Origin of the sequence: Siphonobacter sp. SORGH_AS_0500, assembly GCF_031453245.1 — a bacterium.
In the GTDB taxonomy this organism is placed as follows: domain Bacteria; phylum Bacteroidota; class Bacteroidia; order Cytophagales; family Spirosomataceae; genus Siphonobacter.
In genome coordinates this window covers 4,067,788-4,125,458 of the sequence record NZ_JAVIYT010000001.1, presented here as the reverse complement: position 1 = coordinate 4,125,458, position 57,671 = coordinate 4,067,788, and the positions used below count along the sequence as shown (strand labels likewise).

Here is a 57,671-nt window from a genome sequence, read left to right as displayed (position 1 = left end):
CCAGCCCGAACCAAAGTGCGAGTGGTAGAGCATATTTCATTGCTTCGTGATTTAGTACAGAACTGCCTTTAATTTAGAAGCTTTTTTGCTCATAATCAAGAGGGTATGCTTTGATGATGAGGATCATTTCGGCACTTTCAGGGATTTTCCTTACTTTCGTCGCCTGAATAAATAACCAAAAAAGGCTTTTCCTGAATCAGAAAGGCACTATTTGATTAATTAAAAATATTCTTCTGATTTTTATATTTTTTCAAGCATGAGAAAAAAAATTGTTGCAGGTAACTGGAAAATGAACAAAACAGCTGACGAAGCAGTAGCTCTGACTTCGGAAGTGGTTAATATGATTGCCGATGAAGTAACCAGTGACGTAGAAGTAGTTCTTTGCGTGCCTTCACTGTATTTATCTACCTTGCAGCAGTACGCCACGGGCCGTGTTTCCATTGGAGCTCAGAACTGCCATCAGAAAGCTTCTGGAGCTTATACGGGCGAAATTTCGGCGTCTATGCTGAAGTCTGTGGGTATCCCTTACGTCATTCTGGGTCACAGTGAGCGTCGTCAGTACTTTGGAGAAACGGATGAAATCCTTGCTGAAAAAGTAAATATTTCCCTGGAAAATGGTCTAAAGCCCATCTTCTGTTGCGGCGAATCGCTCGAACAACGTCAGAATGAAGATTACATCGCTATCGTTCAGACTCAGTTAACGAACGCTTTATTTCACCTTTCGGCGGAACAGTTTGGCCAGATTGTTATCGCTTACGAACCTATCTGGGCGATTGGTACGGGACTGACGGCTTCTGCTCAGCAGGCTCAGGATATGCATGCGGCTCTTCGTAGCCACATCGCTGGAAAATATGGTCAGGAAGTAGCTGATAACACTACCATTCAGTACGGTGGAAGTGTGAATGCTGCCAATGCCGCTGAGATCTTTGCCAGCCCTGACGTAGACGGTGGTCTGGTAGGAGGAGCTTCGCTGAAATCACGTGATTTTGTGGAGATTGTAAAAGCAATCTAATTGCCAAATCTACTAGCCTGATACATAGTACCTGAAAGAATGAGTGGGACTCCAGTTACTGGAAAATCACTCATTCTTTTTTGTCGCTGGTAAACCATTTAGCTGCTAAGAACGTAATTTTTAAAAAATCCAATTTCGGCTTCCGATTATTCTAACTCAGAATTTCCTATTTTTGCCACGCTCGTTTCCTCTTTTTAGTACTAAATACGCTCTATTAGCAATAAATGGCATTTTTGTTCGTACCAAGAGGGAATAAACCTTAGCCATGATATAACCGCAATGAAAAGGCATTTCAAGACAAGACTTTCTTTCGTCCTATTTGTGGTAGCAGTTTGCTGGTCTGCTGTAAGCCAGGCTCAATCATCAGTACCCGGACAAACAGGAATGAAAATCATATTTCCCAGCACTCCAAACTGGAATGTACTGGAAGAAGGGAAGCCATTTACATTCAAAATTCAGGTCAAACCTAACCAGGACAGCACGCGGGTGCATTTCAATATTCCCGAAGGTCAACTGGAAGGAATGACGCTCGATTCGCTGGGCTATTTTAACTGGACCCCAGGTTACGATCTGGTAGACCGGATTCAGGGGAATAAAGGTTTTTCGGTGCTTTTTGAAGTTAGTAACGATAGAGGAGAAGAAGCTCGCCGAAGCGTAGAGTTTAGAGTATTACACGTGAACCGTCCCCCACTGGTGGGAGAATTGAAGCCTTTCTACGTACAATTCAACGTTCAGAATACGTATCAGATTGATCCTAACGAAGTTCGCGACCCGGATCACGATCCCTTGGTTTTTATTCCTATCACGGATCAGTTACCCGAAGGAGCCCGTTTATCTGCTCAGGGTGAGTTTAGCTGGAAACCTTCTCAAACCCAGTTTAACAAACTAAAAACGTCACCTTTGTACGTTGAGTTTTACGTGGAAGATCAGCCTACGAAAGCCCGGACTAAAGGACGTTTAAAGATAGACGTCACGCAGATGGACTTACCGCCAGTGGTGTCCGTCGTTCCCAATTCACAGAACATCAGGCTACGAGAAAACACTACGCTGAACCTGGCCTTGTATCTGACCGATCCTAATGGTGACCAGGATATTCAGGAGTTCTCCTTTGTGTCAGATAACCGCTCGATCCCCAAAGAAGCCTTAAAGAAAAATACCAATACACAGTACGAATTTATCTGGCGGCCCGATTACGATTTCGTAAAAGATCCGTTGGACACGCTGGGCTTTAACCTTACTTTTTTCGTGATCGATAAAAGTCAGAAGCGAGATGAGAAACGCATTCACGTAACTGTAGAAAACGCGGTAAATGAACGGGAAAAGGATATTCAGCTTTATACGCAGTATCGTACCTCCCTAATTCGGGCCTGGGAGTTGATTGCTCAGTTAAGTGAAAAGCAGGAGGAGTTAAGCCGTCTATACAGAAGAGCTAAATCGGGTAAAAAAAATCGCTCGGTAATGAACGCAGGTATTGGGGCAGGCACAGCCATTACTCCGTTGACAATCAACGGAGACGGGGCTTCTGCTGTGAATGCCAGAAGAATCATACCTACCGTAGGTGGAACCGCAACTGCGACTGTAGGCACGTTGGAAGCTACTGAAGTAATTGGCCGTTCGATCAGCCCCTTAGTGGATCAATTAAACAAGATTATTGTAAAGCGAAACGAACTTCAAACCAAGGGTGACATTTTTGCCCGGAAGTACAACCTGAAATCCGCCCGTCGGGGCCAGAATGGGCAGACATTTGCTAAAGATCTGGATGATTTCGAAGCATCCATGAAAGTAAACGATTTGATTGCTCTGGAGCTTGATGCAGGCTGGCAGGATCGTAACAAGCCTAAGAATGCTGAACAGCAGGACCGGAGTTTGCAACGTACTTTCCGTGATTTCGTACCTTTTACGGATTAAGTTATTTAGAGTCATTCGGAAGCGGGAAAGAGCTCTTTCCCGCTTTTTTTTTATATTCACCCCACTCGTACTGAAAATTCTGCATGATAGAAACTTCCCGTCTTCGACTATTGCCCTGTGATCTAAATCTTTGGGAGGCCGTTCTGGCTGGAAATAACGTATTAAGTCAAGTCATAGGAGCCAACGTGCCCCGTCGCTGGACGGAAAATGCTTCGGCGTTTGCTCAGTTTTATCAGCAGGTGAAAAAAGACCCTTCGCTGGAAAAGTGGGGAGGCCATCTCATTGTTTATCGCCCGGATAACCTGCTCATTGGTAGCTGCGGCTATAAAGGCCAGCCCAACGAAAAAGGAGAAGTGGAAATTGGGTATGAAATTAAAGCAAGCCACCGTGAGAAAGGTTTAGCTACCGAAACAGCCAATGCCCTGGTGGACTATGCCTTTACTTTTCCTGAAGTTCATCTCATCGTAGCCCACACCCTGACCGAAGAAAACTCTTCGACGAAAGTGCTCACGAAAGTGGGCTTTAAGAAAATAGGAGAAGTAGAACACGCCCAGGATGGAATCATGTGGCGTTGGGAGCTAAGTCGCTAGGGAATGGAAGACGTTGTGGCAGCAACGTCTTTTTCGGTTATAGATTTCTAATCAATGTCTCCAGCTCATCTTCAGGTTTCAGGTTTAACCTTTTTCGGAGTCGATACCGGGCTGTATTGGCACTCTGTGGAGAAATGCCCAGAATATCCGCAATTTCTTTGGTACTAAGATTCATTTTCAGTAAAGCCATCAGACGAATATCATTCGGATTCAACGATGGAAACTGAGCAGTAATTCGATTGAAAAAATCGGGATGTACGTTTTCAAACACATCCTTGAAGTAACTCCATTTGGCTTCACCGTGCAGATGATTCGTAATCAGTTGAGGTATTTTTCGAACGTCACCTGCTTTTTCCTGTAAAATCGTTTGTCGGATTTCCTCCAGAAAACGGCTGGACTTTACTTCCTGAAGGGTATAACTCGTCAACTCTCGACTGCGTTGTTCCAGTTTTTCTTCCCGCTGTTCTTTCTCCTTTTCCAGTAACTTGGTATAAGTACTCAGTTTTGAATTCTGTTGATTAATGACATGCAAGTGCAAAAAAGATTGCACTTCGATGTTATAAAAATGCGTGGAGGCAATGAAAAGCATAACCGTCATCCCTGTGCATTCAAACATCCGAATGATCTGTTCCCCGGAATTATCCAGCGGAATGGAGTGAACCATCAGCACCATAGAAGTAACACCTATCAGTGAAATGATCAGGCGGGGCTTCCAGTCAGTAAAGAAAATAACCTGACAGGTGATGAGCGATACAATGTAAAAGACAATACTTTGCCGGGCTTGATAAACCAACAAGGATCGAATAAACAAGTAAGAACAGGTAATGATTAGATTAAAGTAATAAACATATCGTGTTTTACCTGCTAATAACTGACCATCTTTAGGCCAGTTAGATAAGGTATAAATAGCAAAAATAATACACAATAAAATTAGAAACTGAGAATAAATAAGATAGCCATCTATTCCATCATCATAAGTCGATCCGTTATGATAAGCTAGAAAATTAAGAATAATTAGTTCTATGAAATAAGCAGCAGCAGCCCACGTTAATAAATAAATTCTATTTCGAATTAAATACTGACGATGTTTTTCAAAATCGTTTAAATACTCCTTTGGAACTTGTTTGAATATTTTTTTTAAAAGTGAGGGCATAATGTAACAGGTAATTGGTTACAGAATTGATAGAGGTGATACAGAATTAAAACCCTGTCTATACATAGTCTATAGCTGAAAATTGTAATTGTGGGTTTGTAATGCCGTTTTTTGTGTCACTCTAGCAAGTAGAAATTCTTAGGGTGTCTATTAGTGATAGTTGTAGGGAGACGGTGAAATATTTGATAAGACAACTCACCTAGACAAATAGAATAATTAGTTAAACTTGGTTTTTGTAAAAAATGTTTAATTAATTTGTAAAAGTTAAATAACCGTCAGTTTTAATAAAGTATTTAGATTGATTCAGCAAACGAGTTTTACTTATAAATATTCTTTAATTTAATAGTATAGTAATTATTGGATTTATAAGTAGAATTTATTTGGTAAAGTTTTAATCATGTCCCCCATTGTTGGTTTCGACGCGAAAGATGCCAGCAGTTACATTACAAAATTCGCTGAATTAACCTACTCTTGCAACTAAGGCCCAGCCCCATAAGGGCTGGGCTTTTTTATTAATCCTGGTATCCGCCTATATTAAATTAGTATGAAAAAAAAACTCGTCAAAACCAAAGAAGAGTATCTAAAACACCTTTTAGCTTTAAGTGGGACCTACGAAAAAGCCTGGCCGGGTCATCAGGTTCCTGAATGGCTTCCCTTACCTAAACCTCATCATTATCCGTGTATTGCCATTTCTACGGATGCCATTTGTCAGGGCAGTAATCTTCTTTTTGACATTGAGCTGGTCTATTTCACCGACTTTTTGAGCTTCAACTGAGCCCTCAGAACGGAGTCGCTTACCATTTGAAAATAGTAAAGCCTCAGTAGGGGGTTGTTTCTGTCGTGACAAGTTGTTTGTTTTGAAGAACAAACGAGTATAACAGGCAGCAACGTGGTTAGAATTTACTATAAAGACGGGAAGCAGATTCGGAAAGAAAACGATGTAAAGGAACTAGGTCACCTACAAAATGTGATCTGGATTGACTTGCAGTCGGCTAATCAGGAAGAAGAAGAGTGGGTAGAAAACAAGTACATGGTAAGTTTTCAAACCCCACAGGAAATTGTTGAAATTGAGAGTTCTGCCCGATTCTTTGAGCAAAACGATTCTCTGAATGCCAACTCGAACTTTCTGAGTCTGGACTCGGAAGGATTTCGCACCTATCCCGTTTCTATGATTTTAAGAAACGGCGTTCTTTTTACGTACCGTCGGGGGGATTCCAAGACCTTCGCTGATACTGTGAAACGGATGAAGGTAACCGGTGATGAAACCTTTCAGACGGGAGCCGACATCATGATCCTTTTACTCGAAACCCGGATTGAGACAGATGCAGATTTGCTGGAATCAATCTCCCGGGATGTGTCTTTATTGTCAAAATCACTAACTGCTGATCAGAAGCCCCGCCAGGAGTTACTGATTCGGATCAATACGCTTCAGGAAAATACGATGTTGCTGCGGGAAACCATTATTGATAAGCAGCGGGTACTTTCTAACATTCACCGAAGCTCCCTTTTCCCTGATTCACATCGTGAGCGTTTACGGCTGATTCTTAAGGATATTAGCTCCCTGTTGGAATATTCGACGTTCAATTTTGAGCGACTGGAATATCTGCAAAATACCTTTATGGGTCTAGTCAATCTGGAACAAAACCAGATCATTAAAATCTTTACGGTAGTAACCATCGTGTTTATGCCGCCCACGCTCATCGCGGGTATTTTCGGGATGAACTTTGATACCATTCCGACCACTGGTCATGCGTTTGGTTTCTGGTTGTCACTGGCAATGATGCTCTTTTCTTCGGTGGCCGTTCTGGGCTGGTTCCGGCGTAAACACTGGATTTAATAATTCAGAATTATTTTCAGTAAGTAAAGGGTATAATTCCTCGAATTATATGTAAAAGCTTAGGTGACTTCTAAACACTTATTGATACTATGAAAGGAAATAGTTCTCATCCCCTTCGCTGGGGGCTGGTGCTGTCGGTGGGCGGATTAATGCTTTCGCTGACGGCAGCTCAGCAACATCCGATTGCCCGAACGATCAATGCATTGATGGATTCTGTTCTGACGGATGCACAGAAACGGTTACCCGAAAATGCGTTAAAAACGCTAAAAGCTTCGCATGAGCTGGAAGTTAGAACGTTCGCGACGGAACCCATGCTTCAAAATCCTACCAATATGGATATTGATGAAAGGGGAAGAGTCTGGATTACGGAAGCGTATAATTACCGCCCAGCTATTAACGGGAATCCTACCACAGACAAGGGTGACCGAATAATCATTCTGGAAGACACCAATGGTGATGGAAAGGCTGATGTTCAGAAAGTCTGGTATCAGGGACCTGAATTAAATGCTCCGCTGGGAGTTCTGGTGCTGGGCAATAAAGCCATTGTATCGCAAAGCCCTTACGTCTGGTTATTTGAGGACACCGATGGCGACGATAAAGCCGATAAAAAGACCATCATTTTTCAGGGTATTGAAGGTGAGCAACACGATCACGGCATGCACACATTTGTGTTTGGCCCCGATGGGAAGTTTTATTTCAATTTCGGAAATGAAGGCAAACAGCTCAAAGACGCTCAGGGTAACCTTATTAAAGACCAGTTTGGTAACCCTATTCAAACGGGCAATAAGAGTAAGCTCAAACAGGGCGTAGCCTTCCGCTGTGATGCCGATTTCAAGAATGTAGAGGTTTTGGCTCACAACTTTCGTAATCCCTTTGAGTTAGCGGTGGATAGTTACGGCACCGTCTGGCAGTCGGATAATGATGACGATGGCAATAAAGGCGTTCGGATCAATTACATCCTCGAAGGGGGAAATTATGGCTATACCGATGAAGTGACAGGAGCAAACTGGCCAGCCTATCGCACCAATATGGAAGAAGAAATTCCGTATCGTCACTGGCATTTGAACGATCCCGGCGTGGTCCCCAATTTATTACAAACGGGTAGTGGTTCACCCACCGGAATGGTCATCTACGAAGGTAACCTTTTACCGGAAGTGTTTCGCAATCAGATGATTCATGCTGAACCGGGGCATAACGTAGTTCGGAGTTATCCCGTCAAGGCTGATGGGGCAGGTTATTCGGCTTCCATTGAGAATATTCTTAAAAACGAAGGAGATAGCTGGTTTCGTCCGGCGGATGTGTGTGTAGCTCCTGACGGGTCTATCCTCATTGCCGATTGGTACGATCCTGGCGTAGGCGGGCACCAGGCGGGTGACCAGACGCGTGGTCGTGTGTATCGCGTAGCTCCCCAGGGGCGGCCTTATACGGCTCCTTCCTATAACTACGAAGACCCCAACAGTGCATTAGCCGCCCTGCAAAGCCCAAATATGGCAATTCGGTACAAAGCCTGGAATGCCCTGATGCACATGGGAGATGAAGCTGTGCCTGCCTTAACCAAACTTTGGCATTCGGATGGAAACCCCCGGATGCGGGCCCGTGCTTTCTGGATTTTATCGAAGATGAAAGGCAATGCAGTCATTGAAGAAGCCCTGAATGATGCTAATCCGAATCTTCGGATAGCGGGTTTACGGGCGGCTCGTCAGCAGCAAGCGGATATTATTCCTTTCATTAAAAAATTATCGGCTGATACTTCCGCCCAGGTTCGTCGGGAGTGTGCTATTGCTCTACGTCATCAGACGTCACCAGAAGCAGCGGAATTATGGGCCAATCTGGCAGAGAAGTATGATGGGCAAGATCGTTGGTATCTGGAAGCTTTAGGGGTAGGAGCCGACGAGCAGTGGGATTCCTATTTTGCGGCTTACCTGAAACGTCACCCAAACCCCGTTGAAACCAAAGCCGAGCGGGATCTGGTTTGGCGGGCCCGTACCGAAAAAGCCAGTCCCTTTCTGGCTAAGCTGGCAGCGGATGATCGCTTGTCGCTTTCAAAAGAACGCTTACGGTATTTCCGGGCGTTTGATTTCAATACAGGAAAGGCCAAGAGTGATGCTCTGATGAAGCTATTGATCGGGAATAACCCTCGTCAGGCGGAGTTAACCAGATTAGCCTTGCGACATCTTGATCCTGAGTTTGTAAAAGCTACACCTGCGGCGAAATCGGTGCTGAAGAAGTTGATGGCCACGCTTAGTCAGCAGGAGTACCTGGAATATGAAGCTCGCTATGCTTTACCCGAAGAAAATGGGAAGTTATTAGCAATTGCCTTAAATCCTGACAATGAGCATATCGGTTCAACCGCCATGAATTTATTGTTACAGCAGGGGGGAGGCAAAACAGTGAGAGCGATTTTGGCGGGAAAAGACGAGGATAAAACTCGAAAAACGCTGGCGGCTTTACGTAGAGTAGGAAAAAAAGAATCGATTGAAATTATGGAGCAACTGGCTTTATCCAAGAGCCAGCCTCAATGGTTGCGTCAGTTAGCAACTCGGAATTTGGGCGGGTCTATGCTGGGTGAAGATCGAATTCTGATTTTGCTACGGGAAGGGAAAATCGAAAAACCTTATATTTTGTATGCAGTGCAGGGCGTGGCAACGGCCTGGCGTAAAGCTATTCCGAAGGAAGCAGCAACATACCTGGGTGGCGAAACCAGTGTAGGAAAACCGATGCCTAAAATCGAGGAAATGGTAAGCTTATCGGGAGATGTGCAACGTGGCGTAAAAGTCTTCGCTCAAAACTGTGCAGTTTGCCACCAGATTAATGGACAGGGAGCAGATTTTGGCCCCAAACTTTCCGAGATCGGATCGAAGTTACCCAAGGAAGGCCAGTACATGGCGATTCTTTATCCTTCTGCCGGAATCAGTTTTGGATTTGAAGGCTGGAATGTTCAACTGAAAGACGGAACCAATCTGGTCGGTATTGTGGCTAGTAAAACCGAATCGGATCTAGACCTGAAATACCCCGGAGGAACTGCCCAGCGTTTAAAAATGACGCAGGTGAAGAGCATGAAACAGCAGCAGGATTCTATGATGCCTGCTGGTTTGCACGAAAATATGAGCAAACAGGAATTGGCCGATCTGGTAGAATACCTCATGACTCTAAAAAAGAAATAAAGCAGTAATAAGTTAAGATAAGGCCGGATCTTGATTCGGTCTTCTCGTTTTTTCGCTCTTAGAAATAGTTAAATGCGATTGATCTGACGGGTATTTGCACGCCATTCTCAAATCCTTTCGTTTCTTTGCGTTTCCAACACGTAGTCGTATTCCCTTCACATGAAAAAAATCTGCTTTCTCAGTATCTCATTAGTATTACTTTCCACTTCACTATTTGCTCAGCGTGAGTCCGATCCGAAGTGGGTCTTTAAAATGGGGCTGAATGGCACGGATATGAATCGTAATCTGGTTGAAAATACCGGAGATCCTGTTCTGAAACCCGCTTTCACGTTTGGCTTTGCCCGCAATATTGAATTTGTTCCTAAGTTATTAAGTCTGAATGTCGGCCTACGTTACAGCCCCCGAGGCTATTGGTCGCAGCAGAAATTTGATGAGCAGGTGGTATACCGTAAAGTTGATAATACTCGCCGGGCCTCTACCATCGTTCCCCGAAATCGAAGCTGGAATTCCCTGCATTATGTGGATGTTCCCATTGATCTGGTCTTGCAAGTAGGCGGAGAAAGAACCAAATTCTATGCTTCTGCGGGAGGTTACGTAGGCTTAGGAGTATACGGCAAAAACACGATTCGATACCGTACCGTAGAGTTTGTTCACGACTCTACTTCGTCTAATCTCGGAATTATTCCAGACCAGCGAGACTTAACCCGGAAAGTAGATCCCTTTAAAAGTGACCTCAAACGCCTGGATTACGGCATTAACTTAGCCGTAGGTATTCGACGTAATTATACCGTTTTTGGACTTACTTATAGCCAGGGGTTAGCCAATCTCTCCAATCTGGGTTCAGGTGGTTCGATTACTAACCGTTCGTTCGGTCTATTTATCAATTACTTTTTTGATGATGCTTTCTAGCTTTTCTAGCATCACTTTTTTAAGGACTGCGTTTTGAAATAGTTTAGGTTTAAGGAATGAGCCAGCAGGTAAGAAGAACAAGTAGAGTTTTTCAAAACAAATCTCTCATTCTGGCTATTAATACCTGAGATAAATCTAAACCCCACATTCAAAACTCATTAGTATGAAATTCTTTACCTGGCTCTTATTCCTGTTAGCTCCACTGGGAGCAATGGCTCAGAGCAAGTTAGTTTTTAAGGCAGGCGGAAATGTATCAAGCATGAGTCAGGCGTTAAGCTCTGAGCTGGATGCCCCAATTTCCAAAGCTGGTTTTCACGCGGGACTAGGTTCTGATATTCCGCTTACTAGCAGTGGCAATCTGACTATTCAACCGACCTTACTCTTTGCTCAACGCGGTTATATCGCTGATTTTAAGCAGGATACTCGTCGGGCTAGTACCACGCTCAACTACCTGGATTTACCCGTCAACGTAACACTGAAACTGGGTAATGAAGAAAGGAATACCAAATTTCTGCTTTTTGGAGGTGGTTATGTAGCCTGTGGATTGGGAGGAAAAACCATCGAACGGGAGAGCGGTCAGCCTCAAACGGAGTATAGTGTTCGTTTCAATTATGATCTACAACGATTCGATTATGGCGTGCAGGGCGGCATAGGCGTGCAGTTTGATTTTTTCCAGCTTTCGGCTTTCTATCAGCAAGGACTGGCGAATGTGTCAGAAATGTCAAAAAATGCGAAGAACCAAACCTTTGGTCTGAGTATCAGTTACTTGTTTGACAATATATTTTAAGTTGAGCGGTCATTCGAACGTATTTCCCCATTGCAAGAATAGAATCATTCAGCGAAGGTTTCTGAGCTATTTTATTAGATATTATGTTGTTACCTGCTGTCTTTGAAGCATTCAATGAATTAAAAGTATTGGTGATTGGAGACGTAATGATTGACAGTTACGTCTTTGGTCGGGTAGACCGGATTTCTCCCGAAGCCCCCGTACCCGTAGTGGTAGCCCAGCGGCGGGAATACCGTTTAGGTGGGGCTGGAAACGTGTTACTGAACGTTCAAGCTCTGGGAGCCCAGGCCATCGCCTGTTCCGTGATTGGTACGGATTCGTACGGAGATGAGTTATGCAATCTCCTGGAAAGCAAAGGATTAGTTACCCGGGGCATTGTTCGCAGCCGGGATCGTATTACAACGGTGAAGGAACGAATTATTGCTGGAAGCCAGCAGGTGGTGCGGGTTGATACCGAGACGGAAGCTCCTATTTCAACGGAAGAAAAAGCAAGTCTCTTGCAGAAAATTAAAGAGCTGGCTCTTCAGTGTCAGGTTATTATCTTCGAAGATTACGATAAAGGCGTTATTTCGGCTGATCTGATTCAGCAGGTAGTCAGTTTTGCAAAAGAGCACGGTATTCCAACGGTTGTAGATCCCAAAAAGCGGAATTTCCTACATTACCATGGCACTACGCTTTTCAAGCCCAATCTGAAAGAATTACGCGAAGGACTCAATATCAGTTTTGATGTTCGAATTCCTTTAGAACTGGAAGCAGCTGCTCAGAAATTAAAAGACGCTCTGTCGCTCGATGGAACGCTTATTACGCTCTCCGAACGCGGCGTTTATATTGACTTCAAGGAAGAAAAATGCCACTTACCGGCCCACATTCGTCAAATTTCGGATGTTTCCGGGGCTGGAGATACGGTAATTAGTATTGCCGCCTGTTGTGTGGCCTTAGGCTTAAGTCCCCAACGCATCGCTGGTCTGTCTAATTTAGGTGGTGGGCTGGTGTGTGAAGAAGTGGGCGTAGTACCTATTAACAAATCGCTCTTACTAGCCGAAGCTTTAGTAGCTAATTTGTAGCGTTATGAATAACAGAAGGGTTGAATGATAGTACCAATTCTATCATTCAACCCTTCTGTTATTTATTCCTTTTAAAATTGATATTCCTTTACGGTATCAATAAAGCAACGCACTTTATCAGGATTGGTGTCGGGATATACCCCGTGACCGAGATTAGCAATGTGCTTTTGACCGCCAAACTGACGAAGCATCTCTTGTGTTTGCTTCTTAATTTCCGAGAAACTGCCGTAAAGCACACAAGGGTCCAGGTTACCCTGCAATACTTTCGAAGGAATCATTTCGCGACTTTCGGCAATGTCCATATTCCAGTCGAGGCCTACTACCGAACAATTCAACGCATTCATTTCCCGTCGAGCAAAGAAAGCCCCTTTGGCAAATACCGTAACGGGAACCAACGCCTGCAATGCGTCGCAAATCTGAGAGATATAAGGCAACGAAAACTCCCGGTATTGTTGAGGCGAAAGAATGCCCGCCCAGGAGTCAAATAACTGCACCAAATTGGCCCCAGCCACTACCTGAGCTTTTAAATAGGCAATCGTAGTATCCGTAATTTTTTGCAGAAGCTTGTGCGAAAGCTCGGGCTCGGCGTAAAGGTATTTCTTGGCTACTGAGAATGTTTTTGAACCTTTCCCTTCAATCATGTAACAAAGAATGGTGAAGGGAGCTCCGGCAAAACCAATGAGCGGAACCCGACCGTTTAATTCTTTTTTGGTGATGCGGATGGCATCCAGCACATACTTCAACTCTACTTCAGGATCGACTTCTTTTAACTTCTCAACGTCCTGCAAGGTCTGAACCGTAGTCGGAAAAACGGGGCCACGGGCTTCGATCATTTCATAAGGTAAGCCCATTGCTTCGGGCACTACCAGAATATCGGAAAAGATAATGGCGGCATCTACGCCCAGCAAATCTACGGGCTGAATGGTTACTTCGGCTGCCAGTTCAGGCGTTGTGCAAAGGTTAATGAAGCTACCGGCCTTGGCCCGAACTTCGCGGTATTCAGCCAGGATACGTCCTGCCTGTCGCATCATCCAAAACGGGTACGCGTTCTACCTGTTCGCCGCGAGCCGCTCGTAAAAACAAATCGTTCTGAAGAATTTCCATGCCGCAAAGGTAAGGTTCAGTTTAGAGTTTTCAGTTTTCAGTTTAGAGTTTTCAGTTGGTTTAGAGTTTAGAGCGGCCGCCGCTGCGGTTTGGGGTTTGGGAAGGAAAAACCGGCAAAGGTAGGAAAGAGGTTTTAAAATGAAAGTAATAGCCCCGGTCTGGATCGACCTGGATGACAATCCCGGGTTTTCGTATATAGGTATTCCCGCCCTGGCTGGTGTCCTCACCAGCCCTTACTAAAAGCATAATGGTTGGTGAGGACACCAACCAGGGTGGATGATTGCCCATCCGAAAAATCATAGCAATCAAGCATTTCAAGTAGAGATGCGACTTCATTGCGTCTGGCCAAGAGGCGGTTCTTGTTACGATTCAAATGATTCGCATTGCCCGGCCAGACGCGATGAAGTCGTGTCTCTACCTAATAAAACGGAAAACTGAAAACTGAGCCTTACCTTTGCTGTAAATATTAAGAGCATGAAGATTAAAGAAGCCGCTTTTGTGGTGAGTAATACAGATTGGGAGAAATGCCCCAAACCTGATCGGCCCGAGTATGCCTTTATTGGTCGGTCGAACGTGGGTAAATCTTCCCTGATTAACTCACTGGTACGTCGGAAAGATCTGGCTAAAACTTCGCAGACCCCGGGTAAAACCCAGTTAATCAACCACTTTTCAGTGGACAATACCTGGTATCTGGTCGATTTACCGGGCTATGGGTATGCAAAAATCAGTAAGAGCGAGCGGGATAAATTTGAACCCATGATTTTTGGGTACATCCAAAATCGCCCCAACCTAGTGTGTACGTTCGTGCTGGTGGATGTTCGCCATGACCCCATGTCGATTGATCTGGAGTTCATGTCACAGTTAACAGAGGCTGAAGTTCCATTTTACATCGTCTTTACCAAAGCCGATAAACTATCAAAAAGTCAGTTGGAGCAAAAGGTAAAAAAGTATAAGGAAGGCTTTCTCCAATTTTTTACCGCCATGCCGAAATACTTTGTAACCTCATCCGTTGACGGTTTAGGTCGCGATGAAATTGCCGAAGCTATTGGAGAATTGAATGCGGATTTTCGGGGTGCCCAGCGGTAATAGCCTGATGATTGGCTACTTTTGTGGTTCGGTTACCGAAAACCATTCTATCTTGATAGAAAAGAAATTGATTTGACTAAGCTAATCTGTTGATAATTAGACAGATAGGTAAAAGGTCAAACCTAAGCTTAAAAACGCTTATTTGCCACAACAACTTTGATTACATGGAATTGTTAAAAGAAATTGCCCACATTTCCGGAAAACCCGGTCTGTACCGAATCCTGAAGCCAACCCGTACGGGAGTGATTGTGGAGACTATTGATGAGAAAAAAGGTCGTACGGTAGTGGGAGCGAATGCTCGCGTTTCTGTATTGAAAGAAATCTCGGTTTATTCGGATAATGAAGAAGGGTCAAAACCTCTTCCTGATATTTTTCTAGCGATTCGTGAAAAACACGGCGAGAAAGTAGACGTGGACACGAAAAACGCCAGTGATGCCGATTTACGTGAATTTTTAGGCGAGGTTTTCCCTGAATTTGATCGTGAGAAAGTATATGCTTCGGATATCCGCAAAATGATCTCCTGGTATAACCTGTTGTCTCAATACCTGCCAGAGGCTTTCGAAACGGCTACGGAAGAAAACTCTACAGAAGAAGAAACCGCAGCTTAAGGGTAACCTAACTGGATGAAAAAGCCCCGAAATTTCGATTTCGGGGCTTTTTCTGTCATTATTCACCAAAAAGATTACTTGATAAATACCGATCTCCCTTATCGCAGATGATGCAAACAATGACTCCTTCTTCGAGCTCTTCGGCAAGTTGAAGGGCCGCCGAAACGCATCCGCCCGAGCTCATCCCACCAAAAATCCCTTCTACCTGAGCTAATGTACGGGTCATGGCAATGGCATCAGCTTCTGCTACGTCCATGATTCGATCTACCCGGCTGGGGTCAAAAATCTTCGGTAAATATTCCTGTGGCCAGCGACGAATACCCGGAATGGAAGATCCTTCTGTAGGTTGGCAGCCCACAATCTGAATGTCAGGATTCTTTTCCTTCAAATAAAGTGAGTTTCCCATAATGGTTCCGGTCGTACCCATCGAACTTACGAAATGGGTAATGGTACCATTGGTATCTCTCCAGATTTCTGGCCCTGTTGATTTGTAATGAGCCAGGTAATTATCGGGGTTCGCAAACTGATTGAGCTGAAAGTGCGTGCCGTTATCTGCTTTTTCCTGGGCATAATCCCGACAGGCTTCGATGCTTTCCAGTAAGGTAACTTTCGCTCCGAAAGCCTCCATGGTTAATACCCGCTCCCGGGTTGAATTCTGGGGCATAACCAGCTCAATGTCCAAATTATAGAGTCGGGCAATCATGGCGAGGGCAATGCCCGTATTCCCACTGGTGGCCTCAATGAGAGCCGTATTTGCCTTGATCTCGCCTCGTTCCAGAGCACTGCGGATCATATTCAGAGCCGGACGGTCTTTTACGCTGCCGCCGGGGTTATGCCCTTCCAGCTTACCAAAAATTCTAACCTTAGGGTTAGCATGCAGGCGAGTAATCTCAACCAGCGGAGTATTGCCTATAAAATCGAGAAGTAGAGCCATAACAAACAAATGATTGTCTAACGAATAACGTCAGAGCAAAGTAATGGGTTGCGTATGGTAATGCCTCATGATTCTATAGATTATCTACGTTTATCTGTTTAAGAACTCTATTTGTAGCCAGCCTTCTTTACCCGGACAATAACATAATTGCCAATATTTCGGCCTTGTTCCTGCCCATGTTCAATAGAGTCCCGGTAATGGATGCCTCCATATAAACGTGAAACAGCAGCCTCGGCTGCTGCCTGCCGGAAAGACTTGAATTGCCGGGTAGGCAGATCAAAAATGACTTCTGTGTTATCCGTAAAGGCAAAATTATCTCCTATAAAAAAAGTTAACACTTCCGCTACAGCGGTTGAAACCACACTGTGGCCACTCGTATATTCAGGAAACGGAGGGGTCTGTAGCAGTGGTTGCCAGGTTTTGTCAATACTTTGCTGAATGTAGGTTTCCGGGCGAATCCGGTTGCTGCGGTATTTTTCATCCCAGCAGCTAATGAAGGAGTCGTGTAGCGTCATTGCCGTAGTGGCTAAAACCAGAACCGAACGATTAAAGCTAAGCTTGGCCTGAGTAGTAGCGATGCTGGTAATGTTCATCCAGTGGCCGCCCGGACTGATTTTCTTGAAGCCAATCATCATGTGGCCGGAAGTATTAATGGCAAAGGGATTACAGTCCCAGTAAGAAGCAATGGCTCGGTGTTCCGGGCTTAGATCCTTACCCTCTTTATAGACCTCATAAGCAATTTTATAAAAGTCACTGGTAGTGTCTCGACTGAAGGTAACCGGACGCTTAGGGGCAAATTGATTGCAAGTATCCAGCATAAAAGGCCGGATGGTTTTCCAGTGAGGCTCCACGGCTTCCATATACCCTGGAGGCGTTGGGTACCAGTAACCATCGCCTTTGATGGGACGGTAACGCAGGCGTGTGCTGAGCTTGCCGTATTGATCAGTTGTAGAATAGGCAATGACGTGTTTGGCCATTAACTGAGCCGCCGCAATGGCCTTGTCAATGAGTTGTTGACTTTTGCCTTCCTGCTTCCACGCGTCCACCAATTTCTTTTCGTCTTCTTCCAGCATATAACCCGAAGGCAGAATGAGCCGACCTGTTTCCAGGATGCAATAGGTTGCTGCCATCGCATAATCGTACGATTTCAACGAACTCAAGTCCGGCTTTTTGAAATTCTTAGCAAGCAGCGTAGGCGAGGGGATTTTCTTATCCTGATCCGAAACAAATTCCTGAGCACCCATCAGGCAATAGGAGTAAAAACGGGCTGCTGCCGGAGGATTCACCACATCGTGAATCATTACCATCGTTACCGCAAAAACGGAAGGCTGTAAATGCTGGGTTGGGTTAGGTTTCTGAGCCCAGGTAATGGAAAGGCTACTAAAGAAAAGTAACAGAAAACGTTTCATTTCAAATGGTAGAATTGTAAAGGCTGGTCAAAAGCCCCAATGACTAAATAATTCTGATTATTAACCCGTAGATGTAAAGCAGATTTCACGTCTCCGTCGACGGATAAGCCAGATTCTCCCTGATTAACATATTCAAATCCTAATCCCTTAGCTTTGAGCAGACAGCCATAGTTGGCATCCATCGTACCGAGCTTGAGGCGATTAAATGACTTGTTACCCAGCAGTAATAGGTCCGTTTGATGGTGCTGACTGAAGTCTCCCGCAAGAATCTGAGTAATGGGGGCAAACTGCGATTGAATCGGTAAAATCTCTTTTTTGAACTTGCCCTGATCCCGACGGAACAGCACGCTACGAGCTTCAGTAACGGTCCATTTAAGGGCTGAACTAAGTTGTTCGGGCGTGAGAATACGGTCAATCGTGGCTTCTGAATAATCTTTATAGGAAATAAACTTCCTACGCATCGGAAAAATCTGATCGTTCAATTCATCCCGACTTACGAACGGATAAGACTTGTTCTGCATGTAGAAACAGAAGATGGGGTCAATCGATCCGTTTTTGTCAAAGTCGGCGTAGTAAAGTTCGCCGGGTTGTTCGGGTGATACTTTGATTTGAGAATTAGTACCCAGATTTCCGGCAATGATTTCTTTTACGCCATCATTATCCAAATCAGTAACCAGAATCGAAGACCAGAAACCATTTTCCTCCTGTGAAAAATACTGACTGCTCTGATCGGTGAAACCTTCAGGCGTATTTTTGAAAACCTTAATGGGCATGAATTCTCCGCAAATAATCAGATCTTTTCGCCCGTCCTGATCCAGATCTTCCCACTGAGCATCCGTTACCATTCCGTTAATCGGAAACCGATGAGCGATAAATTCGCCCTTCCCCTTGTTCTCCAGTAAATAGGAAGAAGGGCTCAGCGGATATTTTCCGGGAATAACTCTACCGCCTACGAAAAGATCAAGGTCGCCGTCCAAATCATAATCAGCGACACGCACGCAGGATTTACTGCTGGCATTGACACTGGGTAGGGCAGAAAGCGTTAGGTTGCCCTTCCCATCATTCAGGTACAAAAGATCCTGTAGGGAAGCGGTATTCGGCTCGAACAGCGAATAACCCCCCATTGCCACGTATAAATCGTCGTAGCCATCACCGTTCGCATCAAAGAATACTGCGGCGGAAGCGGCGGAAGTAGTTTCATCCCCAATAACCAGCTTATCAATGCCTTTGAAGGTTCCGTCTTTTTGCTGAATCAGAATTTTCCCGGTATTACTCTGATCTCCACTGATGAATAGATCCTCAAGGCCGTCTTTGTTCACATCACCTTTGGCCAAGACAGGCCCCGATTGAGAATACATAGACAGCATCAAGGGCTGGCGTTTAAAATCATTTTCCGAGTAACCCTGATGGGTATGCGTAATGAGCGGTTTTACTTTTTCGAATAAAACGGGCTTCTTTATCGCCGACGCTACCCAGGGTTTTGTATTTTTTTGTTCAACCACCAGACGCTGATTGGCTTTTATGTTTCTAAGTACTTCAAACGATAAATCTGGCCAGATGATCTGAACGGAGTCTACGTTGGTATAGGTACCTAAGCCAAAATGTAAGGTAAGCGGTTGAGAGGAGAGATAACCCCGCACAGGCATCAGCTCCTGATATTGCAGACTTCCTTTCGTATAAATCGTTACCTTGGCACCGAGGGCATTTCTATTGCCTTTGGGTGAACGAAGTCTGAATTGCAGGTAATTACTGGCGTTATTTTCCCGGCTCAGATTTTGATAAATAGAAGCAGGCTCATTGATATTGTTAACGACTAATTCCAGATCACCATCATTATCCAGGTCGGCGTAGACGGCTCCGTTTGATACGCAGGGATTGGTTAACCCCCATTCCATTTGTTTGTTGGTAAACGTGAGGTCGTGGTTGTTTTTAAAAACGTAGTTGGGTAAACGGCTCGAAGGAATGGCTTTAATTAATTCCATTAACTGCATCGGCTCGCGATCCATCGCTTTGCGAATCTTATAATCACCCCAATATTTTAAAAAGTCTTTATTGGTAAAATCCCGCAGATACCCGTTCGACACGAAAAGATCTTTGTACCCATCATTATCATAATCGGCCATGAGCGGACTCCAGCTCCAGTCCGTATTAGAAATGCCTGCGGTCTGGGCAATTTCGCTGAAGGTGCCGTCGCCATTATTAAGCTGAAGCATGTTTCGCATGAACTGCTTGTGCAAATCCTGCTTCAGCATTAATTCATACGACTCGTAATTTTCCTGAAGCTGTAAGGTTTTCTGACGACGGTTTTCTTCGGGTAACATATCCAGCGAAACAATGTCCGACCAGCCGTCATTGTTATAATCCGCAATGTCCAGCCCCATGGAAAACTGCGACATGTGACGCAAGGCTTTTTTGCTTACTTCCGTGAAAGTGCCGTTTTTGTTATTCAGGTAGATGTAATCCGGCTCGTTATAATCATTGGTAACGTAGAGGTCCTGCCAACCATCTTTGTTAAGGTCGGTTACAACCACGCCCAGCCCATACGTTAGCGTGTGCTGGTGAATACCCGTCTTTTTAGTAACTTCTACAAAATGATTATTCTGATTTTCGAAAAGCTTATTACCCGCCAGAGCATCAACGTCGTTGCGGTACTTATATAGCTCGATGTTGTCATACTTACCTACGCTGTGATTCAACAAGAGTAAATCAAGGTCACCATCATTATCATAATCAAAAAAGGCCGACTGAAAACTGTAGGAGGGATCGTCCAGGCCGTATTCTTTGGCCATTTCTTTAAAGGTAAGATCACCCTGATTAATGAAAAGCTGTTTACGACGTTTCTCGGCGTCGCCTTTGCCCATGTAACACACGAAAATGTCCAGAAAGCCATCGTTGTTAACATCGGCCATGCTAACCCCACTTTTCCAGGCATCGGCTCGGCCCGTCATACCCGCCGAAAGGGTGATGTCCTTAAACTTCAGGTTACCAAGATTCAGATAAAGTTTGTTCTCCTGAAGATTGGAGGTAAAAAACAAATCATCCAGGCCATCATTATTGATGTCCCCAACGGCCACTCCACCACCACTATAGAAGTATTCATACTCCATAATGTTACGGGTTTCCGTTTCTATGATTTCGTTTTTAAAGGTAATACCCGTTCGGTCGGAGGGAAGTAATTGAAAAAGGGGCTTTTGAGCCCTTGCAACCGAAGGAATGATAGCAGCAACCAAAAGATACAAAATACCTTTTTGGATCATGAGTAGAACTGTGTTTTAAGTAAGGGGGCAAGTAGAAACGAAAAAACTTCAACGATTAGTTGAAGTTAATACCAGAATACAAAAATAAAGGGGGTTTCCCCCCTTTATCCGAAATTAATTATTATTTGTCCCACCATAACCCGGGAAGTCCAGGTATCGCCGCCGGACAGACGACCTACGGCTGCTTTGTAGTTTTCAGCATTTAAGCTACCTTCTCCCGTTGGATAAACCTCACGGCGAGGAATATTGCCGCCTGAGAAATTACCCGTATAATTTACAGGAGTTAATTGAGGGTAACCAGAACGTCTCCAGTTACTCCAGGCTTCGATGAAGTTTTGAAGAATGCTGGTGGTTGCCCAGTATTGCTCGTTAATTTGCTTCAGAGCCGTAGACGTTACCAGAGGGTGAGCAGTGGCGTAAGCATCCGCCGTTGCGGCACTAATGGTAGTAGCCGTTCCGAATTTAGCTAATGACTGCAAACCGGCAGAGACTGCATTTTTGTAGTGCGTTGCTGCTGAGCCCGTTACTGAATAGCCACGCGTTGCTGCCTCAGCTAGTAACAATTCCGTTTCCGCGTAAGTCAGTACAAAAAGAGGGCCGCTCTGGTTACGGAATACACTTGTTGGACGAGAATATTTACCGATAGGAGTAGCATCTGCTCCACTTCCGGTACCGCCAGGGTAGTTGGGAGATTTAGTAATATCCGTAGCACCACCTGTTAAGTCGTAACCGTTAGGCAGACCTAATTGATTGGCAAAAGTGCTATCTCCTGCAGTAGCTGCTTGATTGGCTTGCAGACCAGCGGCTGGAACTTCAGCAATTTTAGTCAGACGAGGATCGCTATTTGCTTTGAGATAGTCGATCATCGTTTTGCTCCAGCGAAGTTGATAAAGGTCAGCAGCTGTAGCCAAAGCTGAAGCATTGGCATTGGTGTAACCATTGGTTAAATCTGCCTTCAGGTAAGCATCATCAGATACGCTGGTGAATGTACCACCAGCTGCTGCTTTCTCTGCGTAAGTCTTAGCCGTAGTTGGATCTACTTTTGTTAAACGCATGGCAAGCTTCAACATTAGCGAGTAACCATAACGTTTCCATTTAGCTACATCTCCTCCGTAGAAAGCATCATTGGTAGGGCCTGTCTGAGAAGTATTCAGGGCAACCGTAGCTGCTTCTAAACGAGTTAACAGATCCTGGTAAACACTCTGCTGGGTATCATAGGCAGGACGCGTAATACCGGTAGTTTTACCTTGAAGAGCTTCTTTATAAGGAATATCTCCGAATACATCCGCCGCCGTTGCCAGACTTTGAATTTGCATGATGGTTCCAATGTTTTCCAGATTGGACATGGAACCCTTTCTTTTGGCTAATTGCCCCATTTCATACGCGAAACTTGCCGCGTTGTAAGCATTATTCCAAACGCGATCCAGGTATGAATAAGTATTGTTAGACAACACGTACTTATCACCGTTGGTATAGTAGTTAGCACCACCTGTTGAAGTCGAAGCATACGCCTGAATCCACATACTCTGAAATAACATAGGGTTATAACCAGAAATAGATTCAACGTATTTCCACTGAGCACTAGGTAACAGAAGGTTTGGATTGAAAATTGCTTCTGATGCCTGATTTGGGTCAGTATTCAGCTCATCGAATTTATCCGTACAAGAGAATTGTAATGACCCAGCAAGTATAGAAAGGAGAATAAGTCTCTTTTTCATTTCTAATATCTTATTTAAACTTAATGTTTAAGTTAACGCCATAGGTACGAGCGGAAGGAAGACCAGTACCTTCAATACCGTAGTAGTTCAGGTTTGCTCCGAAAGAAGATTCAGGATCGATGTTCTTCGCTTTTTTCATCAGGTATAACAAATTCCGACCCACCAGAGAAACATTAACAGCCTTGATTAGAGGCAGTCCTTGCAATAATTTGGCAGGTAAGTTATATCCTAAAGTAACCTGACGCAGTTTGATGAAGTCTCCGTCAATAACGCTGGTTCTGGTGATGTTATTTGCTAAGCCACGGTAGTAATCCTGAACGGGCGTTTTAGTAGTGCTTGCCGCACCATCTGCTGTTACACCAGTAGTAATAAAACCAGTTTCACGACCTACAAGCGTAGCTTTGTTCAGACCTCTGAAGTACGTAGCGTATTCTGTTGCAGAGAGAATTTTATTACCATAGTTGTAGTCAATCAGGAAGGCCAGATTGAAGTTATGGAATGAGAAGTCGTTATTCCAACCACCGAACAGGGTAGGTAATACAGTACCCCAGGTTTTCAGATCGCCACGAACAGGAACACCAGCGGCATCTACTACGATCTGACCATTCGCACCATACTTATAATCGTAAGCTCTGATTTGAGGACCTGAATAACCAGGAACAAAAGCAGTCGTTGCGTTGTCAAGCGTGGCCCTGTTTTTACCTAAAGCAACAGGATTATTGTTCTCGTCGGTACTTAAGATTTTATTCTTAACAGAAGTCAGGTTAATGGACGTATTCCAGGTGAAGTTCGAAGTTTTCACTGGCGTACCATTCAATTGTAATTCCAGACCCTGGTTTTGAGTCGACCCCGTTGCTACTAAGCCTGATGTATAACCTGCTGCAAAGCTATAGTTTGCATTCATGATCTCGTTATTGGTCTTCTGCGTGTAGTAAGAAGCATCCAGACCTAAACGACCTGAGAAGAATTTCAACTCTAAACCAATCTCAAGCTCACTTTTCGTGAATGGTTTCAGACCTAAGTTGGGTAGTGCAGTACCGAAATTACCCGTAGCAATACCATTAAGAGAGTTACCAACGGAGTAATAAACTTTAGTCTTATAAGGGTCTGCAGGCTCACCACTGGTCACTGCGTAAGAAGCACGAAGCTTACCAAAGCTAAGCTTGTTTACTTTAACCAGGTCAGAGAAAACGAAAGAACCAGAAACCGAAGGCGTGAATACACTAAAAGCGTTCGGGGCTAATTTAGAAAAGCCGTCATAACGTCCTGTAGTAGTTAAACTCAGGAAGTTTTTGTAACCCAAATCAAAGCTGTAGTAATAAGAAACTACCTCTGAAGCAGTGTAATTATAATCACGATTGTAGTTTACAACGTTTCTCCAACTGTATAAATCACGAAGAACGAAAGGACTACCACTAATGGATTGTTTGTCGTAATTATTTTTACGGAGGTTAGCACCAAGCAAAGCATTGAATGACAAGTCTTCGGTAATATTTTTATTGATACCGATCAAACCGTCAATGTTCATTTCTGTTGTACGGGCCACCGATTGTTCATCTAAAGCTCCTTGTCCTACTGGATCCGATTTGATAGAATAAGCCGTTCCCCAGGGAGTTACTTTGAAAATCTGATCATTGGCATTGTCATAACCAATCCGAGCTTGAGCAAAAATCCAATCGGCAAACTGGTATTTCGTTGACAGCATCGAAATCAGACGCTGACGAGTTACGTTGTTAGTGTATTTACTGGTAACGAAGTAAGGGTTTGTTACGTAAGAATCATCGCTGAATACAATCTCTTCGCCCGTTGTTGGGTTATAGCCCGGAGCCAGAATCCGCTCATCTACGTTTGTTGCCAGGAACATACCATTGTTAGCGTTCAATGGACCGTCACTCAACTGAGGCTTGTTATGGACCCGCTCGTTGATGTAATTAGCCATTACACTTACGCTGAACTTTTTCGTGATGTTCTGATCAGCCGTTAAGTTGATTGTTTTACGACTTAATCCACTGTTAGGCAGAATAGACTTGTTATCCAGATTAGAAAGGGATAACCGGAAAGAACCGTTTTCACCACCCTGTCCAATAGATACCGTATTTGTAGTGCTAGCTCCTGTACGGTAGAAATTCTTAATGTTATTCTTCTGAGCAGAATAAGCATATTGGTTTCCATCGAACTGAGTCATCATTGAACCGTCCAGTTTCGCACCCCAGCTCAAACGAGTTGACTGCTGAGCATCGGCAATTGACGTAGGTTTGCTACCATATTGACCTTGACCATATTCATATTGGAAGTCCGTCAAGTTCATTGGGGTATCCATGGCGTAGTTCAGGTTATAATCAACTGAGAACTCTCCTTTTCTACCTTTTTTCGTAGTAATCAAAATAACACCATTAGAAGCACGGGCACCGTAAAGAGCCGAAGCAGATTGGCCTTTCAGAACAGTCATGTTCTCGATGTCATCGGGGTTTAAGTTACCTAAACCATCGCCACCATCGGCACCACCCCACTCACCAGCACTTCCGCGTTGAGTATTATCCATTGGAACACCATTGATGATGATCAGAGGAGCACCACCAGAGTTCATACTAGGCATACCGCGAAGTAAAAGCTTAGAAGTGCCGCCAGGACCACCGTTGGTTCCGCGAACACTCAGACCTGCTACCCGACCAGCCAGCGAGTTACCAAGGTTGGTTTCACGGGCTTTAGTCATTACTTCTGCATTGATCGTTGATACGGCATACCCTACGGTACGGGCTTCTTTCGATACGCCCAAAGCCGTTACTACTACTTCCTGAAGATTACCATCATTAGGAGCCAGACTTACATTGAGTACGGTCTGGGTTCCAACGGTAACTTCTTTCTTATTATAGCCAACGTAAGAAACGATAATAACCGCCTGGTCATTAGGGATAGAAAGCGTAAAGTTACCATCGGCCCCGGTAATAGAACCTTGAGTGGTACCTTTAATAGATACGGTAGCCCCTGCTAAAGGCTCTCCTTTTTCATCTGTCACCTTACCCGTAATCTGGCGATCGATGCTCATGGTAGCAGAATTTTCTCTACCATAAGTAGGAGTCTCTGCACCTGAAAGCCACATTCCCAGACAAGTAAGAACCAACAATGAGGTCTTAGATAAGCTTCTTTTCATAAGAAGAATGGAAAATGAAGTTTAAGTTTAATTCGTACGTGTGTATACAGCTTGCGGGTTGTATTCTTATAAATTAAGCAGAGTATAGAGGTCGAGAAATAATTATACTGATTACTTTAAATAGTTATAATGACGGGTACGCAAAGGTTGGTCATTATTGATATTCTGATACTTTATCTACAAAAACTTTAATTAATGCCTATTGATAACATTTGTAAGTGAATATTCTGTATTCTATATTAATAATGTTATTTTATTCTGTTCAGAGGGAGCGAACAATAATTTTATTTCATACAAATCTATTCTGTATTATTTAAAATTTTAAATAAATAGGGATAATTTTTTAAAATTTTATTTTATCTAAGTGAAACTCAGCAATATAATCTAAGACTTGCTTTATATGATTATTAGTAGAAAGCAGATAAAATCAATCTACTACTGGATAATTATGTATAGAGCCCAAAGGAGGGCAAAAGTAAAATTCATCTTGGAAAAGTTTAAAACAAGCCTGATTCTCAGTTAACCTGATCAATAAAAAAGCCTACACAAAGTTGGGATTTGTGTAGGCTTCTTCAGTTGTAACTACTAGATCAACGGGTAAACGCCTTCGGATAAATCTCGCTTTTATACTTCTCCCAGGGCGTTTGCTTTTTATGATAATTATCGCCAAAAAACGTAATAATCTGATGAAAATCAGGGGCTTTGTGAAAACCGGGTACTGCCTGGATTACTTGTAGTTCATTGTTCTGGACGAATGTTTCGTCCATGAAGACCACGGTGGGGAAGCTCATTTTGCCGTTCATTAATAAGGCCGCCAGCTCCTGATACCCTCGATTCCCCTGAGCGATGTAGTTAAAGGTGTGAGAGCCCAGTTTGATAGGGTTTTTACCCTCTGCATCAAGCTTTACAGCGTAATATTTTTGGTTCACATATTCTACGACTTTAGGATTCGTGAAGGTCTCCCGATCCATTACCTTGCACCAGCCACACCAGTCGGTGTAAACATCAATCATGAATTTGCGGGGCTCTTTTTGGTTGCGGGCGTAGGCTTCCTCTATGGTAAGCCACTCAATTTTTGCCGCTTTAGGGGACTGCGGTTTCTCTTGAATAGGAGCGAAAGACCAGCCTGCCACCGAAAGGGCCAGCATGCAGCAAAAAGTAAGGATGGAACGCATGTATCGTTTGATTTGAGATCAAATTTGGGTAGAATCTCTGATAATGTTAAGATTTATTACGCTGAAAACGGAAGTTGATAACAGAAAGTTGCCTGAGCGAGTTAATTTTGAAAACCCAATTCAACCATCCTAAATAGGGGATGAATTGCTTCTGTTACGGATCCTTATGCTACTCAACGACTATACTGCTGCTATCGAGCAAACCATTGCAACTACCGAATACGGCCAATCTCCCATCGAATTATACGAACCCATTCAGTATATCATGAGTCTGGGCGGTAAGCGGATTCGTCCTTTATTGACTGTTATGTCGGCGGCTCTGTTTACGGAAAGCTGGCAGAAAGCCGTTCGGCCTGCGATTGGAGTGGAGGTTTTTCACAACTTCACGCTCATGCACGATGATATTATGGACAAAGCTCCGATTCGTCGTGGGCAACCTTCGGTGCACGAAAAGTGGAACGAAAACGTGGCTATTCTTTCAGGAGATGTGATGCTGGTTTCGGCGTATGAATTCATGACGGAGGTAGAAACGGCTCATCTGAAGGCCGTTTTGAAAAAGTTCAATCGGGCGGCGGCTGAAGTGTGCGAAGGACAGCAACTAGACATGAATTTCGAGAAGCGTTCGGATGTTACCAAGGCTCAGTATCTGGAAATGATTCGTCTGAAAACGGCTGTATTGTTAGGCTTTGCTCTGGAACTAGGCGGAATTATTGGTGGAGCCGATGAAGAAACCGGCTTATTACTCAAGAAACTGGGTGATGCCATCGGTCTTGGGTTTCAACTGAAGGATGACTTACTGGACGTATACGGCGATCCTGGCAAGTTTGGGAAGCTGGTCGGCGGTGATATTCTGGCAAATAAAAAAACGTATCTATTAATAGATGCTCTGGACAAAGCTGAAGGTGAAACGCAGGAGGCCTTACAATTTTGGTTATCCTCAGCGGATCATAATAATATCGAAAAAATTCAGGCGGTAACGGAGATTTATAATCAGTTGGGGGTTCGGGAAGCGGCGGAAGCAGAGATGAATCGCTGCTTTGAACAAGGATTCGAATACCTGAACGCTCTGAATGTTTCCGAAGAAAAGAAGAAACTGCTCAGCGACTTTTTCAAAAATCTAATCGAGCGGGAAAAGTAACCCAGGGAGCTATAAACAAAGAATCCGCTCGGATTGACCAAGCGGATTCTTTGTTTTATAACCTGATTTTTCGCTAGCTTTAGTTATCGATTAAAGGATTGAAAATGAAAAGGAGACAAGCGATTCAAACTTTAGTAAGCGGCTTATGGGCAAGTTCGGCATTGACGGCTCAGGCTTCTGCTAAAGAAGAAGCCTTTCAGAAAGAATTTAGCCAGGCCTGGAAACGCTCGCGTGAGTATACACTGACGATCTTTAATCAGATGCCGGAAGAACATCTGAATTTTAAGCCCATGCCTGAAATGTTCTCGTTTCGAATGCAGTTTGTGCATGGCATGATCTATACTACGGCTCAACTGGCCAATCGGGTAGGAGTGAAAGATCCTTATGAAACTGCTCAGGGCTGGAATCAGCGATCGAAAGCAGAGGTAGCAGCAGAGTTAAATCGTTTTTATGATTGGGTACAGCAAACGGTTTCAGCTTTAAAGCCCGAACAACTAAGCAAAATGCAGGAGTTTGTCGGCGAAGCTATCACTGGAAGACAGCTATGTTATGCTCTGGAAAATCATATCATCCACCACCGAGGTCAGAGCATTGTTTATTTACGCCTGAAAGGAATTACGCCAGAAGGGTACTTTGGCTGGTAAAGGAGGCGAGTTTAATGGAGTCTGAGGAGGTTGGATACAGCGTTAGAGAAAGTTTGATCCATTGCAGTTTCTTCATGACTATCCTAATTTTTTGAACTTCCCGAAAGCCTTAAACTTTCGGAAAGTTTTATTACTGGAGCAACTGAATCCATCCGTTGACCCTATCAACCTCCATCAAACCTAATACTTAGCCATTCGCATATCTACATCTTCGGCCCAGGAGTGGATGCCGCCTGCGAGATTAGATAAATTATCGTAACCGTGCTCATGAGCCAAATATTGAATCACGCTGGCTGATCGCATGCCGTGATGACAATACACCACTACCGGACGGTCACGAGGAACCTGATCAAAATTGGCTGGAATGGTTGCCATAGGAATTAACACAGCTCCGGGTAAGTGACAAACATCATATTCTTCCGGGTTTCTGACATCCAGCAAAAATGTATCCGGCTCGCGTTTGAGCTGACGAACTAACTCTACTGCTGATAATTCCGTAGGTAATAATTCATTTGCTGCTATTTTTCGGTTCGTTTTTAATCCTTCTTCAGCCAATGTTTCTGCGTCAGAGCGGCGTTTGAATTTCATTTTCCGCTGCGAATTTTCCAGTAAATCTACCAGTAACAACTCTCCCGACAGCACATTTCCAATACCCGTAATAATCTTGATTACCTCATTGGCCTGAAACATACCGATCATGCCCGGGAGAATTCCCACTACGCCTACTTCCGCACAATTAGGAATTTCCAGACCGCTGGGTGGAGTAGGAAAGAGGCAACGGTAGGTAGGACCTAAAATACCTTCTTTGACATAGTTGAATGCCGAAACCTGGCCCTCGAAGCGGTGAATGGCTCCGTAGACAAATGGTTTTCCCTGCAAAACGCAGATGTCATTAATCAGATAGCGAACGGAGAAGTTATCCGTGCAATCCACCACGATATCGAACCCATCAATGATGGAAGCGGCGTTTTCTGAAACTAGATTAGTTGGGAAGTATTCGTATTCAATCAAATCATTCAGTCGGCGAAGACGATTGGCTGCTACGGTGGCTTTGGGACGAGCGACGTCAGCTGACTCATAAAGTACCTGACGTTGCAGATTCGTTTCATCAACGGTATCTCCGTCGACAATGCCAATGGTACCTACACCCGCTGCAGATAGATACAAAAGCACCGGGCAACCCAGTCCTCCAGCACCTACCACCAACACGCGGGCACTCTTAAGGCGTTCCTGTCCTTCGGGACCCATTTCGGGTAAAAGCAGGTGTTTTTGATATCTCTGTTTTTCAGCGGAAGAAAGCATACGCACAACTGAGGGTAAAATGTAAAAAGATGAGCAGCCCTAAAAAATACATTCCCGGGACTTGAGTTTTCAGTTTTCAGTTGGAAAGAGAAAATTTATAAAGGTAGAGAATACTCGTATGAGTTGAAAATATAACCCCGGAGGGGTTCAACATGAATAGCCCCGGATGAAATCCGGGGGGGAGATAAATAAACCTGTTCTGGCGGACGCGGTTTTGTAGATAGCTTCTGCCTGAATACCCCTAGTTTGAATACCCCCGAATAAATAATCCCCAAACGAAAGAAATCATTTAACCCTTCGGCAATGCTACTTATAGCATTGAAAACTGAAAACCGCAGACTGAAAACTATTGATACTGAAAACTACTGAACAGCAATTCGGTAAATATATCCGGGGTCTTCGACGGCAATGTAGGCATAACCGTCCGGTCCTATGCTAACGTTCCGAACGCGGCCAATATTGGGGAATAGAATTTCTTCCTTCACTACTTTATTATTCTTAATTACGCAGCGATTCAGGTATCTAAAACGCAGCGAACCAATTAATAAGTTGCCCTTCCAGGCTGAATATCGATTACCCGTGACCAGAGCCAATCCGCTTGGAGCAATAGACGGAACCCAGTAATGCTGAGCCTGCTCCATGCCGTCTTTGGCTTTCAGATCAGTAATGACCTTTCCGTCATAGTTAATCCCATATGAAATAACCGGCCAGCCGTAGTTAGCTCCTTTCCGAACCATATTCAACTCATCACCGCCACGGGGACCGTGCTCGGTTTCCCAGATCGTTCCCGTGGCTGGGTCGATTAATAAACCTTGTGGGTTGCGGTGACCCCAAGAGTAAATGGTACCCTTCGTTTTATCCTTAAACGGGTTGTCATTTATTGGACTACCGTCGTCTTTCATCCGGTGAATTTTCCCTAAATCGCTATCCAGATTTTGCGGATTTGTTTTTTCGCTCCCGCGTTCTCCAACGGTTACAAAGAGATAGCCATTTTTATCAAAAGCCATTCGTGAACCGTAGTGGTGACGGGTTTTGGAGTAAGGTAATGCTTCGAAAATAATCTTCTGATCGCTCAACTGGTTACCTTCCAATTTAGCTCGCATGACCGCTGTTGTAGATAATTTTCCCTCGGGAGCATCTTTGAACGCCGAATAAGAAAAATACACCCAATGATTTTTAGCAAAATTCGGGTGTAAAGTAACATCTAGTAATCCGCCCTGACCTTGAGCCAATACTTCGGGTCCGCCGCTTACTTCCGTCTTATGCTGTTTGGAATCGACCAAATAAATCTTCCCGTTTCGGTCGGTTACCAGCAGGTTTCCATCGGGCAGAAAACCCATGCCCCAGGGATTATCCAGTCCAGAAGCTACGGTATCGAGTCGGGCCGTAAACGCTTCAGTTTTAAAAATATTTGATTTGGGTTTGTTGTTAAAGCTGTAGCGATTCCCTTTTTCAATACTCGTTTGAATCAACTGAGCAATGCCTTCAATCTGAGCGGGTTTTAGGGTACCTTCCCAGGCTGGCATGCCAAAATCGGCGTAGCCTTTGCTGATACTGGCGATGAGTTCGTCCTTGCTGGTGCCATGTTTCCACTTGCGGTCTACAAAGGCCTGCACATCACCGTGGCAACTGGAACAGAGCGTTTTAAAGGTCGTTTCGGGTGATTCGGGTGGGGTAGGTTGAGATAAATTAGAAAAACTTAGGCCCGTAACAGTCAGGACTGAAGCAATCGTTAAGTATCTGAAAATCATAAGGAGGAGAGGTTATGTCTTTTTGCTCTGACCAAAAATAAGGATTTACTAATAAATTAAAAGGAGAGAAGACCTAACTGAAGATTCTGAAGAGCAAGAAGGCTAAAACAAAGAAAACCCATTCCAGCCGAACAACTGAAATGGGTTTAATAATAGAATAAGATTCAAAGCATAAGTAACTCTAAACCCTAAATACGAAAATTACTAACTTACAAAACGGTCTTGATTTTCAGCTCGTCCATTTGCTTAGCTGCGATGAGCGAAGGACTGTCAATCATGACATCGCGACCCGCGTTGTTTTTCGGGAAAGCGATGAAGTCACGAATGGTATCGGCACCTCCGAAAAGCGAGCAAAGACGGTCGAAACCGAAAGCGATACCCGCGTGTGGAGGGGCTCCAAATTCGAAGGCATTCAATAAGAAACCAAACTGATTCTGAGCTTCTTCGGGCGTAAATCCTAGCAGATCGAACATACGTGACTGAATGTCTTTCTGGAAAATACGAACCGAACCGCCGCCCACTTCCACTCCATTAATCACCATATCATAGGCATTAGCCCGAACTTTACCGGGATCGGTAGCGATCAGAGCCATGTCCTCTGGCTTGGGGCTGGTGAAGGGGTGGTGCATGGCGAAGTAACGATTTTCTTCTTCACTCCACTCCAATAAGGGGAAATCAACGACCCAGTGAACGGAATATTCATCAGGGTTACGCAGACCCAGGCGGTTACCCAGCTCCAGACGTAATTCGTTGAGTTGCTTCCGAGTCTTATCCGCTCCGCCAGCCAGAATTAATAACAGATCGCCGGGCTTGGCACCGAACTTCTCGGCCCAGGCTTTCAGTTCGGTCTCCGAATAGAATTTATCAACCGAAGATTTAACGGAACCATCGGCATTTACGCGGGCGTAGACCAGGCCTTTCGCTCCAACTTGGGGGCGTTTTACCCATTCCGTTAATTCGTCGATTTGCTTACGCGTGTATTCCGCACAACCGGGAGCGGCAATACCTACAACGAGTTCAGCAGAATCAAAAACGACGAAATCTTTACCTGAAATCAGGTCAGTGTCTTCACCTTTCAATTCTACGAATTCCATACCGAAACGAATGTCTGGTTTATCAGAACCAAAGCGACGCATAGCTTCTGAATAAGGCATGCGAACGAGCGTTTCGGGTAACTCTATATTTTTGACCGTGCGGAATAAATGACGTACCAGTCCTTCAAACGTGTTCAGCACGTCTTCCTGCGTAACAAACGACATTTCGCAGTCGATTTGCGTAAACTCAGGCTGACGGTCAGCCCGTAGATCTTCATCCCGAAAACACTTCACAATCTGATAATAACGGTCAAAACCCGATACCATCAATAATTGCTTGAACGTTTGGGGTGACTGGGGCAAAGCGTAGAATTCACCGGGATTCATACGGCTGGGCACGACGAAATCGCGGGCCCCTTCGGGCGTCGATTTAATCAGAACGGGCGTTTCTACTTCGATGAAGTTTAGCTCGTCGAGATACTGACGCGTCCGACGGGCTACCTGATGGCGAAGTTCCAGGTTCTTGCGAACGATGCCCCGACGAAGATCTAGGTAACGATATTTCATGCGAATATCATCGCCACCGTCGGTTTCATCTTCAATCAGAAAGGGAGGTAACTTGGCGGGGTTCAGTACTTCCAGTTTTGCCACCTTTACCTCGATATCACCCGTAGGTAGATTAGGGTTTTTCGCTACCCGCTCTACAATCGTTCCTGTAGCAGAAACGACGTATTCGCGACCCAGAGAACGGGCCGTTTCGAGAACAGAAGCAGCCGTTGACCCTTCTTCAAAAATTAACTGTGTAATGCCGTATCGATCCCGCAGGTCGATCCAGATCATGCCTCCTTTATCGCGGATGCGTTGCACCCAACCGCACAGGGTTACTTCCTGTCCAGCCTGGGTAAGGCGGCCTTCGCCGCAAGTTTGTGTACGTAGCATAACATGACAGGATAGAATGACATCCCATTTCGTGCCGCAAAAATAGGGATTTTAAAAGGGTTCACTGCCATTCTGTGAATGTTTACAAAAAAGCAGGATAGGAATGTCGATTATTCCGTTGAAGGCCGGGGCTGAATCCGGCCCTGAAAAAGGGGAATGTAGGTAGATTAAGGAATACTATCTTCGGTTGGTGGAGCGGGAGGCGTAACGTCCAAATAACGATCGGTACGAACGAAAATGCGAACGTCATCCACTGTTTTGGCCAGTGTATAATACTTATCGATGAAAGCTTTTAACTCGGGAAAAACGTGGTATCCGTAACGTTTGGAATCGGTTAACCAGGTAGAATTCTTTCCAACGGCATCAAAGAAAACCGGGGGAACGGTGCGGGTAATGTTACGGATGTAACGTTCCCGGTGTTTGGCCTGATGGGCCGCATCACCCAGTACGCAGCGGATGGTGTGATTATCGCAAACCCCCATGGGCATTTGCGTTTCAACGTTAAATCTCGGAGCCCAGCCCCAAACCACGAGGTATTCTCCTGCTCTGGCGTAGGTTAAAGCTACCTGTGAAGGCTCCGAAATATCCATCTTAATATGACCAAACGGAACCTGATTAAAGGCCTGATTCATTCGGCTCAGCGAAGCTGGAGCATGGGTATTTTTATAAATAATGGAAAGCACTACCAAACTCGTGAACACGGCAGCGTAAACGGGCGAAGGCCAGCGGTCTATCACCCAGGCAGCCAGTAAGCTACACGGCGTCAATAGGTAAAGCAGGTAGTGAATAAATTCGTTACCGGGCTTAATAATAGCGTATAAGCTAGCTAAAACGGCTCCGATAAAAAAGAGTAACAGGGATCGGTTTGAGTAGCGGGTTGTGGGAACGAAAAGTCCGCCCATAACCGCTAGCAGAATAATGGCCAGGTAATATTCAAAGTCCGTAGCCCGATGCACATAGGCAGGGAATAAGGAAACGTAATGAGCAAATGAGCCGCCAGCCGAATACGTGAGGTTACCTAAGAAATAGAAGTAAACAAAATCATCAAAAACGCCAAAAGCGAACGTCAAGGCAATGACTAAAGCAGGAAAACTGATCCCGCCTAGAATAAAGAGAAGTAAGGTTTTTCGGAACGCTGCCGCCGATAAAGCAAAGCGGTTTTGAAAAAGTCCGATCAGGGTAGCCAGAATAATGACTAAGGCTGGAGGCGTTCCCTGAAGTTTCGCAAAGGGAATAAGGCTACATAGGAAAGTCAGAAGAATCAAATCTCCCGGAGAGGTAAATCGTTGCAGCTTCCAGATGCGGGAATATTGCCAGTAACTCAGGCCCAATAATGCCAGGGACAACTGCTCGTTGGTGGCGTGAAGGAAGTCATAGTGTAAAGCAAAAGCCAGAAAAGCGACCATGGGAAACGTGGCAATTCGGGCGGTTTGGGCGGAAAAGAAATTAACAATAGCCCCATACGTGCTTAAGACGGTAACGATGAGACAGAAAAAGCCCGTCCAGCGGAGTGACATGAAATCCAGAGCGAAACCAAAATAGGCGGGAATGGATGCATAGTACGATGACAAAGGCCCCATCGTAGCCCCATCTACTGATTTCCAATAGACCTGGTGTTTGGCTAGGGTAATGGATTGCGAAAGGAGCTGACTTTCATCGGCGTTCATTTCATGATTAAAAAACAGAATCAGGATTCGGTTAATAATCAGAAAACCAATCAAAAAGAAGAGTAATAAGGTATGTTGCTTTTTTGATAAATTCTTCGAAAAACCAGCTCTAGCCCACAGAATTCCCATGATGACCAGACTGAGCCAGCTTAAGATTTCCCAGGCGTGGCGGGACTTCAATACGGAGTAAAAAAAGGACATAATATCAAGAAGATCGATAAATTGGGTAATAATTGACGTGGGCGTTACGCGTTAACAACTGAAGGGATTTACTCCGAATAATCGCCAATACTCACAAAGAAACCATCTGCATCAAGATTTTCAAAATCCTTTACCATTATGAAATTCTAATGACAAAGGCCGGTGCCTGAAAAGCGACCGACCTTGTTAACCGAATAAAATGGAATCAGTCTCGTTACCTTCAAGTCTTATCGCATCCGCTTGTAAATCCGCACGTTTTCGGTTTGCTTCAGGAGTTCGTAATGTTGCTGAATGTAGGTGCCAATCTCAGGAGTAGCCTCGTGTCGTTCTTTTTCAGAGCCGAAATAGGTGAGAGAAGTGCCGCAGACATCGACAAAAATCCGGGGCTTGTTTTCTTCCATATCCTTTAAAAAGTCAACCACGCGGGCGTCGTGTAGAGGACTGGGATAAAAGATGCCAATCGTATATGGATAGCGATGGCCCATCGGACGCTCGGCGTATACATAGACCCGATCAGCCCAGCCCCAGAGAACCATTCGGTCGTCGGGATCGCTGTTCTGTTTGATGATTTGAGCAACTTCGTGAGCCAGCTCGTCGTGGTCGGGTGGGGGGAGGGGTGTCCGATACCAGAGATTCCAGACAGCCTGCACGCCTCCGAAAAGGATTAGTAAAAGCGTTAGTTTCTGAAGTAAGGATTTCTCTAAATCCCGCCCCCAGATGCCAATGACCAGCGTGAAAAAGTAAGGAACGTATAAGGCGTAATGATGGAAGTTGTTACCCGACTGAAGAATGGCGTAATAAGTGGTTAGTAACAAAGCCAGAGCCAGCCAATCGAGGGCAGTTTTGGTTTTGCGGAAAAAATGCAGGAGCAGAAGGCCAACGGCTGTAAATAATCCCGCCGCAAGCCATCGCATGGAATAATGCGTGAGACTCAACTGTAGAAAACGGATGGGGCTGAAACGCTGAGCGGTCGTGAGTTTCGAGAATTCGTCGGTATAACTGTAATAAAAATAATAAAGGAAGTAATGATTCCAGAAAGTTTCCAGTTGTCCTAAGCTGCTGTAATAGAGAACAAAACCCAGACTGGGTAATAGACCGCCCAGAAGCAGCAACAGCACCACTTGCCAGTTCTTCCGCTGAATCCAGCTAATCCCCGCAAAGGCGGCAATAACGATTCCCATCGGAGCATTCTGGAATTTGGCGTAGGGCAAAAGACCGAGTATAATCCCTAAAAACAGAGCAATCCAGGGAGTAGGCTGATTAAGCCAGCGAATACACATCCAGACCGCCAGGGCCAGCATCCACATGCTGGCAACTTCGGAGTTATAACCTACATGATCGCCATAACTCGTCGTCCCGATAAAGCCTGCCAGAGCCAGAATAAGCACATACACCTGCCCGGATCGCCAGCCTAACACCCGTAAAGTTTGGGCGAGAAAGTACAGGGTAACGCACCACAAAAAAATACCTATCAACTCCGCACTCATGTAACTAATGGGCATGCCTAGCAGACTGCCCAGCCAGAGCGGAGCCACCGTAAAAGGACGACCATCGGTATAATTTAGCCAGGTCCAGAGGGTATCGCTGGCTTTTCCAATGGTTAAGGTGCTGTTAAGCCAGGTGCTGGTATCGACGTTAGGTTCGTTATGCAGAAGGTTAGCCGAACGAGTAATAAAGATGGCCCCGAACAGAGCTAGTAGGGAGAAATAAATGTTTCGGTTTCGACCCTGATATTGCCAGGCGGTATAAAACAGAACGATCCAGTTGAAAATCAACAGGAATTTAATCAGATCAGTCATGGGGAGAATCCATTACGGTAAATACCGAGCTTCCCAAAGGGGCCAGCGGAAGGATCAGTTCTTCCAGCTTCATTAAGCCATTGAGGGTGTGATTGATGGGGGCGGCGGGTAAGGCCACATCTGAGTTTAGGTTTTCAGTTTTAACCCAGCCACGGCTGAGTTGAAAATTCTGCCAGCTACGCACCAGTGCAATCGGTGGAAATAATACTAAACTCCAGTAACCACCCTGACGAATCCGCAAACCAACCTGCTGAGCATAGGTTTTCAGATCTGATAAAACAAACCGTCTGTGAATGTTCAGGGCGGCGGCGTGCGTTCCACCTAGCCAGTTAAAAGCATTGTTATTCGAAATAAAAATACCACCTGGACGAAGTTTGCGGCGAAACTCGGTCAACACCTTAACGATCTGTTCTTCGCTCAGATAACACAGCACATCATCGCAGACGATGACGTCGAAAGTTTCGCCAGGCTGGAAGGAAGCAATATGAAGCAGGTTATGATGCTGTACCTGAAAGCCGCGTTGCCGGGTAAAGGCTACGGCATCTTCTGAAGCATCCAGTCCCTGAAGCTCGGTGTATCCGCGTTTTCGTAGCGATTCCAGTAAGCCCCCCGTGCCACAGCCTGCATCCAGAACTCGAATATCTTTCTGCTCACCAAAGTGTTTTTCAATGGCTCGCCCTACGCGTCTGTGTAAGCTTTGATACCACCACAGGGACTGTTCAGTGGCGTGCATGCGTTCGTATTCCTGTCGTTTGCCAATCATGCGGGTTACAGAAGCGTTTTCTTAATCACGTATTGAGGTAACCCGTTCTGGGTCATGAAAAGCTTTCCAACGTATTCACCCACCAGGCCCATCGCTACCAACTGAATGCCCCCTAAAAACAGTACGGTTACCCACACCAACTGGTCGGTTTCGGGTAAATGTTTGCCAATTAAAGAACTAGTTACTTCGAAAAATCCCAATAGGAAAGAAACCACAATGAGCAATAATCCGGTATTGGTAATGAGTCGAATGGGGCGGGGAGAATAACAAAACAGAATGTTCAGAAACAGGGAAATTAATTTACGCAACGTATAACTAGACCGACCTTCCTGACGCTTGGAGTGTTGTACTTCTACTTTACCCACATTTCGGGTAACTCTGAAAATCAACCCATCGAGGTAAGGGTAAGGGCCTTTATACTGAATCATTTCCTGAACGACTTCCTGTCGGATTAACTTAAAGCTCGACAGGTATAAATCGCGGGGTTTGTCCAGCAACCAAGTGGTCAACTGGTTCACTAGTGAGCTGCCTGTGTTCCGAAAAAGGGAATGCTGTTTACTTTCGTAATAGGAATAAACTACGTCATAATCACCGCGTTCGGCCTCTTCAACGAGCTTAATGATTTCTGAAGGTGGATTCTGAAAATCATCATCCACCATGACGCAGTATTTTCCCGTAGCAAAATTCAGTCCGCACATCACGGCATTGAATTCTCCGAAATTTCGACGCAGAGAAATGAATTTCACCGTTTCAAAATCCTGAGCCAGTTTTGTACACACGGCTTCAGAAGTATCGGGGCTACCGTCGTTGACTAATACAATTTCAATAGCATATTCCCGCAAGGTCGTCAGAATACGTTCGACGAGCGGAGCGATGGTTTTCTCACTTTTATAAACGGGAATAATAACGCTAATGTCCATGTATCAAAAAGAACGAACCTTAACCTTAGCAGGCATTTACTGCCGCAATGATCTGGCTAACTTCTTCGTCGGTAAGGGTTGGATATAAGGGTAAACTAACAACCTCGCGGTGAAGTTGTTCGGTAAGGGGTAAAGAAAGGTGACTGAATTCCTGATACGCCTTTTGTTGATGGGGAGGCACGGGGTAATGAATCATGGTCTGAATGCCCAAGGCCTGTAATTCTTTCATGAAAACGTCCCGACGGGGGTGCCTTACCACAAACAAATGCCAGGCATCCTGATGACAGGTTTCGGCTGGGGGTAATTGAACGTCAGGATTCGTTGTTTCTGATAGAAAACGTTGAGCAATGGCTTGCCGACGCTGATTATCATCATCCAAATAAGGAATTTTTACCCGTAATAAAGCCGCCTGTAATTCGTCGAGCCGGCTGTTTACTCCTTGCATTTCATTGTAATACTTTACTTCTGAGCCGTAGTTACGAAGCAAAAAAATCCGGCGGGCCAATTCGGGATCACTGGTGGTAATGGCTCCGGCATCGCCCAAAGCACCAAGATTTTTGGTGGGATAAAAACTAAAAGCCGCCGCGTCGCCAAGGTTACCTACTTTTTTTCCCTGATACGTAGCCCCATGAGCCTGAGCGGCGTCTTCAACAATTCGGAGATTATACTTTTCAGCTATCTTCCGAATGGGTTCCATGTCGCAAGCTTTTCCGTACAAATGAACCAGTAAAATGGCCTTCGTTCGTTTGGTAATATGCTGCTCAATTTGCTGCGGGTCAATGTTATAGGTAGCAAGATCGGGTTCCACCAGTACGGGCGTTAAACCAGCATTGGTAATTCCCAGAATGGAGGCAATATAGGTATGAGCGGGAACCAGTACTTCGCTATCAGCGGGCAATTGCAAAGCTTTAAAAATAAGCGTAATTGCTTCCAGACCGTTGCCTACACCCAGGCAATGGCTAGTACCGCAATATTGAGCCCAGTCGGCTTCAAAGGCAGTTAGTTCTTTTCCGAGAATATACCAGCCAGAGGTAAGCACGCGTTGGGCCGCTTCGCTTAGTTGAACTTCGTAGGGTCGGTTCACCCGTCCCATGTCGAGGTGGGAAATCATGGTTTTTGATAAAAGTAATCGTCTAAGTCGTAATAATAATTAGAGAGGACCAGCAAGACAGACCCTTTCGAGAATTGGTCCATCAGGAGCCAGTCGGCAGGTTCAACGACCAGACATTTCTGTGGGGTGCTTAAATGAAAAGAAGCCGTTCCGTTGACGTTTGAAATTTCAATACGGCAACTACCATTCAGGCAAACCAATGCCTGATGAGACTGTAAATGTCCGTGCTTAGCTCGCTGGGAATTTGGCGGTACCCCATATACGAAAAAAGCACGTTTAATATCGCCAGGCAAAATTTTCTCAAATACGCTTAAGTAGCCCACTTTATCGGTTCCGAAGGTATTCAACTCCAGGAGAGTTGCCATGAATAAGTACTAAAGTCTTAAAGTTTATTAAGATAGATGCATGGTGGTGGAGAGGAATCGTCTCCTAAAATTGAGTGATATAATTTGTAATCAAAACATAAACCTTAGTTTAAGATTAAAAAAATGTTTTATATGCTTGAATTTCAGGAAACTAGTTTTTTAAATATTTACCTAGATGGAAAAATAAATTCATCGAAATTTAGCCGTCTAACACCGAAGAAATAAGGGGATTAGTCGCAGGTGCTTAAAAAGACATTAGAAATCGAAAGCCGTAAACATTGCTATTTTTAAAGATTAGATATTAATTTATAATTATACTTTAATTACGTTTAGTATAACTCAGTTATTACCTAACATCCTACTAGGTAATTTAATCATCTTGCTGGAACAGATACTCTAACTCGACAGATGTAGTTTTCAGCCGTCAGATACATATAACCGTCTGAACCAAAGCTGCAATTCGAAGTAGCCGTTTTGAATTCTAGTCTTCCTAACAGTTTCCCCTGAGCATTCAGAATAAGGAATCCACCGCCACCGGCTGCATAAAGGTTACCAGAAGCATCGGTACGAATTCCGTCAGGGGCTCGTTTCAATCCCTGTTTGATCAAAGGAGTGAAATCGTAAAAAATGCGACCTTTTCCTACCGAACCATCGTTCTGCAAAGGATAGGCCATGATATAAGGTTCGCTATCGTCGGACTGAGCAACGTACAAAGTTTTTTCGTCCGGCGAGAGAGCGACACCATTTGGTCTTTTCAGGTTGTTAATAATCTGGGTAACTTTTCCGCTGCTATCTACCCGATAGACGCCGAAGGCATCCATTTCCCGACTGGGGTCCTTTTCTTTCTGAGCTAATCCGTACGGTGGATCGGTGAAGTAATAAGCTCCCGAGGAGTGTTCGCACACATCGTTTGGGGAGTTGAATCGCTTTCCTTCCCAGCGGTCGGCGAGCGTATATTTTCCGCCTGTCTTCATGGGCATTCGGGTTAATCGTCGGTCGCCGTGTTCACAGGCAACGAGTTCTCCTTTCGCATTAATCAGTAAACCATTAGAGCCGGGTTCATCGCTGTACTCACCTCGTCCGGTATAGCCGGATGGAGATAAAAAAATGCTCAGGCCATCCTGCGGGTGCCAGCGGTAAATTTTATTCTGTTTTGTATCAGAAAAGAAAAGGCAACCTTCGTTTTTCGACCATGCGGGGCCTTCTGCCCATTTAAAACCAGAGGCGACTACCTCAATAGTAGCCTGAAGCGGAATAATCTGATCAAATGCTGGATCTAGCCGAACGATTTTTCCCAGGGTTGGGAATTCCTGAGCAGTAGTGACACCGGAAAAGAACAGACTGACGCAAAGAATGGATAAAAGCTTTTGCATAAAGTATGGGTAGAAGGTTGTTTAGAATAAAGTTGAGGCCTTAGTTTTAGCAGAAAAGTAAAGTAAAAAATCCTGCCTGTTGAGGAGAAGGAAGGGTTTGATTCAAAGGAAAGAGGGCAGGGGGTTGAAGAAGGGGTACATTTTTTTTAAGTATAATGTACAAGTTCATATACGTAACCTTCCCTTATTCATGCAAACGATTACTTCTGAACAAAACACATCCGAGGAACGGCCTTATACCTTTACTCAGCGAGTAGGCATAACGGTCGGTATTACCATTTTCCTAATTCTGCTTACCTTATTACTAGGCTTTAGCTTTGACATTTTATTACTCATCACCGCTTCCTTATTAATTGCTTTACCGCTGCGGGCTGCTGCTCGCTGGCTAAGTAAAAAGACGGGCTGGAAAGAAGGCATCAGTCTGGTTATGGTCGCATTAGTAACGCTGGGACTTTTTGTGGGAATGATCTGGATTTTTTCAACGACGATTGGGCATCAGTTCAGCGATTTAAAAGAAGGCATTCCCAAGGCCGTTGACAATTTTCAGCAAAAGCTTTCGCAGAATGAGATGGGCAGTAAAGTACTCGAAATGATTCCTTCCGAAAGCGAGCTTATGCAAGGAGGTTCTAAATGGATGAATCGAGCTACGGGCGTATTGTCTTCTACCTTTGGTACGATAGCAGATTTATACGTTATCTTTTTCCTGGCCATTTTCATCGCCGCTCAGCCCCGACTTTATCGTGAAGGTATTATTCTGCTCATTCCCAAAAAATCCAGAAACCGAGCGGGTGAAGTGCTGGATAAAGTAGGAGAGACGCTGGTGAAATGGCTGATGGGGCAACTGTTCTCTATGGCCGTAGTGGGAGTCCTAAGCTTTATAGGTCTATGGGCTTTAGGCATTCCTCTGGCGGGAGCCTTGGCTCTTTTTGCGGCTTTGGTAACCTTTATTCCTAACATCGGTCCCATTTTTGCCTTGATTCCAGCGGTGCTTTTCGCTTTAATGGACGGGCCCGAAAAGGCATTATATGTGATCCTGATTTACGTAGGGATTCAGGCGATTGAAAGTAATGTGCTGACCCCAATCGTGCAGAAACGTATGATTGATATTCCTCCCGCTCTGGTGCTGATTTCTCAATTAATCATTGGCCTTTTCACAGGCGTGCTGGGTCTGATTTTGGCCACACCTTTAATGGCCATGGTTATGGTCATGGTAAAAATGTTATACATTCAGGATACCTTGAAGGATGATTCGGTAGAAGTATAAATTTGCTGGCGATGGAGGAGATTAGGAATAGCCTGCTCCCTTGATTAACCTACAAAACCAGGAATGGCATCGGTAGTTTTAATCAATTCGTCCAGAGGAATCCGTAAGGTTACATCCAAAGTCTGGCACATGGCCATTCCTTCTTCAATTCCTGCCACCACCATCGGTTCTCCTCCATTAAGAATGGAATCCTGATTTTTGGGTTTATGGATTACCTGATCTCCAATCTGAATAGTTTCCATGACTGAATATTTTGATAGTTGCCATCAGCTGTTGATTAAAATACTGAACCAGTAATGATCAGTTGGACGTATCCTTCGTTGTTGAATGCGGAGTTACGAGTCGGATTCCCACCGCCGTGGTAAAGACGATTGTTGAGAATAAATGAAAACCCTTTGTATGAGAAGACAGAAAGGTTCGCGAGGGCCAGATTGTAGATTGAATGAGGCCAGGAAAAAACGGGCGTATTGAGGATGGTCACCTTGACGGATTCCAACCCTTATTGGCGAGGTATTAAGGCGAAAATAAAAAAGCCTCACTGAAAAGTGAGGCTTTAGAAGGGTGGGTGATGAGGGATTCGAACCCCCGACCCTCTGCTTGTAAGGCAGATGCTCTGAACCAGCTGAGCTAATCACCCGAAGGCTAGATTTGAAATAAAAATGAAGTGGGTGATGAGGGATTCGAACCCCCGACCCTCTGCTTGTAAGGCAGATGCTCTGAACCAGCTGAGCTAATCACCCTTATTTTTATTTCTGTTTCCCGTCGTTTGGGGTTGCAAACTTACGTAATGAAATGAGCCTTTCGCAAGTATTCGCTGAAAAAAGTTTAAAATAATTTTTATTGATCTGATAATCAGTATTTAATTTTTCAAAAAAGTTACGGCAGTAAAAATTAATGGATTTGTTTCTGCAGAGACGACGATTTATTACGTCTGGGTAGAATCCAATCTGTTACCTTCTTTTTAGTCCTCTTCGTAGTCAGAAGCGATAAAATCACGTCAACAAGACTACTCTTCCACGATGGTATATTTCAACTTTGCCTGGGCCAGACTCATGGCATTGAAGTGCCACCATTCGCTGGTGATGCCCATGAAGCCGCCCGCCTGCATGGCATCCCGTAAGATCTGTCGGTTTTTAACATGCTCTTTTGTGATTTTTCCCTGCCGAAGCATTTCATCCTCCTTACGGGGGTAAGCTTCATTACCAAAAAAATCAAAAGGAGTACCCATGTCCAAGGCTTTACCGTCGGCAGTGGCCACGGTTAAGTCAACGGCACAGCCGTAGTTATGAATAGAACCGCGAGTAGGGTGAGCCACGTAATTCGTACGGTATTTGGGAGCATATTGTGGTAAAGCTTCCCAAAGCTTCCACTGTACTTTCCGCGAACGAACGCCGTCGTACACCAGCAAACGATAATTCGGATGATTTTTTCGGAGGTGCTCCTGAGCTTTTTTTAGTTTCTGGGCCACGTCGGGTTGTAGGTAACAGCGAGTAATGCAGCCGTACACATCTTTCTTGACAAAGTTGTCTGTGGTCGAATATTTTAAATCGACCAATAAACTAGGGTCAACTTTTTGAATATCAACCAATCCGGCTTTTTCCAGATTTGCCTCGTCCGGGCAGGGAGCGGTGGTGAGCTTGGCAGGATTCGTGAGTAATAAAGTCAGCGAAAACAGAAGAAACTTCATGGAAATTTGAATTAAATCAGAATGATACACATAATACGGCCAGGAGGAGCTTTTGTTTTTCTTTTCCTGGAAAACTGGTTTTTAAGGCTTTTCAGCGAAATTCAGGCTTCCGAAAGCATATCGACTTTTATTAGTGTTTCCCCATGGCTCTTAATTACCTCTGGATTGGCTTCTTCATTGTTGCGTTTGTCGTGGCCCTTTTTAAGCTCATTCTCTTTGGAGACACTGAAATTTTCAAACTCCTCGTTGATGGCATGTTCGATTCAGCCGAGGTCGCGGTAATGAAAATTGCCTTGCCTCTGGCGGGTGTAATGACCTTTTTTCTGGGCATTTTGAAAGTTGGAGAGGATGCAGGAGCCATTGGTTTTCTGGCTCGGCGGATTGGTCCTTTCTTCAATCGACTTTTTCCCGAAGTACCGAAAGACCATCCGGCTCATGGGCAGATGATTATGAATTTTTCGGCGAATATGCTGGGTTTGGATAACGCAGCGACACCTTTTGGGCTGAAAGCCATGCAGAGCTTGCAGGAACTGAACCCGAACAAAGAAGTAGCTACCAACGCCCAGATTATGTTCATGACCCTGCACTCGGCGGGGCCGGTATTAATTCCTTTGGGAGTAATGGCTCAGCGGGCGGTGTACGGAGCTACAGATCCTTCCGACGTATTTATTCCCTGCCTGATTGCCACCTACGTAGCCACGCTCGTAGGGTTACTCTTCGTCGCTTTTCGTCAGAAAATCAACCTTTTAGATCGGGTAATATTGACTTGGTTGGGTGGCTTGACGCTCGCTATTGTAGCCTTGTTAGCTTACCTGAATACTCTTTCAAAAGAAGGGATTGAAACTTTCTCTAAAGTATTCAGTAACCTGATTCTTTTTGGTTTTGTACTGTCTTTTTTGATCGCTGCTTTTCGAAAAAAGATAGATGTATTTTCTAGTTTTATCGAGGGAGCCAAGGGTGGTTTTGAAACGTCTGTTCGAGTGATTCCCTATCTGGTTGGAATGCTGGTTGCCATTAGCGTACTGCGAAACTCAGGAGCTTTGGGGTATGTGGTAGAAGGGTTTCGCTGGGCTTTTAGTTACTTACCCATCCGAACGGAATGGGTGGATGCATTGCCGACCGCCCTGATGCACCCTTTAAGCGGAAGCGGGTCACGAGCTATGATGATTGATACGATGAAAACCTTCGGGGCCGATTCTTTTGTAGGGCGGTTAGCCTGTATTTTTCAGGGTTCAGCCGATACTATTCTTTATGTAATCGCTCTGTATTTTGGCTCGGTAAACGTCAAGCAAACGCGTTATACGTTATGGGCAGGTTTATTAGCCGACTTCGCCGGAATTGTTGCAGCTATTGCAGTAGGATACTTGTTCTTTGCATAAGAGTTTGGAGCGGCCGCCGCTGCGGTTTTGAGTTTTGAGTTTGGGAAGTGAAAATCCGTAAAGGTAGGGGAGTTGTTTAGAAATGGGAGGTATAACCCCGGAGGGGTTCAACATAGATAGCCCCGGATGACAATCCGGGGGGCGTATATAATTGCATGCTCCCGCCGCTGGCTGGTGTCTTCACCAGCCATTCATAAAGGCTTAATGGTTGGTGAGGACACCAACCAAGGCGGATGATTGCCCATCCGAAAAATCATAGCAATCAAGCATTTCAAGTAGAGACGCGATGAAGTCGCGTCTGGGTAAGAGGCGGTTTTACTAGTCAATCTATTCCCGCCCTGGGTGGTGAGGAAACCAACCAGGGCGGATGATTCCCAATCCGAAAAGGTATAATAATCAAGCAATCAAGTAGAGATATGACTTCATCGCGTCTCTACTGAAACAATGGATACAAATCGGCATACTTAGACGCCAAGAACAAGCATAGCCGCGAGATTATCCCGCGGCTATGCTTGTTCTTGACGCAATAACCCTTAACTAACTAAAAGTCTCCTTCTTCGTCCAGGCGTTCGAGAATGTCCATCATTTCACCAAATTCCTTAAAGCCGGGGCGGGTTTCTTCACCACCTGCGAGGGCAATACCTTTTACCGGAATCTGATCAATTACCTCCAGTACATTCATTTCGTTAATACCGAAAGCCAGTAGCGTTGGGTATTTATAGGCAAACTGATCCAGGTAACCCAGCGTAGGCGGGTCAATGTGGGCGAAGGGATCGGAATGGTCAATGAGGTAATAATCGGCTCCCCTTAATTCGGTGGGCAATCCTTCGGCCAAATCCAGTTTCAGAATAATGGGTAAGCCTAATTCTTTTACTTCTTCCACTAATTCTACGTGGCTGATTTGTAGCACATCGGGTTTATACTCCGCAACCAAAGCCTTAATCTGATCCAGATGGGGAGCATCGGTTTCTCCCACAATAGAAACCCCGGCCAGCCAGCCTCTGATTTCGTTGAAGCGATCCAATGCGATGGTATCCATTGAAAAACCCAGCCACTCAACGCCCATACCGGCACAGTAACGAGCGTCGGAAAGGTTAGTAATATTTGAAATTTTAACGAGCGTACGTAAAGTCATAGAAACAAAGAAGCCCTTATAGAAACTCCATTTTTTTGACAAAACTAGAAGATTTCCAGGAATCTGTCTTTACTCATTTCGGGTTAATGGACATAAAACAAAAACTGCCAGCTATCCACCGGCAGTAAGAACTTCCTATCAACAGCCTTATTCAATCTTTTCTCCTTCAAACTCCTGGCCTTGTACCCGCATTCGGTATTTAATGACTTTATGGTCAGCGTCTCGAATGAAAATAATGATCGCATGATAACCCGGTACATTAAACGTATCAGCTTTCGTGTCGGCTACTAACTGGCCTTTCCCCTGTCCGGTAGCTTCGCCCATCAGTTTATCGTCTTCGACACTAACAATCAAGTTTTCAAAAACGCCCTCAATGCCTTTGTATTTACCTACGTAGTCTTTCCAAACAAGGCTGTCCGCTTGAGCAATGGCTGCTGGGTTTGGGGGAGTGATGGCATGAGCCTGCATTCCACAGACCAGAAGGAATAGGATAAAAACAAATTTCATGGTTGTATGAATTGCATTAAAGATCCAAAGCTATTGAACCGAAGTAATACTTACATGAAAGATTTGAAAAGAGATTGTTAAGGAACTTCCTAGTGCTTTTTGGCATGAGGAATGATTTGCCAGCCGGGCGTATTATCGGCGTGGCGATGTACAATTTCAGCCGCTACATCTTCCAAAATTTCGGCGTTAGAGGTAAAATACAGACTTGGATGCGTCTGATCAGGGAAAGAAATTTCGAAATACTCGTTGTGAAAAGCCTCTTCTTTAGGGTCTACCAGTTGATAATCCATGGCTTAAAAAATTTAGTGTGACAGGCAGTCCATCACACTAAATTCATGCCAGCTTAACCCTCCAGTGTAATGCGGGAGCGTTCACAAACGCCTCCCACGGGTGGATTATATTTAGACACGGAAACCTTAATTTTTTCCACGCGAGGATAATGATCACGGATTCCCTGAATAATCTGATAAGCGATGTGTTCCAGTAACTTATGTGATTTTCGCATCAATTCTGCCACAATCTGATAAACGTCTGAATAATTAACTGTTTCGCTGAGTTTATCCGTAATGGCAGCTTGCTCAAAGTCAACGGTAATGATTACGTCGATAGAGTAGCGATTTCCAATTTTTTGTTCTTCCTCGTAAAAACCGTGGTAGGAAAAAAATTCCAGACCTTCTAAGGCAATTGTTCCCATGAAAAAAAGAGGAGCCTGAAAGCTCCCGATGATTTAGATCTTATCGAAGAAAGAACCTTCTTCTTTATTGACAGGTTCCGTCTGAACGGGTTGTTCGGGTTCTTCTACCTGAGCCTGCTCCGCAGCTATTACCTCGGCTACTGGCGTGGGTGGGGTTACTTCTTCCTGTATCTCAACCGGAGGTTCGGGCTCATCCGTTCCTACGTTTTCGGGTAGAGCCGCAGTGGTTGAGATGCCAGCTAATACTTCCTGAAGCTCAGCCGCTTTTTGCTCAAAAGGAATGGGTTGCGATTTTTCTTCGTATCGCTGAAGCCGTTCCAACGTTTCTGTAGCGTATCCTTTTAAATGAGAAATGAGTGTATCGCGGTATTTATCCATGGCCTTGATGTCCCGTTCGAGGCCTTTGAGTTCGTTTTCTGCTTCTTCAATGATGTAACGGGCCTTATTCTCCGCATTCATTCGCAGCATGTTGGCTTCTTTGCGAGCTTTCGAAAGAACGTCTTCCGCCTGTTGATTCGCTTCTACTACTTTTTTACTGGATTCCTCCTGAGCCTTGACTGCCATCTCCTGACTTGTCATCTGAGCAGTTTGCAGGGTTTTATAGAGGGTATTTTCCAGAGCTTTTAATTTGCTGAAATCATTTTCTGTACGTTCAATACGTTCATGAAGCAGGCGGTTTTCATCTAATAATCGCTCCCATTCCTGCGAAATGGTGGATAAAAAAGCATCGACGGCATCCTTATCATAACCCCGGAAAACGCGTTCAAAAGACTGCTTACGAATATCAAGTGGTGTAATTTTCATTGTCGTATTGGGCTGAAACTTGATTCAAACCAAAAATTAGCTCCTCGGTCTCGATCTCGTTTGTGAAGGTTTCTAGTATTCAAAATTATCCAATAGAATTACATTTCAACGGGAAAGACCAGCTTATTTCCAAAAAACCGAAATTTAAACCTGCTCGATAACCTTCCAGATCGAAATCAGTCGGTCGTCAGAAACGGAAATCAATCCCGATTCCAGCGGTAACCATAGCACCTTGTTAATAGATGTGCGATGACCCGCAAAACGGGCCCAGTCTAGCACTTTTAGTAAACGCAGCGTCTGAGCATCCCAGATCTTGAGCGTTTTGTCCATGCTGGCGGTTATAATTTTCTGATAGTCAGGACTAAATGTAATGTGGTTAATTGCGAACATGTGGGCCACTACGTCCTGTTGTATTTGGTAAGGATCACCCACCTTCCAGCTTTTCAGGTGGGCATCACGGCCACCGGAAACTAAAAAGCGGCCATTGGGTGAATAACGAACGGAAAATACAGAATGTGTATGAGCCGCAATAATAAATTTTAAAGTTAGGGTATCGAGATCAAAAATTTTGATGGTACAATCGCTGTAACCGACGGCGAATTCCCGGCTGTGTGGGTTTACGTCCAGGCTTCGGGCCGAGGCCTCACTGGCTTTTAAGTGCTTGCGAATCTGGAAACTAGCCCGATCAAGAACGGTAACGGTTCCGTCGCCCTGAGCCACCAGAGCGAGGTCTTCAAAAAGCTTTATATCAAAAATCTGAGAAGACGTCAGTTGAATGGAATCTTGCTGCTGTAGTGTTATAGGGTTAATGCGATGAATGCCATCAAAATTCTGACCTACCCAAAGTAAATCCGTCGATTCGTCATAAGCAAGGGCGTAAACCGAAGCCGGAATGCGGGCGATGAGTTCGCCAAGATCGGGTTTAGTCAGATCCCAGCGAATGACTAAGCCATCACTACCAGAGGAATAGAACTGCTGCGGTTCTTTGGCCGGACTAAGGGCATAAATAGCGTCCCGGTGCCCGGCGAATGTATCTATCTTTTCAATTTGTAAAGCCATAACTCGTTGTATGATTCATCTGGATGAAGGAGTTACCAAGGGGCTGGCCGCTCCTGAACAGAGCAGAACTTAGGCCTAAAAGGGAAGATTTTTTACTGAAAATTAGAAACCTGAGCGGCTCTTTTCCTAAAACTTCTAACCTGAAATGCCCTACAGCGTTCGATGAATCCATATTTTTGTCCAAATTTAAGCAGAATCGGATGCCATTGGTTTGGATGCGGCCTTTTGATGGGCAAGGGCAGGTTGCTCTTTGGGAAATTACGGAAGAATTAGAGGAACTACAACGCTTATTTCGGGGAAGCCCGGCAGATATAGCTACGTTTCAGGAAATTAATCACCCTCAAAAGCAACGTGAATTTCTGGCCAGTCGGATTCTTATTCAAACCCTGGTCGAATCCGTCGGCGAAACGTATCATGGGATTCGGAAGGACATTTACGATAAGCCTTTCCTGCATAATACCAACAGCCATTTTTCATTATCTCACTCACTGCGATTTGCGGCGGTGATTTGGCATCCTGTCGAGAGAGTAGGGATTGATATTGAACCTATTAGCGAAAAATTAGCGGTCGTTTCCCATAAATACCTGAGTGAAACGGAACAGGAACATGCCCAGAAAAATCTTCGTAAATTGGGCATTTACTGGACGGGCAAGGAAGCTTTGTATAAGTTATACGGAGAGAAAAAACTGAGTTTTAAAGGAAATATACTCATTGAGCCATTTAGCGAAGAGAGCCTTCATATCACAGGCTGGATTCGCACGGAAACAGAGTCTAAGTCCTATCAACTGGAAGTAATAGCTGTTGAAGACTGCATTCTGACCGTTGTGGCAGAATAGTTGGTTGTTGTTGAGACAAACAATAGTATAGGCAAGATTCAAAGCAAAGGCCAGACTGTCTAAGTGTGGCCTTTGCTTTGAATGCATAACGAACCACTAATTCAGATCATACGTATCATCGTTTTCAGAAAGCATTTTAATAAGCTGATTCATTTCCTGGGCTCGTTCGTCATCGCCAGTTTTTTCAAAAGCCAGCGTCAGGTTCCGTAATACCCGTTTCACGATGTCTGTATTGGTGCAGGGATCGTAAAAAATGGGGTTAGGAGCCAGGTTAAGCTGGGCCAGGTAATTGTCAATATCTTTTCGCCGAAAAATCAGTCCTTTGTTAAAAACATTGATGTAAAACTGAGTATCGTCGTCAACCTTATAGGTGAGCACGAACAAATTCGGAAGGTTAACCCCGTGTAAAGGCATTCCGAGTCGGCGACCTACCAGCATATACAATACGCAGAGACTGATGGGGTTACCTTTGTGCGTTTCCAGCACGATATTCAGCATGGAATTGGCCGCCGAATGAAAATTCTTGGTATTAGCTCCAAACTTCAGCTTTTTGAAGAAGACATAATTCAGCGTATCAATCTGGGCTGCGGAGTGCATGCCCTGCCGAAATTCCAGCCAGGCGTCGTAATAAATCTGATCTACCTCCTGCTGTAATTTCGTCAGCGATAAGTCCGGGTATTGATAGGTAGCAATGAGCCAGAGGCCTTCGAGTAAGTCGGTGCCACCATTATTTCTCCAGACTCGCAGCCGTTCTGTAAGGGTGCGAAATTGCAGATCGTGAATTAAATCCTCGATACGTTTCTGAACATTAGGGTTAAAACCGGAGTTTTCCCAATGGTCTTCCAGAAAAGGAATGATTGAATCCCCCAGGGACCGAATTTTCTGTTCGACTAATGAAGAAACTTCCCGATCATCGTCCTCTAGTAAAGAAACCAAAGCTTTTAGTTCGCGATTATCCATAGCGAAATTGATGATTACGTATTCAACTTACAATTTATTAGGCCAAATGCCAAAGGCTTTAACATAGTTTTTCGCAAAAGCATTCCCGGCATTCTAGGCTTAGCTTAAGACAAGAAAAGTATGTCGATAAGAAAAGAAGAAAAAAAATAGTGTTTAATGGGTCATCTTTTACGAAATCATCATCTAAATCATTAGTTTGGTCATAGGTATTTTGCCTATTTTTGGAGTCAATATAAAAAGCGTTCAAGCCTTTTCTTATGAACATTCTAGTTACCGGCGGAGCCGGATTTATTGGTTCACACACTGTCGTAGAATTAATAGCAGCTGGTTTTGAACCCATCATTTTGGATGATTTCTCCAACTCAGAACCCAAAGTTCTGGATCGATTAGAAACCATCTTAGGTCGAAAAGTAAAGAGTTACTCAGCCAACTGCAATGATTCGGCTCTGTTAACTAAGATTTTCAAAGAAGAAAACATTCAGGGGGTGATTCATTTTGCGGCCAGCAAGGCTGTAGGTGAATCCGTTGAAAAACCGTTGCTCTATTACCGAAACAACATTTCAGCTCTGGTAACTTTATTGGAAGCGATGACCGCCAATGGCGTGTCTAATCTCGTTTTCTCTTCTTCCTGCACCGTATACGGCCAGCCCGACTCCATTCCCGTAACTGAAGAAACGCCCGTACTACCCGCGGCTTCGCCTTATGGCAATACCAAACAGGTAGGTGAGGAGATCATTCGGGATACGGTAGCTGCCAAGCTCGGTTTAAAAGCATTAGCCCTGCGTTACTTTAATCCTGTTGGAGCTCACGAGTCAGCCCTGATCGGAGAATTACCCATTGGTGTTCCTGCGAACCTGGTTCCTTTCGTAACTCAGACGGCGATTGGTATCCGTTCAAAACTGATGGTCTTCGGTAATGATTATGGCACGCCTGACGGAACCTGCATCCGCGATTTCATCCACGTAGTTGATTTAGCGAAAGCTCACGTGAAGGCCCTGGAATTGCTAGTGAAACAAGAAGACGCGAACTATTACGAATACTTCAACATCGGAACGGGTAAAGGAACCAGCGTGAAGGAGTTGATTGATACGTTTGAAGAGGTAACGGGCGTGAAAGTAAATTATGAATTTGCTCCTCGTCGGGCAGGTGACATTATGGAGATTTACGCTGAAGTAAGCAAGTCAAGAGACGTATTAGGATGGCAGGCCGAGAAAACGCTGGCGGAAGCTCTGGCAGATGCCTGGCGTTGGCAGGAACAGTTAGCAAAATAGAGTCGTTCAAGGGTCAGCCTGTTCTAAAATATTTCCTTATTAATTTATGAAAAAGCTATTAATCACGGGCGGAGCGGGCTTCATTGGTTCGCATGTGGTCCGCCGGTTTGTGACCGAGTACAAAGACGTGTATCAGGTGTATAACCTGGATGCCTTAACCTACGCCGGTAACCTGGCTAACTTAAAAGACATCGAAAACGAGCCCAACTATCATTTCGTCAAGGCTGACCTTCGCGAGGCGGATGTGTTGGAGGCTCTGTTTGCTGAGCATGACTTCTACGGCGTGATTCACCTGGCCGCTGAAAGTCACGTGGACCGCTCGATTTCGGATCCCATGGCTTTCGTGCTTACCAACGTGGTGGGCACGGTCAATCTGTTGAACGCGGCTAAAAAGGCTTGGAAAGACGACTACTCCCGTCACCTCTTCTACCACGTCTCGACGGATGAAGTCTACGGTGAACTGCACAATCCCGATGAGTTCTTTTTAGAAACCACCCCTTACGATCCCCGTTCCCCTTATTCAGCTTCGAAAGCTTCTTCGGATCACTTCGTTCGGGCCTATGGCAATACCTACGGCATTCCTTTTGTGCTGACCAACTGCTCCAATAACTACGGACCCAATCACTTCCCCGAGAAGCTGATTCCGCTGATGATTCATAATATCCTTAACCACAAGCCCCTGCCCGTCTACGGCAAAGGTGAAAACGTGCGGGACTGGCTGTTTGTGAAAGATCACGCTCGAGCCATTGATGTGGTTTTCCACCAGGGCAAGCAAGGGGAAACCTACAACATTGGCGGCTTTAACGAGTGGAAAAACATTGATTTAGTGCACCTGCTGTGCGAAATCATGGATGATAAACTGGGCCGTCAGGCGGGTACTTCCAAAGGCCTCATTACTTACGTTACCGACCGGGCGGGGCACGATCTGCGTTATGCCATTGATGCTCACAAGATCATGAACGAACTGGGTTGGCAGCCCTCGGTTACCTTCGAAGAGGGACTGACTCAGACCGTAGAATGGTATCTGGAGAACACCCAGTGGCTGGAAGAAGTGACTTCGGGTAGCTATCAGAACTACTACGAAAGCATGTACGCACAACGTTAATTTTGAAGAAGAGAAGGAATGAATGAGTGAATCTATGCGGTGAACTTATAGTATGTTCGCTGAGTTGATTACTTCGTTTCCCAGGAAAGAAGGGCCTCTTGCTTCAACCATTCACTCCTTCTCTCATTCAGACATTCAAAACTGAACACATGAAAGGAATTATACTAGCCGGGGGTTCCGGTACCCGTTTGCATCCCTTGACGCTGGCCGTATCCAAGCAATTGATGCCCGTCTACGACAAGCCGATGATTTATTATCCGCTGTCGATTTTGATGCTGGCGGGCATTAAAGAGATTTTGATTATCTCGACGCCTCACGATCTGCCGCATTTTGAGAAGCTGCTGGGCAATGGAAGCCGTCTGGGTTGCCAGTTCACCTACGCCGTGCAGCCTAGCCCGGATGGACTGGCTCAGGCCTTCATTATTGGCGAGGAGTTTATCGGTCAGGATAAAGTAGCTCTGATCTTGGGCGATAACATTTTCTACGGCTCGGGCCTGTCGAAACTCTTGCAGGCCAATAACGATCCCGAGGGCGGGGTGGTGTATGCCTATCAGGTACACGATCCTGAGCGGTACGGGGTGGTGGAGTTTGATGAGGAATTTAATGTGGTCAGCATCGAAGAGAAACCCGAACAGCCTAAGTCCAATTATGCCGTTCCGGGCTTATACTTCTACGACAATGAAGTCGTGGAGATTGCCAAAGCCATCGAGCCAAGTCCTCGGGGCGAGCTGGAGATTACCGACATCAATCGGGTGTATCTGGAAAAAGGCAAGCTGAAAGTAGGCGTACTCGACCGGGGCACGGCCTGGCTGGATACGGGTACGTTTGCTTCGCTGATGCAGGCGGGGCAGTTTGTGGAGGTGATTGAAGAGCGGCAGGGCCTCAAGATCGGGTGTATCGAAGAGGTGGCTTACCGCATGGGCTTCATTGACAAAGCCAAGCTGGAAGAAATTGCCAAGCCCCTGGTTAAAAGTGGCTATGGCAAGTATCTGCTCAACTTGCTTAAGTAAGCAAACCTTTTGTAGCTTCGTAGCCTACCGCGAGGTAGGCTTTTTTTGTTTTGTACATGCCCGATTTAAAGCCACATATTGATCTTTTCGCGATCCTGATTCTGCTTGGTATTATACAGGGTGGTTTTCTAGTGTATTTTTTCCTCACTCATAGCAAAGGCAAGCAGTTTCCGAATCGTTTTCTGGGCATTGCATTGCTTTCCATGATTGTATTAATGAGTGACGTATGGTTGGGGTATACCAATTACATGGTTCAGGTATTAGGTCTGGTGGATTCCACCGAACCTGTTAATCTGGTCATTTTTCCCTGTTTGTATTTGTACTTTCGGACGAGCTTACGTAAAACCTGGCACTGGAAAGAAGCCTGGCATTTTTTACCCGCCGCTTTATACCTGGTTTACATGGTAGCGATGTGGTATCCACAGCCTTTGAGTCTCAAATATGAAGCTTTTCTAGACGCTTTTCACCCAGAAGTACCACAACCACCCTTCGAATGCTACGGCGAACGCTGGATGTTCTGGCCCAAGTGGCATATCAATGATTTTACCGGAATCAGCATGGTGATTTATCTTTTTCTGGGTTGGAAAGAAATAAGTCAGGCTTTTAAACGAAGTCAGCTTTCGCTCTGGTCTAGTCAGCAGTCGGAACTACTCTGGTATAGAAATCTGATGGTTCACCTGACGCTGATTGTAATCATTTATTTGGTGACCCGAGCCACCTTTGAAAGCGACTTGGGCGATCATTTGGTGGTAGCTCACATGGCCTTCGTAATTTATGCCACCAGTTTTACCATTATCCGACAGTCGGGATTTTTCAAAGTAGAAAGACCTGAACCTCCTAAATACGAACGGTCTTCTTTAACGCCCGAGTTGCAGCGACGAACGCTCGAAAAGTTGCAAACGTTGATTAGTACTGAAAAGCCTTATCTGGACTCAGCCTGTTCTTTACCCAAACTGGCTCAGCAGCTCGGCGTTTCTACGCATCACCTTTCTCAAGTACTCAACGACGCCATGGGATTGAGTTTCTTCGAATGGTTAGCAAAGCATCGAATTCAGGAAGCTAAGGAGTTGTTACGTTCGTCGCAATATAATCATCTGAAAATTGAAGAAATTGCCGAGAGCGTAGGATATAACTCAAAGTCAGCATTTAACGGAGCATTTAAGCGGGAAACGGGGCAGACTCCCGCCGTTTTTCGAAGTTCGTCCCTATCGGCGGGTACATCTTCCTGATCTGTACATTCGCCTGACGGCCCTGATACACAAGACTTTTGGGTATTCAAATCAAAATACCCATGAAATCTATTCGTCGTTACGATCTCGACTGGCTCCGCGTCCTTGCCTTTCTTTTACTCATCTTTTTCCATACGGGCATGTTCTTCAACTATTGGGGATGGCACGTAAAAAACAATGTTCAAACCCATTGGGTTGAGTACCCGATGATGTTTACCAGTGCCTGGCGAATGGCTTTGCTCTTCATGATTTCTGGAATGGGCGTATACTGGGCATTAGGGCAACGCTCGGCGGGATCTTTTCTGGGCGAACGTACCAAACGCATTTTCATTCCGCTGGTTTTTGGTATGTTCTTCATTATTCCGCCTCAAATTTTCTTCGAAAGAATCAGTAATGGGGCCACGTATTCCTTTCTGGAATTTTATCCGTCAACCTTCGAATTCCTCCCGTACCCTAAGGGTAATTTCAGTTGGCATCACCTCTGGTATCTGGCCTATCTGTTCTGTTATTCGGTAATCGGATTACCCATTTTATTACTATTGCGAAAGCCTGGAGGGCAACAACTCACGGCTCGATTAGCTCAGGTTTTCTCGAATCCTTTGTGGTTGTTGCTAATACCCACTGTTTGGCACTGGCTTGCTGATTTTTGGTGGGACGAACGCTTTCCAACCACCAATAACCTGGTTCGCGACTGGCGACAACACTGGCATTACTTCAGCCTTTTTCTAACGGGTTATGTCTTTTGCACCCAACAGCAATTCTGGGATACGTTGGCTCGTTACCGCTTTTTAACGCTCGGCTTAGTATGCGTTTGCACCACTATTCTTTATACATTTTTCTGGATTGATTCGATACCTA

48 protein-coding genes, 2 tRNA genes and 1 pseudogene (2 of these 51 only partly in view) are annotated in these 57,671 nt (G+C 44.9%); 21 read left to right on the top strand and 30 right to left on the bottom strand.

All coding sequences use genetic code 11. The features are described 5' to 3' along the window. On the bottom strand, window positions 1-40 hold the beginning of the coding sequence (locus QE357_RS17500) for an aspartyl protease family protein (RefSeq protein WP_309710179.1). The gene continues 1,208 nt to the left of window position 1, outside the view; the window shows 40 of its 1,248 coding nt (coding positions 1-40); it begins with the start codon at window positions 38-40; its stop codon lies off the left edge, out of view. A gap of 216 nt (window positions 41-256) precedes the next feature. Between QE357_RS17500 and tpiA the strand changes: the two genes are divergently transcribed. The 3 genes from tpiA to QE357_RS17485 all read left to right on the top strand — a co-directional run bounded on the left by tpiA (window position 257) and on the right by QE357_RS17485 (window position 3,510). Continuing rightward, the gene (gene tpiA, locus QE357_RS17495) at window positions 257-1,012 is read left to right on the top strand and encodes a triose-phosphate isomerase (protein WP_307141172.1); all 756 of its coding nucleotides are present in this window, start codon (window positions 257-259) and stop codon (window positions 1,010-1,012) included. 384 nt (window positions 1,013-1,396) lie between these two features. Continuing rightward, window positions 1,397-2,920, top strand: a complete 1,524-nt coding sequence (locus QE357_RS17490; RefSeq protein ID WP_309710176.1) for a hypothetical protein — start codon at window positions 1,397-1,399, stop codon at window positions 2,918-2,920. An 83-nt stretch (window positions 2,921-3,003) separates the two neighbouring features. Then, window positions 3,004-3,510, top strand: coding sequence for a GNAT family N-acetyltransferase (locus QE357_RS17485; protein ID WP_106637380.1), 507 nt, complete (start codon window positions 3,004-3,006; stop codon window positions 3,508-3,510). A 37-nt stretch (window positions 3,511-3,547) separates the two neighbouring features. Here the strand turns inward: QE357_RS17485 and QE357_RS17480 are convergent, their stop codons facing one another. Continuing rightward, the gene (locus QE357_RS17480) at window positions 3,548-4,435 is read right to left on the bottom strand and encodes a hypothetical protein (protein WP_309710171.1); all 888 of its coding nucleotides are present in this window, start codon (window positions 4,433-4,435) and stop codon (window positions 3,548-3,550) included. A 772-nt stretch (window positions 4,436-5,207) separates the two neighbouring features. On the opposite strand from QE357_RS17480, the gene QE357_RS17475 reads away from it, so the two are divergent. The 6 genes from QE357_RS17475 to QE357_RS17450 all read left to right on the top strand — a co-directional run bounded on the left by QE357_RS17475 (window position 5,208) and on the right by QE357_RS17450 (window position 12,424). Further along, a complete protein-coding gene (locus QE357_RS17475) occupies window positions 5,208-5,438 on the top strand; it encodes a hypothetical protein (protein ID WP_307141169.1) in 231 nt (76 codons plus the stop codon). A gap of 114 nt (window positions 5,439-5,552) precedes the next feature. After that, complete coding sequence (corA, locus tag QE357_RS17470) at window positions 5,553-6,500, top strand: magnesium/cobalt transporter CorA (protein WP_106637383.1); 948 nt, start codon at window positions 5,553-5,555, stop codon at window positions 6,498-6,500. A gap of 89 nt (window positions 6,501-6,589) precedes the next feature. Further along, complete coding sequence (locus tag QE357_RS17465) at window positions 6,590-9,664, top strand: PVC-type heme-binding CxxCH protein (protein ID WP_309710166.1); 3,075 nt, start codon at window positions 6,590-6,592, stop codon at window positions 9,662-9,664. A 159-nt stretch (window positions 9,665-9,823) separates the two neighbouring features. Beyond that, entirely contained in the window at window positions 9,824-10,573 is a 750-nt protein-coding gene (locus tag QE357_RS17460) for an outer membrane beta-barrel protein (RefSeq protein ID WP_309710163.1), read from the top strand. 163 nt (window positions 10,574-10,736) lie between these two features. Then, the gene (locus tag QE357_RS17455; RefSeq protein WP_309710160.1) at window positions 10,737-11,360 is read left to right on the top strand and encodes a porin family protein; all 624 of its coding nucleotides are present in this window, start codon (window positions 10,737-10,739) and stop codon (window positions 11,358-11,360) included. Between the two features lie 83 nt (window positions 11,361-11,443). Continuing rightward, window positions 11,444-12,424 (top strand): bifunctional heptose 7-phosphate kinase/heptose 1-phosphate adenyltransferase, encoded by a 981-nt coding sequence (locus QE357_RS17450; protein WP_198555268.1) that lies wholly within the window; start codon window positions 11,444-11,446, stop codon window positions 12,422-12,424. Between the two features lie 71 nt (window positions 12,425-12,495). Here the strand turns inward: QE357_RS17450 and hemE are convergent. Further along, window positions 12,496-13,528 (bottom strand): annotated as a pseudogene (gene hemE, locus QE357_RS17445) (uroporphyrinogen decarboxylase). 474 nt (window positions 13,529-14,002) lie between these two features. Between hemE and yihA the strand changes: the two are divergent. After that, a complete protein-coding gene (gene yihA, locus QE357_RS17440) occupies window positions 14,003-14,614 on the top strand; it encodes a ribosome biogenesis GTP-binding protein YihA/YsxC (protein WP_309710155.1) in 612 nt (203 codons plus the stop codon). Window positions 14,615-14,778: 164 nt separating this feature from the next. Further along, window positions 14,779-15,222, top strand: a complete 444-nt coding sequence (locus tag QE357_RS17435; RefSeq protein WP_106637389.1) for a DUF5606 domain-containing protein — start codon at window positions 14,779-14,781, stop codon at window positions 15,220-15,222. A gap of 58 nt (window positions 15,223-15,280) precedes the next feature. Here QE357_RS17435 and cysM read toward each other — a convergent pair whose 3' ends face one another. The 6 genes from cysM to QE357_RS17405 form a co-directional block, all read right to left on the bottom strand. Next, window positions 15,281-16,156, bottom strand: a complete 876-nt coding sequence (gene cysM, locus QE357_RS17430; RefSeq protein ID WP_106637390.1) for a cysteine synthase CysM — start codon at window positions 16,154-16,156, stop codon at window positions 15,281-15,283. 107 nt (window positions 16,157-16,263) lie between these two features. Continuing rightward, window positions 16,264-17,565 (bottom strand): vanadium-dependent haloperoxidase, encoded by a 1,302-nt coding sequence (locus tag QE357_RS17425; RefSeq protein WP_309710151.1) that lies wholly within the window; start codon window positions 17,563-17,565, stop codon window positions 16,264-16,266. Beyond that, complete coding sequence (locus QE357_RS17420; RefSeq protein ID WP_309710148.1) at window positions 17,562-20,822, bottom strand: VCBS repeat-containing protein; 3,261 nt, start codon at window positions 20,820-20,822, stop codon at window positions 17,562-17,564. Before QE357_RS17420 ends, QE357_RS17425 begins: the two co-directional genes overlap by 4 nt. A gap of 104 nt (window positions 20,823-20,926) precedes the next feature. Next, window positions 20,927-22,540 (bottom strand): SusD/RagB family nutrient-binding outer membrane lipoprotein, encoded by a 1,614-nt coding sequence (locus QE357_RS17415; protein ID WP_309710146.1) that lies wholly within the window; start codon window positions 22,538-22,540, stop codon window positions 20,927-20,929. 10 nt (window positions 22,541-22,550) lie between these two features. Next, window positions 22,551-25,691: a SusC/RagA family TonB-linked outer membrane protein gene (locus QE357_RS17410; protein WP_409050250.1), complete on the bottom strand. Its 3,141-nt coding sequence runs from the start codon at window positions 25,689-25,691 to the stop codon at window positions 22,551-22,553. A 590-nt stretch (window positions 25,692-26,281) separates the two neighbouring features. Further along, window positions 26,282-26,866 carry a DUF255 domain-containing protein gene (locus tag QE357_RS17405; RefSeq protein WP_232793754.1) on the bottom strand — a complete coding sequence of 195 codons (585 nt, stop codon included), beginning with the start codon at window positions 26,864-26,866 and terminating at the stop codon, window positions 26,282-26,284. A 166-nt stretch (window positions 26,867-27,032) separates the two neighbouring features. Here QE357_RS17405 and QE357_RS17400 point away from each other — a divergent pair, with 166 nt between their 5' ends. Both QE357_RS17400 and QE357_RS17395 read left to right on the top strand, forming a co-directional pair. Beyond that, the gene (locus QE357_RS17400) at window positions 27,033-28,004 is read left to right on the top strand and encodes a polyprenyl synthetase family protein (RefSeq protein ID WP_106637409.1); all 972 of its coding nucleotides are present in this window, start codon (window positions 27,033-27,035) and stop codon (window positions 28,002-28,004) included. A gap of 104 nt (window positions 28,005-28,108) precedes the next feature. Further along, entirely contained in the window at window positions 28,109-28,648 is a 540-nt protein-coding gene (locus QE357_RS17395; RefSeq protein WP_106637394.1) for a DinB family protein, read from the top strand. 180 nt (window positions 28,649-28,828) lie between these two features. On the opposite strand, the gene moeB is transcribed toward QE357_RS17395, so the two are convergent. From moeB to QE357_RS17345, 10 genes are all read right to left on the bottom strand, one after another. Beyond that, complete coding sequence (moeB, locus tag QE357_RS17390; RefSeq protein ID WP_106637395.1) at window positions 28,829-29,950, bottom strand: molybdopterin-synthase adenylyltransferase MoeB; 1,122 nt, start codon at window positions 29,948-29,950, stop codon at window positions 28,829-28,831. Between the two features lie 362 nt (window positions 29,951-30,312). Next, window positions 30,313-31,701 carry a PQQ-dependent sugar dehydrogenase gene (locus tag QE357_RS17385; protein ID WP_309710135.1) on the bottom strand — a complete coding sequence of 463 codons (1,389 nt, stop codon included), beginning with the start codon at window positions 31,699-31,701 and terminating at the stop codon, window positions 30,313-30,315. Between the two features lie 209 nt (window positions 31,702-31,910). Continuing rightward, a complete protein-coding gene (gene aspS / locus QE357_RS17380) occupies window positions 31,911-33,674 on the bottom strand; it encodes an aspartate--tRNA ligase (protein WP_309710132.1) in 1,764 nt (587 codons plus the stop codon). A 167-nt stretch (window positions 33,675-33,841) separates the two neighbouring features. Then, on the bottom strand, window positions 33,842-35,542 hold the full coding sequence (locus QE357_RS17375) for a hypothetical protein (protein WP_309710128.1): 1,701 nt from the start codon (window positions 35,540-35,542) through the stop codon (window positions 33,842-33,844). Between the two features lie 227 nt (window positions 35,543-35,769). Continuing rightward, window positions 35,770-37,341: a hypothetical protein gene (locus tag QE357_RS17370; protein WP_309710125.1), complete on the bottom strand. Its 1,572-nt coding sequence runs from the start codon at window positions 37,339-37,341 to the stop codon at window positions 35,770-35,772. Next, the gene (locus QE357_RS17365) at window positions 37,334-38,104 is read right to left on the bottom strand and encodes a methyltransferase domain-containing protein (RefSeq protein WP_309710122.1); all 771 of its coding nucleotides are present in this window, start codon (window positions 38,102-38,104) and stop codon (window positions 37,334-37,336) included. The genes QE357_RS17370 and QE357_RS17365 overlap by 8 nt, the downstream gene beginning before the upstream one ends. 5 nt (window positions 38,105-38,109) lie before the next feature. Further along, entirely contained in the window at window positions 38,110-39,024 is a 915-nt protein-coding gene (locus tag QE357_RS17360) for a glycosyltransferase family 2 protein (RefSeq protein WP_106637401.1), read from the bottom strand. 25 nt (window positions 39,025-39,049) lie between these two features. Further along, window positions 39,050-40,135 (bottom strand): DegT/DnrJ/EryC1/StrS family aminotransferase, encoded by a 1,086-nt coding sequence (locus QE357_RS17355; protein ID WP_309710119.1) that lies wholly within the window; start codon window positions 40,133-40,135, stop codon window positions 39,050-39,052. Next, window positions 40,132-40,500, bottom strand: a complete 369-nt coding sequence (locus QE357_RS17350) for an FdtA/QdtA family cupin domain-containing protein (protein WP_309710115.1) — start codon at window positions 40,498-40,500, stop codon at window positions 40,132-40,134. Before QE357_RS17350 ends, QE357_RS17355 begins: the two co-directional genes overlap by 4 nt. 374 nt (window positions 40,501-40,874) lie before the next feature. After that, window positions 40,875-41,873, bottom strand: a complete 999-nt coding sequence (locus tag QE357_RS17345) for an SMP-30/gluconolactonase/LRE family protein (RefSeq protein WP_309710112.1) — start codon at window positions 41,871-41,873, stop codon at window positions 40,875-40,877. A 190-nt stretch (window positions 41,874-42,063) separates the two neighbouring features. Between QE357_RS17345 and QE357_RS17340 the strand changes: the two genes are divergently transcribed. Further along, window positions 42,064-43,137, top strand: a complete 1,074-nt coding sequence (locus QE357_RS17340) for an AI-2E family transporter (protein WP_307141147.1) — start codon at window positions 42,064-42,066, stop codon at window positions 43,135-43,137. Between the two features lie 44 nt (window positions 43,138-43,181). Here the strand turns inward: QE357_RS17340 and QE357_RS17335 are convergent, their stop codons facing one another. The 4 genes from QE357_RS17335 to QE357_RS17320 form a co-directional block, all read right to left on the bottom strand. After that, complete coding sequence (locus QE357_RS17335) at window positions 43,182-43,379, bottom strand: hypothetical protein (protein WP_106637405.1); 198 nt, start codon at window positions 43,377-43,379, stop codon at window positions 43,182-43,184. Between the two features lie 320 nt (window positions 43,380-43,699). Then, window positions 43,700-43,774, bottom strand: a tRNA-Val gene (locus tag QE357_RS17330). Window positions 43,775-43,802: 28 nt separating this feature from the next. Then, window positions 43,803-43,877: transfer RNA gene (locus QE357_RS17325), tRNA-Val, on the bottom strand. 266 nt (window positions 43,878-44,143) lie between these two features. Beyond that, entirely contained in the window at window positions 44,144-44,824 is a 681-nt protein-coding gene (locus QE357_RS17320; protein ID WP_106635655.1) for a M15 family metallopeptidase, read from the bottom strand. A gap of 143 nt (window positions 44,825-44,967) precedes the next feature. On the opposite strand from QE357_RS17320, the gene QE357_RS17315 reads away from it, so the two are divergent. Beyond that, the gene (locus QE357_RS17315) at window positions 44,968-46,203 is read left to right on the top strand and encodes a nucleoside recognition domain-containing protein (RefSeq protein WP_106635363.1); all 1,236 of its coding nucleotides are present in this window, start codon (window positions 44,968-44,970) and stop codon (window positions 46,201-46,203) included. Between the two features lie 541 nt (window positions 46,204-46,744). On the opposite strand, the gene QE357_RS17310 is transcribed toward QE357_RS17315, so the two are convergent. The 6 genes from QE357_RS17310 to QE357_RS17285 form a co-directional block, all read right to left on the bottom strand. Then, entirely contained in the window at window positions 46,745-47,338 is a 594-nt protein-coding gene (locus tag QE357_RS17310) for an N-(5'-phosphoribosyl)anthranilate isomerase (protein WP_309710105.1), read from the bottom strand. Between the two features lie 147 nt (window positions 47,339-47,485). Then, window positions 47,486-47,845 carry a hypothetical protein gene (locus tag QE357_RS17305; RefSeq protein WP_309710102.1) on the bottom strand — a complete coding sequence of 120 codons (360 nt, stop codon included), beginning with the start codon at window positions 47,843-47,845 and terminating at the stop codon, window positions 47,486-47,488. Between the two features lie 89 nt (window positions 47,846-47,934). Then, on the bottom strand, window positions 47,935-48,135 hold the full coding sequence (locus tag QE357_RS17300) for a hypothetical protein (protein WP_106635366.1): 201 nt from the start codon (window positions 48,133-48,135) through the stop codon (window positions 47,935-47,937). A 53-nt stretch (window positions 48,136-48,188) separates the two neighbouring features. Next, the gene (gene folB, locus QE357_RS17295) at window positions 48,189-48,539 is read right to left on the bottom strand and encodes a dihydroneopterin aldolase (protein ID WP_106635367.1); all 351 of its coding nucleotides are present in this window, start codon (window positions 48,537-48,539) and stop codon (window positions 48,189-48,191) included. Window positions 48,540-48,572: 33 nt separating this feature from the next. Next, window positions 48,573-49,343 (bottom strand): DivIVA domain-containing protein, encoded by a 771-nt coding sequence (locus QE357_RS17290; protein WP_309710093.1) that lies wholly within the window; start codon window positions 49,341-49,343, stop codon window positions 48,573-48,575. A gap of 144 nt (window positions 49,344-49,487) precedes the next feature. Continuing rightward, the gene (locus tag QE357_RS17285) at window positions 49,488-50,402 is read right to left on the bottom strand and encodes an eIF2A-related protein (RefSeq protein ID WP_309710090.1); all 915 of its coding nucleotides are present in this window, start codon (window positions 50,400-50,402) and stop codon (window positions 49,488-49,490) included. Window positions 50,403-50,578: 176 nt separating this feature from the next. On the opposite strand from QE357_RS17285, the gene QE357_RS17280 reads away from it, so the two are divergent. Then, window positions 50,579-51,238 carry a 4'-phosphopantetheinyl transferase superfamily protein gene (locus tag QE357_RS17280; RefSeq protein WP_309710087.1) on the top strand — a complete coding sequence of 220 codons (660 nt, stop codon included), beginning with the start codon at window positions 50,579-50,581 and terminating at the stop codon, window positions 51,236-51,238. A 96-nt stretch (window positions 51,239-51,334) separates the two neighbouring features. Here the strand turns inward: QE357_RS17280 and QE357_RS17275 are convergent, their stop codons facing one another. Then, a complete protein-coding gene (locus QE357_RS17275; RefSeq protein WP_307141139.1) occupies window positions 51,335-52,198 on the bottom strand; it encodes a transglutaminase-like domain-containing protein in 864 nt (287 codons plus the stop codon). 257 nt (window positions 52,199-52,455) lie between these two features. On the opposite strand from QE357_RS17275, the gene galE reads away from it, so the two are divergent. The 5 genes from galE to QE357_RS17250 all read left to right on the top strand — a co-directional run. Then, a complete protein-coding gene (gene galE / locus QE357_RS17270) occupies window positions 52,456-53,469 on the top strand; it encodes a UDP-glucose 4-epimerase GalE (RefSeq protein ID WP_309710082.1) in 1,014 nt (337 codons plus the stop codon). 46 nt (window positions 53,470-53,515) lie between these two features. Continuing rightward, on the top strand, window positions 53,516-54,574 hold the full coding sequence (rfbB, locus tag QE357_RS17265; RefSeq protein ID WP_309710080.1) for a dTDP-glucose 4,6-dehydratase: 1,059 nt from the start codon (window positions 53,516-53,518) through the stop codon (window positions 54,572-54,574). Between the two features lie 149 nt (window positions 54,575-54,723). Beyond that, on the top strand, window positions 54,724-55,584 hold the full coding sequence (rfbA, locus tag QE357_RS17260; protein WP_309710077.1) for a glucose-1-phosphate thymidylyltransferase RfbA: 861 nt from the start codon (window positions 54,724-54,726) through the stop codon (window positions 55,582-55,584). Window positions 55,585-55,640: 56 nt separating this feature from the next. After that, on the top strand, window positions 55,641-56,813 hold the full coding sequence (locus QE357_RS17255; RefSeq protein WP_309710074.1) for a helix-turn-helix transcriptional regulator: 1,173 nt from the start codon (window positions 55,641-55,643) through the stop codon (window positions 56,811-56,813). A gap of 62 nt (window positions 56,814-56,875) precedes the next feature. Further along, window positions 56,876-57,671 carry the 5' portion of an acyltransferase family protein gene (locus QE357_RS17250; RefSeq protein WP_309710070.1) on the top strand. The gene runs 368 nt beyond the window's last position, so the window shows 796 of its 1,164 coding nt (coding positions 1-796); it begins with the start codon at window positions 56,876-56,878; its stop codon lies off the right edge, out of view.

What these genes read in the sequence shown, in the direction of transcription:
- tpiA (WP_307141172.1), top strand. Translation starts at nt 257, where the DNA reads ATGAGAAAAAAAATTGTTGCAGGTAACTGGAAAATGAACAAAACAGCT.
- QE357_RS17490 (WP_309710176.1), top strand. Translation starts at nt 1,397, where the DNA reads ATGAAAATCATATTTCCCAGCACTCCAAACTGGAATGTACTGGAAGAA.
- QE357_RS17485 (WP_106637380.1), top strand. Translation starts at nt 3,004, where the DNA reads ATGATAGAAACTTCCCGTCTTCGACTATTGCCCTGTGATCTAAATCTT.
- QE357_RS17475 (WP_307141169.1), top strand. Translation starts at nt 5,208, where the DNA reads ATGAAAAAAAAACTCGTCAAAACCAAAGAAGAGTATCTAAAACACCTT.
- QE357_RS17465 (WP_309710166.1), top strand. Translation starts at nt 6,590, where the DNA reads ATGAAAGGAAATAGTTCTCATCCCCTTCGCTGGGGGCTGGTGCTGTCG.
- QE357_RS17460 (WP_309710163.1), top strand. Translation starts at nt 9,824, where the DNA reads ATGAAAAAAATCTGCTTTCTCAGTATCTCATTAGTATTACTTTCCACT.
- QE357_RS17455 (WP_309710160.1), top strand. Translation starts at nt 10,737, where the DNA reads ATGAAATTCTTTACCTGGCTCTTATTCCTGTTAGCTCCACTGGGAGCA.
- QE357_RS17450 (WP_198555268.1), top strand. Translation starts at nt 11,444, where the DNA reads ATGTTGTTACCTGCTGTCTTTGAAGCATTCAATGAATTAAAAGTATTG.
- yihA (WP_309710155.1), top strand. Translation starts at nt 14,003, where the DNA reads ATGAAGATTAAAGAAGCCGCTTTTGTGGTGAGTAATACAGATTGGGAG.
- QE357_RS17435 (WP_106637389.1), top strand. Translation starts at nt 14,779, where the DNA reads ATGGAATTGTTAAAAGAAATTGCCCACATTTCCGGAAAACCCGGTCTG.
- cysM (WP_106637390.1), bottom strand. Translation starts at nt 16,156, where the DNA reads ATGGCTCTACTTCTCGATTTTATAGGCAATACTCCGCTGGTTGAGATT.
- QE357_RS17425 (WP_309710151.1), bottom strand. Translation starts at nt 17,565, where the DNA reads ATGAAACGTTTTCTGTTACTTTTCTTTAGTAGCCTTTCCATTACCTGG.
- QE357_RS17420 (WP_309710148.1), bottom strand. Translation starts at nt 20,822, where the DNA reads ATGATCCAAAAAGGTATTTTGTATCTTTTGGTTGCTGCTATCATTCCT.
- QE357_RS17415 (WP_309710146.1), bottom strand. Translation starts at nt 22,540, where the DNA reads ATGAAAAAGAGACTTATTCTCCTTTCTATACTTGCTGGGTCATTACAA.
- QE357_RS17410 (WP_409050250.1), bottom strand. Translation starts at nt 25,691, where the DNA reads ATGAAAAGAAGCTTATCTAAGACCTCATTGTTGGTTCTTACTTGTCTG.
- QE357_RS17405 (WP_232793754.1), bottom strand. Translation starts at nt 26,866, where the DNA reads ATGCGTTCCATCCTTACTTTTTGCTGCATGCTGGCCCTTTCGGTGGCA.
- QE357_RS17400 (WP_106637409.1), top strand. Translation starts at nt 27,033, where the DNA reads ATGCTACTCAACGACTATACTGCTGCTATCGAGCAAACCATTGCAACT.
- QE357_RS17395 (WP_106637394.1), top strand. Translation starts at nt 28,109, where the DNA reads ATGAAAAGGAGACAAGCGATTCAAACTTTAGTAAGCGGCTTATGGGCA.
- moeB (WP_106637395.1), bottom strand. Translation starts at nt 29,950, where the DNA reads ATGCTTTCTTCCGCTGAAAAACAGAGATATCAAAAACACCTGCTTTTA.
- QE357_RS17385 (WP_309710135.1), bottom strand. Translation starts at nt 31,701, where the DNA reads ATGATTTTCAGATACTTAACGATTGCTTCAGTCCTGACTGTTACGGGC.
- aspS (WP_309710132.1), bottom strand. Translation starts at nt 33,674, where the DNA reads ATGCTACGTACACAAACTTGCGGCGAAGGCCGCCTTACCCAGGCTGGA.
- QE357_RS17375 (WP_309710128.1), bottom strand. Translation starts at nt 35,542, where the DNA reads ATGTCCTTTTTTTACTCCGTATTGAAGTCCCGCCACGCCTGGGAAATC.
- QE357_RS17370 (WP_309710125.1), bottom strand. Translation starts at nt 37,341, where the DNA reads ATGACTGATCTGATTAAATTCCTGTTGATTTTCAACTGGATCGTTCTG.
- QE357_RS17365 (WP_309710122.1), bottom strand. Translation starts at nt 38,104, where the DNA reads ATGATTGGCAAACGACAGGAATACGAACGCATGCACGCCACTGAACAG.
- QE357_RS17360 (WP_106637401.1), bottom strand. Translation starts at nt 39,024, where the DNA reads ATGGACATTAGCGTTATTATTCCCGTTTATAAAAGTGAGAAAACCATC.
- QE357_RS17355 (WP_309710119.1), bottom strand. Translation starts at nt 40,135, where the DNA reads ATGATTTCCCACCTCGACATGGGACGGGTGAACCGACCCTACGAAGTT.
- QE357_RS17350 (WP_309710115.1), bottom strand. Translation starts at nt 40,500, where the DNA reads ATGGCAACTCTCCTGGAGTTGAATACCTTCGGAACCGATAAAGTGGGC.
- QE357_RS17345 (WP_309710112.1), bottom strand. Translation starts at nt 41,873, where the DNA reads ATGCAAAAGCTTTTATCCATTCTTTGCGTCAGTCTGTTCTTTTCCGGT.
- QE357_RS17340 (WP_307141147.1), top strand. Translation starts at nt 42,064, where the DNA reads ATGCAAACGATTACTTCTGAACAAAACACATCCGAGGAACGGCCTTAT.
- QE357_RS17335 (WP_106637405.1), bottom strand. Translation starts at nt 43,379, where the DNA reads ATGGAAACTATTCAGATTGGAGATCAGGTAATCCATAAACCCAAAAAT.
- QE357_RS17320 (WP_106635655.1), bottom strand. Translation starts at nt 44,824, where the DNA reads ATGAAGTTTCTTCTGTTTTCGCTGACTTTATTACTCACGAATCCTGCC.
- QE357_RS17315 (WP_106635363.1), top strand. Translation starts at nt 44,968, where the DNA reads ATGGCTCTTAATTACCTCTGGATTGGCTTCTTCATTGTTGCGTTTGTC.
- QE357_RS17310 (WP_309710105.1), bottom strand. Translation starts at nt 47,338, where the DNA reads ATGACTTTACGTACGCTCGTTAAAATTTCAAATATTACTAACCTTTCC.
- QE357_RS17305 (WP_309710102.1), bottom strand. Translation starts at nt 47,845, where the DNA reads ATGAAATTTGTTTTTATCCTATTCCTTCTGGTCTGTGGAATGCAGGCT.
- QE357_RS17300 (WP_106635366.1), bottom strand. Translation starts at nt 48,135, where the DNA reads ATGGATTATCAACTGGTAGACCCTAAAGAAGAGGCTTTTCACAACGAG.
- folB (WP_106635367.1), bottom strand. Translation starts at nt 48,539, where the DNA reads ATGGGAACAATTGCCTTAGAAGGTCTGGAATTTTTTTCCTACCACGGT.
- QE357_RS17290 (WP_309710093.1), bottom strand. Translation starts at nt 49,343, where the DNA reads ATGAAAATTACACCACTTGATATTCGTAAGCAGTCTTTTGAACGCGTT.
- QE357_RS17285 (WP_309710090.1), bottom strand. Translation starts at nt 50,402, where the DNA reads ATGGCTTTACAAATTGAAAAGATAGATACATTCGCCGGGCACCGGGAC.
- QE357_RS17275 (WP_307141139.1), bottom strand. Translation starts at nt 52,198, where the DNA reads ATGGATAATCGCGAACTAAAAGCTTTGGTTTCTTTACTAGAGGACGAT.
- galE (WP_309710082.1), top strand. Translation starts at nt 52,456, where the DNA reads ATGAACATTCTAGTTACCGGCGGAGCCGGATTTATTGGTTCACACACT.
- rfbB (WP_309710080.1), top strand. Translation starts at nt 53,516, where the DNA reads ATGAAAAAGCTATTAATCACGGGCGGAGCGGGCTTCATTGGTTCGCAT.
- rfbA (WP_309710077.1), top strand. Translation starts at nt 54,724, where the DNA reads ATGAAAGGAATTATACTAGCCGGGGGTTCCGGTACCCGTTTGCATCCC.
- QE357_RS17255 (WP_309710074.1), top strand. Translation starts at nt 55,641, where the DNA reads ATGCCCGATTTAAAGCCACATATTGATCTTTTCGCGATCCTGATTCTG.